58 protein-coding genes, 1 pseudogene and 1 riboswitch (2 of these 60 running past the window's edge) are annotated in these 57,671 nt (G+C 42.2%); of the genes and pseudogenes, 50 read left to right on the top strand and 9 right to left on the bottom strand.

The genetic code is table 11. The features are described from left to right. The 5 genes and pseudogenes from AS888_RS07945 to AS888_RS24960 all read left to right on the top strand — a co-directional run. Positions 1 to 487, top strand: partial view of a DJ-1/PfpI family protein gene (locus AS888_RS07945; RefSeq protein ID WP_397251175.1) — the final stretch only. Its footprint begins 518 nt before the window's first position; the window shows 487 of its 1,005 coding nt (coding positions 519-1,005); its start codon lies off the left edge, out of view; it ends in the stop codon at positions 485 to 487. A gap of 42 nt (positions 488 to 529) precedes the next feature. After that, the gene (locus AS888_RS07940) at positions 530 to 967 is read left to right on the top strand and encodes a hypothetical protein (RefSeq protein ID WP_061141604.1); all 438 of its coding nucleotides are present in this window, start codon (positions 530 to 532) and stop codon (positions 965 to 967) included. Positions 968 to 979: 12 nt separating this feature from the next. Continuing rightward, positions 980 to 1,594: a DUF2306 domain-containing protein gene (locus AS888_RS07935; protein ID WP_260320158.1), complete on the top strand. Its 615-nt coding sequence runs from the start codon at positions 980 to 982 to the stop codon at positions 1,592 to 1,594. Positions 1,595 to 2,019: 425 nt separating this feature from the next. Further along, complete coding sequence (locus tag AS888_RS07930) at positions 2,020 to 2,502, top strand: DUF2975 domain-containing protein (RefSeq protein ID WP_061141603.1); 483 nt, start codon at positions 2,020 to 2,022, stop codon at positions 2,500 to 2,502. Positions 2,503 to 2,528: 26 nt separating this feature from the next. Then, a pseudogene (locus AS888_RS24960) lies at positions 2,529 to 2,649 on the top strand (helix-turn-helix domain-containing protein). Positions 2,650 to 2,811: 162 nt separating this feature from the next. On the opposite strand, the gene AS888_RS07925 reads toward AS888_RS24960, so the two are convergent. Continuing rightward, positions 2,812 to 3,207: a DnaA N-terminal domain-containing protein gene (locus AS888_RS07925; protein ID WP_061141602.1), complete on the bottom strand. Its 396-nt coding sequence runs from the start codon at positions 3,205 to 3,207 to the stop codon at positions 2,812 to 2,814. 203 nt (positions 3,208 to 3,410) lie between these two features. Continuing rightward, on the bottom strand, positions 3,411 to 3,578 hold the full coding sequence (locus AS888_RS24955) for an aspartyl-phosphate phosphatase Spo0E family protein (RefSeq protein WP_100532630.1): 168 nt from the start codon (positions 3,576 to 3,578) through the stop codon (positions 3,411 to 3,413). 421 nt (positions 3,579 to 3,999) lie between these two features. On the opposite strand from AS888_RS24955, the gene AS888_RS07920 reads away from it, so the two are divergent. The 12 genes from AS888_RS07920 to AS888_RS07865 all read left to right on the top strand — a co-directional run bounded on the left by AS888_RS07920 (position 4,000) and on the right by AS888_RS07865 (position 17,573). Next, positions 4,000 to 5,742: an alkaline phosphatase D family protein gene (locus AS888_RS07920; RefSeq protein WP_061141601.1), complete on the top strand. Its 1,743-nt coding sequence runs from the start codon at positions 4,000 to 4,002 to the stop codon at positions 5,740 to 5,742. Positions 5,743 to 5,804: 62 nt separating this feature from the next. Next, positions 5,805 to 6,005 (top strand): twin-arginine translocase TatA/TatE family subunit, encoded by a 201-nt coding sequence (locus AS888_RS07915; protein ID WP_057913607.1) that lies wholly within the window; start codon positions 5,805 to 5,807, stop codon positions 6,003 to 6,005. A 122-nt stretch (positions 6,006 to 6,127) separates the two neighbouring features. After that, the gene (gene tatC, locus AS888_RS07910) at positions 6,128 to 6,862 is read left to right on the top strand and encodes a twin-arginine translocase subunit TatC (RefSeq protein WP_155645414.1); all 735 of its coding nucleotides are present in this window, start codon (positions 6,128 to 6,130) and stop codon (positions 6,860 to 6,862) included. A gap of 449 nt (positions 6,863 to 7,311) precedes the next feature. After that, positions 7,312 to 7,929 (top strand): YitT family protein, encoded by a 618-nt coding sequence (locus AS888_RS07905; protein ID WP_221408571.1) that lies wholly within the window; start codon positions 7,312 to 7,314, stop codon positions 7,927 to 7,929. A 352-nt stretch (positions 7,930 to 8,281) separates the two neighbouring features. Beyond that, positions 8,282 to 9,694, top strand: a complete 1,413-nt coding sequence (locus AS888_RS07900) for an amino acid permease (protein ID WP_061141599.1) — start codon at positions 8,282 to 8,284, stop codon at positions 9,692 to 9,694. A 198-nt stretch (positions 9,695 to 9,892) separates the two neighbouring features. Continuing rightward, on the top strand, positions 9,893 to 10,351 hold the full coding sequence (locus AS888_RS07895) for a hypothetical protein (protein WP_061141598.1): 459 nt from the start codon (positions 9,893 to 9,895) through the stop codon (positions 10,349 to 10,351). A gap of 54 nt (positions 10,352 to 10,405) precedes the next feature. Further along, positions 10,406 to 11,260: a phosphonoacetaldehyde hydrolase gene (gene phnX, locus AS888_RS07890; RefSeq protein ID WP_061141834.1), complete on the top strand. Its 855-nt coding sequence runs from the start codon at positions 10,406 to 10,408 to the stop codon at positions 11,258 to 11,260. A gap of 167 nt (positions 11,261 to 11,427) precedes the next feature. Then, positions 11,428 to 13,191: a sulfoacetaldehyde acetyltransferase gene (gene xsc, locus AS888_RS07885; protein ID WP_061141597.1), complete on the top strand. Its 1,764-nt coding sequence runs from the start codon at positions 11,428 to 11,430 to the stop codon at positions 13,189 to 13,191. A gap of 58 nt (positions 13,192 to 13,249) precedes the next feature. Further along, the gene (locus AS888_RS07880; RefSeq protein ID WP_155645413.1) at positions 13,250 to 14,608 is read left to right on the top strand and encodes an aminotransferase; all 1,359 of its coding nucleotides are present in this window, start codon (positions 13,250 to 13,252) and stop codon (positions 14,606 to 14,608) included. Between the two features lie 152 nt (positions 14,609 to 14,760). Beyond that, a complete protein-coding gene (locus tag AS888_RS07875) occupies positions 14,761 to 15,510 on the top strand; it encodes a PIG-L family deacetylase (protein WP_061141596.1) in 750 nt (249 codons plus the stop codon). 53 nt (positions 15,511 to 15,563) lie between these two features. Further along, positions 15,564 to 16,625, top strand: coding sequence for a YeiH family protein (locus tag AS888_RS07870; protein WP_081092346.1), 1,062 nt, complete (start codon positions 15,564 to 15,566; stop codon positions 16,623 to 16,625). A 240-nt stretch (positions 16,626 to 16,865) separates the two neighbouring features. After that, positions 16,866 to 17,573 carry a GntR family transcriptional regulator gene (locus AS888_RS07865; protein WP_061141595.1) on the top strand — a complete coding sequence of 236 codons (708 nt, stop codon included), beginning with the start codon at positions 16,866 to 16,868 and terminating at the stop codon, positions 17,571 to 17,573. Between the two features lie 668 nt (positions 17,574 to 18,241). Here AS888_RS07865 and AS888_RS07860 read toward each other — a convergent pair. From AS888_RS07860 to AS888_RS07850, 3 genes are read right to left on the bottom strand one after another with little or no spacing between them, the layout of a single operon-like run. Continuing rightward, positions 18,242 to 20,101 (bottom strand): ABC transporter ATP-binding protein, encoded by a 1,860-nt coding sequence (locus AS888_RS07860; protein ID WP_061141594.1) that lies wholly within the window; start codon positions 20,099 to 20,101, stop codon positions 18,242 to 18,244. Next, positions 20,098 to 21,822, bottom strand: coding sequence for an ABC transporter ATP-binding protein (locus AS888_RS07855; RefSeq protein WP_061141593.1), 1,725 nt, complete (start codon positions 21,820 to 21,822; stop codon positions 20,098 to 20,100). Before AS888_RS07855 ends, AS888_RS07860 begins: the two co-directional genes overlap by 4 nt. Continuing rightward, positions 21,819 to 22,301 carry a MarR family winged helix-turn-helix transcriptional regulator gene (locus AS888_RS07850; protein ID WP_061141592.1) on the bottom strand — a complete coding sequence of 161 codons (483 nt, stop codon included), beginning with the start codon at positions 22,299 to 22,301 and terminating at the stop codon, positions 21,819 to 21,821. Before AS888_RS07850 ends, AS888_RS07855 begins: the two co-directional genes overlap by 4 nt. A 370-nt stretch (positions 22,302 to 22,671) precedes the next feature. Here AS888_RS07850 and AS888_RS07845 point away from each other — a divergent pair, with 370 nt between their 5' ends. From AS888_RS07845 to AS888_RS07800, 10 genes are all read left to right on the top strand, one after another. Beyond that, on the top strand, positions 22,672 to 23,667 hold the full coding sequence (locus AS888_RS07845; RefSeq protein ID WP_061141591.1) for a thiamine pyrophosphate-dependent dehydrogenase E1 component subunit alpha: 996 nt from the start codon (positions 22,672 to 22,674) through the stop codon (positions 23,665 to 23,667). A gap of 12 nt (positions 23,668 to 23,679) precedes the next feature. Next, positions 23,680 to 24,663 (top strand): alpha-ketoacid dehydrogenase subunit beta, encoded by a 984-nt coding sequence (locus AS888_RS07840; RefSeq protein WP_061141590.1) that lies wholly within the window; start codon positions 23,680 to 23,682, stop codon positions 24,661 to 24,663. 44 nt (positions 24,664 to 24,707) lie between these two features. Continuing rightward, positions 24,708 to 25,565, top strand: coding sequence for an aminoglycoside 6-adenylyltransferase (locus AS888_RS07835; protein ID WP_061141589.1), 858 nt, complete (start codon positions 24,708 to 24,710; stop codon positions 25,563 to 25,565). 264 nt (positions 25,566 to 25,829) lie between these two features. Then, positions 25,830 to 26,807: a ring-cleaving dioxygenase gene (locus tag AS888_RS07830; RefSeq protein ID WP_061141588.1), complete on the top strand. Its 978-nt coding sequence runs from the start codon at positions 25,830 to 25,832 to the stop codon at positions 26,805 to 26,807. An 86-nt stretch (positions 26,808 to 26,893) separates the two neighbouring features. Then, positions 26,894 to 27,493, top strand: a complete 600-nt coding sequence (locus AS888_RS07825; RefSeq protein ID WP_061141587.1) for a nitroreductase family protein — start codon at positions 26,894 to 26,896, stop codon at positions 27,491 to 27,493. Between the two features lie 493 nt (positions 27,494 to 27,986). After that, the gene (locus tag AS888_RS07820) at positions 27,987 to 28,778 is read left to right on the top strand and encodes a PhzF family phenazine biosynthesis protein (RefSeq protein WP_061141586.1); all 792 of its coding nucleotides are present in this window, start codon (positions 27,987 to 27,989) and stop codon (positions 28,776 to 28,778) included. 178 nt (positions 28,779 to 28,956) lie between these two features. Further along, complete coding sequence (locus AS888_RS07815) at positions 28,957 to 29,544, top strand: YdeI/OmpD-associated family protein (RefSeq protein WP_061141585.1); 588 nt, start codon at positions 28,957 to 28,959, stop codon at positions 29,542 to 29,544. Positions 29,545 to 29,688: 144 nt separating this feature from the next. Further along, positions 29,689 to 30,015: a hypothetical protein gene (locus tag AS888_RS07810; RefSeq protein WP_311316469.1), complete on the top strand. Its 327-nt coding sequence runs from the start codon at positions 29,689 to 29,691 to the stop codon at positions 30,013 to 30,015. 347 nt (positions 30,016 to 30,362) lie between these two features. Next, entirely contained in the window at positions 30,363 to 30,638 is a 276-nt protein-coding gene (locus tag AS888_RS07805) for a hypothetical protein (RefSeq protein WP_061141584.1), read from the top strand. Positions 30,639 to 30,713: 75 nt separating this feature from the next. Then, the gene (locus AS888_RS07800) at positions 30,714 to 31,502 is read left to right on the top strand and encodes a VOC family protein (RefSeq protein ID WP_061141583.1); all 789 of its coding nucleotides are present in this window, start codon (positions 30,714 to 30,716) and stop codon (positions 31,500 to 31,502) included. A 51-nt stretch (positions 31,503 to 31,553) separates the two neighbouring features. On the opposite strand, the gene AS888_RS07795 is transcribed toward AS888_RS07800, so the two are convergent. Beyond that, positions 31,554 to 31,751 (bottom strand): hypothetical protein, encoded by a 198-nt coding sequence (locus tag AS888_RS07795; RefSeq protein WP_260320157.1) that lies wholly within the window; start codon positions 31,749 to 31,751, stop codon positions 31,554 to 31,556. Positions 31,752 to 31,887: 136 nt separating this feature from the next. Between AS888_RS07795 and AS888_RS07790 the strand changes: the two genes are divergently transcribed. From AS888_RS07790 to AS888_RS26755, 5 genes are all read left to right on the top strand, one after another. After that, positions 31,888 to 32,511, top strand: coding sequence for a ribonuclease FAU-1 family protein (locus tag AS888_RS07790; RefSeq protein WP_260320156.1), 624 nt, complete (start codon positions 31,888 to 31,890; stop codon positions 32,509 to 32,511). 97 nt (positions 32,512 to 32,608) lie between these two features. Beyond that, entirely contained in the window at positions 32,609 to 32,830 is a 222-nt protein-coding gene (locus AS888_RS27055) for an NUDIX hydrolase (RefSeq protein ID WP_311316468.1), read from the top strand. Beyond that, positions 32,800 to 33,252, top strand: a complete 453-nt coding sequence (locus AS888_RS07785) for an NUDIX hydrolase (protein WP_311316467.1) — start codon at positions 32,800 to 32,802, stop codon at positions 33,250 to 33,252. The genes AS888_RS27055 and AS888_RS07785 overlap by 31 nt, the downstream gene beginning before the upstream one ends. 683 nt (positions 33,253 to 33,935) lie before the next feature. After that, positions 33,936 to 34,547, top strand: a complete 612-nt coding sequence (locus AS888_RS07775; RefSeq protein WP_061141581.1) for a Type 1 glutamine amidotransferase-like domain-containing protein — start codon at positions 33,936 to 33,938, stop codon at positions 34,545 to 34,547. A 101-nt stretch (positions 34,548 to 34,648) separates the two neighbouring features. Then, positions 34,649 to 34,933 (top strand): hypothetical protein, encoded by a 285-nt coding sequence (locus AS888_RS26755; RefSeq protein ID WP_260320155.1) that lies wholly within the window; start codon positions 34,649 to 34,651, stop codon positions 34,931 to 34,933. A gap of 117 nt (positions 34,934 to 35,050) precedes the next feature. Here AS888_RS26755 and AS888_RS07765 read toward each other — a convergent pair whose 3' ends face one another. Both AS888_RS07765 and AS888_RS07760 read right to left on the bottom strand, forming a co-directional pair. Further along, positions 35,051 to 35,608 carry an MFS transporter gene (locus tag AS888_RS07765; protein WP_061141580.1) on the bottom strand — a complete coding sequence of 186 codons (558 nt, stop codon included), beginning with the start codon at positions 35,606 to 35,608 and terminating at the stop codon, positions 35,051 to 35,053. Beyond that, positions 35,605 to 37,035, bottom strand: a complete 1,431-nt coding sequence (locus tag AS888_RS07760) for an FAD-binding oxidoreductase (RefSeq protein ID WP_061141829.1) — start codon at positions 37,033 to 37,035, stop codon at positions 35,605 to 35,607. The genes AS888_RS07765 and AS888_RS07760 overlap by 4 nt, the downstream gene beginning before the upstream one ends. A gap of 351 nt (positions 37,036 to 37,386) precedes the next feature. Between AS888_RS07760 and AS888_RS07755 the strand changes: the two genes are divergently transcribed. The 14 genes from AS888_RS07755 (at position 37,387) to AS888_RS07695 (ending at position 53,694) form a co-directional block, all read left to right on the top strand. Continuing rightward, a complete protein-coding gene (locus AS888_RS07755; RefSeq protein WP_061141579.1) occupies positions 37,387 to 38,868 on the top strand; it encodes a response regulator transcription factor in 1,482 nt (493 codons plus the stop codon). Positions 38,869 to 39,085: 217 nt separating this feature from the next. Beyond that, entirely contained in the window at positions 39,086 to 40,762 is a 1,677-nt protein-coding gene (hutU, locus tag AS888_RS07750) for a urocanate hydratase (protein WP_061141578.1), read from the top strand. Next, complete coding sequence (hutI, locus tag AS888_RS07745) at positions 40,759 to 42,018, top strand: imidazolonepropionase (RefSeq protein ID WP_061141577.1); 1,260 nt, start codon at positions 40,759 to 40,761, stop codon at positions 42,016 to 42,018. Before hutU ends, hutI begins: the two co-directional genes overlap by 4 nt. 149 nt (positions 42,019 to 42,167) lie before the next feature. Further along, positions 42,168 to 43,499 carry an MFS transporter gene (locus tag AS888_RS07740; protein WP_061141576.1) on the top strand — a complete coding sequence of 444 codons (1,332 nt, stop codon included), beginning with the start codon at positions 42,168 to 42,170 and terminating at the stop codon, positions 43,497 to 43,499. After that, the gene (locus tag AS888_RS25595; RefSeq protein ID WP_155645412.1) at positions 43,474 to 43,638 is read left to right on the top strand and encodes a hypothetical protein; all 165 of its coding nucleotides are present in this window, start codon (positions 43,474 to 43,476) and stop codon (positions 43,636 to 43,638) included. Before AS888_RS07740 ends, AS888_RS25595 begins: the two co-directional genes overlap by 26 nt. A gap of 28 nt (positions 43,639 to 43,666) precedes the next feature. Beyond that, positions 43,667 to 45,055 (top strand): MFS transporter, encoded by a 1,389-nt coding sequence (locus tag AS888_RS07735; protein ID WP_061141575.1) that lies wholly within the window; start codon positions 43,667 to 43,669, stop codon positions 45,053 to 45,055. A 51-nt stretch (positions 45,056 to 45,106) separates the two neighbouring features. After that, on the top strand, positions 45,107 to 46,666 hold the full coding sequence (gene hutH / locus AS888_RS07730; RefSeq protein ID WP_061141574.1) for a histidine ammonia-lyase: 1,560 nt from the start codon (positions 45,107 to 45,109) through the stop codon (positions 46,664 to 46,666). A 105-nt stretch (positions 46,667 to 46,771) separates the two neighbouring features. Then, positions 46,772 to 47,899 (top strand): N-methyl-L-tryptophan oxidase, encoded by a 1,128-nt coding sequence (gene solA / locus AS888_RS07725; RefSeq protein WP_061141573.1) that lies wholly within the window; start codon positions 46,772 to 46,774, stop codon positions 47,897 to 47,899. Positions 47,900 to 48,179: 280 nt separating this feature from the next. Then, entirely contained in the window at positions 48,180 to 48,938 is a 759-nt protein-coding gene (locus AS888_RS07720; RefSeq protein WP_061141572.1) for a LamB/YcsF family protein, read from the top strand. A 112-nt stretch (positions 48,939 to 49,050) separates the two neighbouring features. Continuing rightward, entirely contained in the window at positions 49,051 to 50,190 is a 1,140-nt protein-coding gene (locus AS888_RS07715) for an NRAMP family divalent metal transporter (RefSeq protein ID WP_155645436.1), read from the top strand. A 63-nt stretch (positions 50,191 to 50,253) separates the two neighbouring features. Beyond that, positions 50,254 to 51,045 (top strand): putative hydro-lyase, encoded by a 792-nt coding sequence (locus tag AS888_RS07710; RefSeq protein WP_061141570.1) that lies wholly within the window; start codon positions 50,254 to 50,256, stop codon positions 51,043 to 51,045. After that, positions 51,045 to 51,791 (top strand): 5-oxoprolinase subunit PxpB, encoded by a 747-nt coding sequence (gene pxpB / locus AS888_RS07705; RefSeq protein WP_061141569.1) that lies wholly within the window; start codon positions 51,045 to 51,047, stop codon positions 51,789 to 51,791. Before AS888_RS07710 ends, pxpB begins: the two co-directional genes overlap by 1 nt. A gap of 1 nt (position 51,792) precedes the next feature. After that, entirely contained in the window at positions 51,793 to 52,788 is a 996-nt protein-coding gene (locus AS888_RS07700) for a 5-oxoprolinase subunit C family protein (protein ID WP_061141568.1), read from the top strand. A gap of 150 nt (positions 52,789 to 52,938) precedes the next feature. After that, complete coding sequence (locus tag AS888_RS07695) at positions 52,939 to 53,694, top strand: IclR family transcriptional regulator (RefSeq protein ID WP_061141567.1); 756 nt, start codon at positions 52,939 to 52,941, stop codon at positions 53,692 to 53,694. A 75-nt stretch (positions 53,695 to 53,769) separates the two neighbouring features. Here AS888_RS07695 and AS888_RS07690 read toward each other — a convergent pair whose 3' ends face one another. Beyond that, positions 53,770 to 54,660, bottom strand: a complete 891-nt coding sequence (locus AS888_RS07690) for a LysR family transcriptional regulator (protein ID WP_061141566.1) — start codon at positions 54,658 to 54,660, stop codon at positions 53,770 to 53,772. Between the two features lie 122 nt (positions 54,661 to 54,782). On the opposite strand from AS888_RS07690, the gene hutG reads away from it, so the two are divergent. From hutG to AS888_RS07675, 4 genes are all read left to right on the top strand, one after another. Further along, a complete protein-coding gene (gene hutG / locus AS888_RS07685) occupies positions 54,783 to 55,742 on the top strand; it encodes a formimidoylglutamase (RefSeq protein ID WP_061141565.1) in 960 nt (319 codons plus the stop codon). Between the two features lie 194 nt (positions 55,743 to 55,936). Continuing rightward, positions 55,937 to 56,092 carry a hypothetical protein gene (locus AS888_RS25590; RefSeq protein WP_155645411.1) on the top strand — a complete coding sequence of 52 codons (156 nt, stop codon included), beginning with the start codon at positions 55,937 to 55,939 and terminating at the stop codon, positions 56,090 to 56,092. 61 nt (positions 56,093 to 56,153) lie between these two features. Beyond that, complete coding sequence (locus AS888_RS07680; RefSeq protein WP_061141564.1) at positions 56,154 to 56,825, top strand: SOS response-associated peptidase; 672 nt, start codon at positions 56,154 to 56,156, stop codon at positions 56,823 to 56,825. 300 nt (positions 56,826 to 57,125) lie between these two features. Continuing rightward, a riboswitch (SAM riboswitch) is annotated at positions 57,126 to 57,232 on the top strand. Between the two features lie 130 nt (positions 57,233 to 57,362). Continuing rightward, positions 57,363 to 57,671, top strand: the beginning of a protein-coding gene (locus AS888_RS07675; protein ID WP_061141563.1) for a Na+/H+ antiporter NhaC family protein. The gene runs 1,008 nt beyond the window's last position; the window shows 309 of its 1,317 coding nt (coding positions 1-309); the start codon lies at positions 57,363 to 57,365; its stop codon lies beyond the right edge, outside the window.

The following is a 57,671-nucleotide window of genomic DNA, read 5'->3' as shown; positions in this document are numbered from 1 at the left end:
CGATGTGGCCCTTTATCTGATTGAACGAGAATTAGGTCCTCGTATTGCGCATGCAGTTGAACAATTATTCGAATATGAACGTAGAGGGACAGTGTGGAAAGCAGTAGGAAATACACCAAAAGAAGAAAAAGAAATTGAAGTAACAATCGTCGCGCCTCCCCTCCCATCTATGAAAGGTGGATTGGATAATACTTTCGTAGGGGAATGGGACACGACTCTTTCAACACCGATTGGTAAGCTATCAGTACTTTTGAATCTATTTTCTGAAGATGGACGATTCTACGGGACCGCTAAGCAAGGGGACGATGTCGCTACATTAGAGAATCTTATCATTGAAGGCGATCGATTACAATGGTCGATGTTGTCAACGAAGCCCATGCGTTTAAATTTGAAATTCTCTGTTTCGGTCAATGGAGACAGTATGTCTGGTGAAGCAAAAGCGGGAAGGCTGCCTTCATCAAAACTAGTGGGGCACCGTGTGTTATAGGGAGTCACAAAGGATATTTACTAACTAGATAAGGAGTTAAATATGTATCAGTTATTGATATTCATTCATGTAACAAGCGCGTTATTTCTTGGAAGCTTTCTCGTGCTTCCTTGGATGATTAAGACGATATTTTCTCGTACAGGTGATGAGATTATTGGATTTCTTCGAATGGCTTTGAGCTTTCTCCGTTCTGGTCACTATGCGCTTATCTTTCTAATGATAAGTGGGTGGGCTATGGTAACAGGATATTCAGCGTTTCCTTCAATCCTGTGGGTGAGTATAGCAGTTGTTCTGCTGTTGTTGATAGGTGCACTGATGGGGATGATTCTCCAAACGTTCAAGGGAATTATTAAAGCAGAACATCCCCGTAATCATTTCGCGGAAAACCTTACAAAGTTAAGAACGATGAGCTGGGTGATGTTTTTAACGATCTTAATTGCCGTTCTAATTATGACGAATCAGAGTTTGCTTAAAGTATAGGAGGAAGACACATTGAAAGATAAAGTAATAAGGACGATCATATTAATTATTCCGTTAATGTGGGTACTCCATACTCTTTCGAAAAACTTTATGGTCGATCCCAATTTTCAAGGGTTTCTGTCAAAAAAAGACGAGCTACTGGCAAATGAATCGTTGTGGGTGATTATGATTCGTATTCACATTATGTTAGCCATCATCTCGCTTTTAACCGGTCCACTTGGAATCATTAAGTCAATTCGGGTCAAGTTTTTAAAATTTCATCGGTGGAATGGCCGTATTTATGTTTTATCAATTGCCTTAAATTACATTCCTGGATTGTATGTGTCATTCTTTGCAACGGGAGGTTGGGTAAGTACTGTAGGCTTTCTCATTTTAAACACTCTATGGATAACCACAACACTACTTGGCTATTCGTATATTAAGAAGAGGCAAGTACTTGCCCACAGCAAGTGGATGGTTAGAAGCTTTTTTCTTTCCTTTGCCAACATGATAATTTATATAATCGTCGCGATTTCCCACAATGCACTAAGCTTTTCTTACGACACTTCATACACGATAGCAGTTTGGCTTTGCTGGATGCTTAATCTTTCGTTAGCGGAGTTGTTAATCAGAAAGAAGACAGTTTAGGGAGATTTTGTAAAACGAAAAAAATTGACGATTCGTGATTCATTTAAATAGTTGAATTTGTTTGCTTTGCCTTTTTATCATTCATAGTAGAGCTTCCTCTTTAAGATGAGTTTTGGTTTGTGTATCCTCTCATCATACTGAGGGGCTCTGTTTTTTTGAAGAATGCTCTACAGGAATATGACGGTGCGCAGGATAGTTGAAAAGTGTTGATTGACCATTTCGAACAATCTGGCCATTTATTGGAGGAGGATGGTTTTTAACAAAATTATTTATTTATATTGATGGATCAGGTAGTGGATAAAGACTAGTTTAAGTCAGGGAGCATTTTTCAGTTAATAATTCCGCGCAAAAGGATAATTATTTATTGTAAATCGATAAAAATTCCATTAAAATTATGGTGAAGATACTCAAGTGAGGTGCTTTTTGTGAAACAAGTTACGACACTCTTTTTAAAGCTAGCTGTTATTTTTATAGGAATTCCCGTTCTTGCCTTGTGCATATTTTTGGTGCCTAAGATCGGGAATTTTGCTGGAGAATTATATCCAGATATTGCTTATATGAAATCTCTCGTTTTAATAGATATGTATGCGGCAGCGATCCCTTTTTACTTTGCTTTGTATCAAGCTTTTAAACTTTTAAGCTATATTGATAAGAATCAGGCGTTCTCGGAATTATCGGTAAAGGCTTTAAAGAATATAAAGTACTCTGCCATCACAATCAGTACCTTGTACCTGCTGGGTATGCCACTCTACTATCTTATGGCGGAAAGAGTCGACCCTCCAAGTTTTAGACCTATCGGATTGGTGATTATTTTCGCCTCTATGGTGATTGCCTTTTTTGCTGCTGTACTCCAAAGACTATTACAAGAAGCCATTAATATAAAATCGGAAAATGATTTAACGGTCTGAGTTGTGTAAAGGTAGCAAAACGAAAAATGAGCGTAACGGAGCTTTCCGAGAGGGGTGGGATTACGATGGAGAATGTCAACATTAGAAAAAATCTGCGAAGTTTTAGCGTGTCAACCAGGTGATAGTCTAGAATATCAAAGATATTAATTCATTATCTGGATAAGAAAAAGGATTCGATCTCGCGACTAAATGACCTGTGAGCAGTTTAAGTTCAAAAAAACAGCCTGTTGGCTGCCTGTAATTTCAATCGGGGAATCATACCAACGAAGGAGCCTTATGGGTTCTTCGTTTCTTTATCTTGTAGTTGCCTTATTTCGCAATGAACCGGATCTCGTAATCTTTGCCGCTGATATCCTTAAGTGAGGATTTTATCGATTCACCGTAGCGCTCTTCTAACCAATCTCTGGCGAATTCATTAGGTGCAACTAATGTCATTAGGCCATTTTCATCCGATGATACGAACACACCTTTAAACCATGTTTCGTAACTTGGCTTGCTGATCTTTTTCTGCATTTGCACTTTAACTAAAGAGAACAAGTCCTGTTCATTCGATATTTCCATATGTATGTGGCCATCTTCCGTCGGGGGTTTCGTTTCATTTTCCCGTGTTAAATGATCGATTATTTTCGTGACACGTCTTACCTCATGTTCAAGTGAAGTTTTTAGGTCTTTTAATTCCTTCATTAATATATCTTTATCATTCATTGTCCGCTCTCCTTGATGTCTGGTTAGGTATTTCCATTGAATTCAGTTCGTGTTCTAGTCTTATGAACCGAAACAGGACCATTATGCATACAGGAGGTCTCATGTATAGTTGATTCAAGAAAAGATGAGGAGATATTGTCTAGGAGAAGCAGCTGTATGATCTTCTTTGGTGAATCTCGTACACTGCAATTTATATGTTTGTTTTACATTTGCTGAAAACCAATCATTTCTTTTTCATGCCCTAGTAAATTCAATAGTTTATCTAATTCCTGACTAATATGTAAAGTGTTTGGTGCAGTGAATCCATACTTTAATGCGGTGGTTATTAATTCTTTCCTCAATATCTCGATTTTTTCATGTAATGCTTCCATACTATCCAATGCAAAATCCCTCGAGTACTATTTTTTTGGTATAAATTCTATTATTACATAAATTAGGATGTTTTTAAATGAAAAGTTAAGTATTTACTTATTTAAATAGTGTTCAATCCTTTGTAATGACAGCAACAGCCTTTTGGGTCCTGCATTTGACCCATTATCCATTTGGTATATGTAATGATTCAATAAATGATTCATGAAGAAAAATAAGACGAAGGTCTGTCATGATGTGTAAGAGTTCGTAGGTCGATGTCATTAATGGAGTGAACATCAGCGTTACTTTCGTATCGCTGGTACCAAAAGTCATGAATGTAAATCCCTAAATGAGGCATTCATTGTTTAACACTTCTTCATATATCATTAAAAAAATCCTTCTATACTTGAAGCAGATTCAACTATTAGGAGGGAAAGACCCATGAATAATGAGAGAGCAATGGAAGATTTAATGAAGAATTGGAGCGAACTAGGCAAGAATATGGACCGCAGGGATATTATCGAGGGAGCAAGCAAGCTTGCCGGGCTTTCATTAGGTCTAGCCCTTGCCCAGTCAATGGGCGGGATTGAAGTGAATGCAGCTCCTAAGTTCAGTGATTACCCTTTTACCCTCGGCGTAGCCTCAGGTGATCCGCTCCCGGATGGTGTGGTCTTATGGACAAGGCTGGCACCGGATCCGTTGAATGGAGGGGGAATGCCCAATGAATCCATCGCCGTTAAATGGGAAGTGGCCAAGGATGAGCATTTCAGGAAAATTGTCCAGCATGGTAAGGAAGTAGCCAAACCTGAGCTTGGACATTCGGTGCATGTGGATGTAAGCGGGCTAAAACCGGATAAGGTCTATTATTACCGGTTTAAAAGCGGCGGGGAAGTAAGTCAGATCGGGAGGACGAAAACACTTCCGTCAATTAGTTCAACTGTTTCAAGCCTGTCCTTCGCCTTTGTCTCTTGTCAGCAATTCGAGCATGGATATTATACGGCTTACAAGCATTTGGCAAAAGAAGATCTGGATCTTGTCTTTCACCTTGGAGATTACATATATGAATACGGGCCAAATGAATATATTGCCACAACAGGTAATGTTCGAGTACATAACAGTCCCGAGATCATCACCCTTGAGGATTATCGGAATAGATATGCCCAATACCGCTCCGATACTCATTTAAAAGCGGCACACGCTGCATTTCCATGGGTCGTGACTTGGGATGATCATGAAGTTGAAAATAATTATGCAAATGTCATCCCGGAAAAGGGACAATCCGTCGAGGCGTTCATCAAGCGAAGGGCAGCTGCCTATCAAGCTTATTATGAGCATATGCCACTTCGTAAATCGTCATTGCCTAAAGGAGCCGATATGCGCTTATACCGGAATTTCTCATATGGTGGCCTTGCTTCATTCTTTGTACTTGATTCACGTCAATACAGGGATGATCAGGCAAATGGCGACACGAGCTCACCGCAAACCCCTGAATCTCTTGATCCGAAGCGAACCTTGCTCGGACAAGAGCAGGAACAGTGGCTGACGGATGGTCTTTCAAATTCAAAAACGAAGTGGAACGTGCTGCCGCAGCAAATTTTCTTTGCCCAGCGGAATTATGGAACGCCTGCCGCGCCGAAATTCAGCATGGATTCCTGGGATGGATACCCGGCCGCACGTGACCGGTTGATAGATGTCATAAAAAGCAGCAACATCGAAAATCTGGTTGTATTGACCGGTGATGTACATGCAAGCTGGGCCGCCAATTTGAAACAGGACTTCAACGATCCCAATTCGCGCATTTTCGGCGTGGAGTTTGTCGGTACATCCATCACATCCGGGGGCAATGGGGCAGATATGCGTTCCGATACGGATAAAATACTAAGTCAGAATTCTCATATTAAGTTTTTTAATGATTACCGCGGTTATGTCCGTTGTCAAGTAACACCTGAACAATGGAAGGCGGATTATCGCGTAGTCCCATTCGTCACCGAACCAGGAGCCGACATATCGACAAGGGCCTCCTTCGTTTTTGATAAAGACCAAACGGGCCTACGAAAGGTGGCAGCCGCCCCGGTAACGGATGGTGTCAAAAAAACGAGCGAAGTCGAGGAGGACCGGACGCGCGCACATGGTCGAGCACATGAAAAGCAAAAAATGAAGCAGCGAGGCAAAGTTACGAATTGATGAAGCGTCAACGGAATAATGTATGCAAAAAATTTATTGAAAAAGGATTGGAGTGAATTTGGATGCTTTCTAATATTGGGATACCCGGGCTAGTCATCGTTCTCGTGATCGCATTGATCATTTTTGGACCGTCGAAGCTGCCGGAAATCGGCCGTGCCTTCGGTCGTACTTTAACCGAGTTCAAAAGTGCAACTAAAGGATTGGTGAATGATTCAGATAAAGAGGATGAAAATGAGAAAAAGGCAGCATTAAAAAAAGGATGAGTATGAAGAGATAAAGTGGGTGGAAAGGCTCGCCCGCTTCTTTTTCATATCGCAATCAGGAAATGTAAGCCTTTGATGAAGCCATCGATCAATAACGGGATTCTTGAAAAGGAGTGGTGAAGGTGGGGAGCAAGGAAGTACATGTTATGGAGCATATGGAAGAGCTCCGAAGCAGAATCATTAAAACGCTGATAGGATTTGTCGCTGCCTTCATAGTGAGTTTCATTTTCGTACAGGATATTTATGAGGTGCTCATTAAGGATATGGACGGGAAGCTTGCCGTGCTTGGACCAAGTGATATCCTCTGGGTATATATGATGATCGCTGCGGTTAGCTCAATCGCTGCAACGATCCCGCTGGCAGCTTATCAGTTATGGCGTTTTGTAGCGCCTGCGTTGAAACCGGAAGAGAGAAAAGTGACATTCCGTTTCATCCCTTGGTTGTTCATTTTATTCATAACCGGCATCTCATTCGGTTATTTTGTGTTGTTTCCCATCGTGCTAGGTTTCCTCACCTCCCTATCCGCGGGGCAGTTCGAGATAGTGTTCACTGCGGAAAAATATTTTCGGTTCATGATTAATTTGATCCTGCCATTTGGCGTTTTATTCGAAATGCCGCTTGTGGTCATGTTTCTGACCAGATTAGGAATCATTAATCCTACCGTGCTGAAAAAGTCACGCAAGATTTCTTACTTCGCTCTTGTTATCATCTCTATCGTGATTACGCCGCCTGACATCCTTTCGGATATTTTGGTCATCATCCCTTTGCTTATGCTTTATGAAATGAGTGTCCAGCTGTCCAATCTTGTTTATAGAAAAAGGCTTATGAGAGAGGGAGCAGCTCTATCTGTAATATGAAATGTATCTACCAATCTTTTGAAAAAAAACATTTCTTAGGAAATATTTAAAGGTATACAAAAAAGTTGAGGCGGGTATTCTCCTCAACTTTTTTGAGGGCAAAATAATACTTTGAGAAGTGATTAGGACAATCAAGCATCAATTCAAGCATCCATAATGGGTTTTCATCCATTGCCGGAAAAGATGCATAAACATGCCAAGCATGACCCAGGGCATGTTTATTTATTTTTTTGAAGGAGAGAGGATTCTTACTAGCGAATAATTGTAATCACCTGAATTTACAACGGCACTCGATCAAAAAACCTGCAATTTTACTCTAGCAACGTAAAATCCTGAATGATTCGAAATAAGTCGATGGAGTAATGAATGTTGATTTTATCATTACAGTATAAATACATATCGAGGTTCAAAATGTATGAAAGGAAAGGTGAGTACTCATGAAAGATTTCATGAAAATTATTGCAGGAAACATTTCGATGACTTTTGCTTATGCTTGCTTAATCGTGCCCAATGAAATTATCAATGGGGGCGTAACTAGCTCTGCGTTGTTATTGAATGCTTTATCGGGCTATGACCTGGCCCTGCTGGCTAATTTCGTTACCGGATTTTTGTTAATCATTTGTTTAGTTTTTTTAGGTAAAGAGTACTTCGTTAAGTCGATAGTAAGTTCGCTTAGTTATATGTTGTTTTTCAATATTTTTTATTCACTGAATATACGTTTTGACTTGAATATCGTTTTAGTCGTTCTAATATCGTCGATTTTGATAGCGGTAGGATACTATCTATGTATAACAGCAAATGCCACTACTGTTGGTTTTGATGTGATCGCGCTAATTTTACATCATAAAAATGAAAAAATAGATATTGCAGTGACAATAAGAATAATAAATCTAATTGTACTGGTCCTAGGGCTTCTTGTTTACGGTTATTCATCGATCATGAAGGGTGTTGCGTTTACCTTGCTCTTTTCATACTTTTTAAAGAAAATGCTGGATAGAAAGCAAAATTCGCTAAAGGCAGATAAGGATCATACAAAGGATGAGACTTCCAGAGCGAAAGAAATATGACACCTTTGCAGGATGTTGTATGTAGGCTCTCCACACATTGCAACTTCGATTTTCATTTCATTATCCAAATATTCTGATTTTGGATTGACTTTAAAAAAATCAGAGTGTATTATAACCATAGTAAGTGGTACTAACGTCATGACGTAGTGATGTTATTACCTCTTACAGAATTGGATAATAGGAAGGGGGAATAGTCATAGAGTCATATCCTGAGTTGTTTGAATAGGCCGAGGTTCCAAGCTCCACTTTCCTTGTGAAAATGTAAGGGACAGAAAGCGAAATCTTTACTTTTACATCGATGTAGTGATTATCTTTAGTTGATTCCCCAAAATATTGAAAGTTGGTGGAGGGTATGAAACATCAACAAGAAGAACTGAAACCAGGTCTGAAACAAAGACATTTAACGATGATATCATTGAGTGGAGTCATCGGTGCTGGTTTATTCGTTGGAAGCGGTATCATTATTGGTCAAACGGGCCCCGGAGCGATTTTATCATATGTTTTGGCAGGCTTGATCGTTGTTTTAGTCATGAGAATGCTTGGGGAAATGGCAACCGTAAATCCCAATACTGGATCATTTGCGGTTTATGCAAGAGAAGGAATCGGTGAATGGGCCGGTTTCACCACTGGTTGGTTATATTGGTTCTTTTGGGTTATCGTAATTGCATTGGAAGCGACAGCAGGAGCTGCAATCATACATGGCTGGGTTCCTTCCGTTCCGGTCTGGGTCATAAGTCTCTCGCTGATTATCCTTTTGAAGCTGACGAATATTTTTTCCGTTAAATCGTTTGGTGAGTTTGAATACTGGTTTTCCATCATTAAAATAATCAGTATCATCCTATTTCTTTGTCTGGGCGTTGCAGTGATCTTAGGTTTTATCCCATCGATAAAACCACCTGGTACCTCCAACCTTTTGAACTTTGGCGGTTTTATTCCAAATGGGATAAGCTCGGTACTTGTCGGGGTCGCCATTGTTTTCCATGCTTTTGTAGGAGTGGAGATTCCTGCAATTGCGGCTGGTGAAACGAGTGATCCAGTTAAATCAGTAAGAAGTGCATTGAACAGTGTGGTTTGGAGAATCCTGATTTTCTATATCGGATCCATTGCCGTACTAGTGACCCTTTTACCATGGAATTCGGCTTCCTTGCTGAAAAGTCCGTTTGTTGCCGTACTTGAAATGCTAGGAATTCCTTCTGCTGCCCTGATCATGAATATAGTGATTCTCATTGCATTGCTTTCCTGTTTGAATTCCGGATTATATACAAGCTCCCGTATGTTATTCTCCCTTGCACAAAAGGGTGATGCACCAAAGCTATTCTCAAGGGTGAGCAAGAACGGTGTCCCTATTCTTGCTGTCATCGGTTCTACATTATTTGCCTTCATCAGCACCATTTTCAGTTACGTCTCACCAGATAAAATCTTTTTCTTTTTAGTGAATTCCTCGGGTGGGGTCGGAATACTTGTCTATTTATCGATTGCGGTATCTCATCTCCGATTAAGGAAGAGGATGGAGAAAGAAAATCCAGGGGTATTCAAGATCAAGATGTGGTTATTCCCGTATTTAACGTACGCAACCATTCTTTCCATGGTTTCCGTGATCATATTGATGGCATTTATCGATTCCCAGCGTCCTCAGTTTATCTTTACCATGTTATTTAGCTTGATCGTAATTTGTTCTTTCTTTTTCATTCGACGAAGAAAAGCGAAATATATGGAGAGTGAATTAAATATGGTTCATGGTGCCCCCAATTCCGAAAAGTTATAGTTTTTAGCAAGGGCACTAAACCAGAATAGACTTAATTGAACTATAGTACAGATTGTTTTGTATACTTCTAAGTTATTCCTCAGATGAATTTCTTCAAGCACTTTTCAACTAGAATATGATACCCATAGAAAAAAGAGTGCCATGTACCAACAAGCATGAGGCGGCATTGTCTTTTAGGATCATGATGGAGGGATTATCTTGAATGTTTCCCGTTTATTGACCAATGGGCTCATCTTTGGCACCATGTTGCTGCTGTCAGCCTGTAACAATACGATAAAACCGGACGAACACAACCAAGAAAAAAATCCGGTTACAAATGAGAGGTCCGATAAAAGTGCAGCAGAGACCCAGGATGCAGAAGGTATTGAAACTGGTGTCGCCGAAGTCGTTCAATCAATAAATGCTTTGGTAACTGAAGGAAGTGCCGAGGCAGATCCAGAGAAAATTCAAGAACTGGGTAAAAAGGTCAGTTCCGATTGGGATTCGATAGAGAAGCAAGTGGAAGATGATTTTCCCGACTGGTATGAACGAATTGAGAAAAATCTCTACCCATTAATCGGGGAGTCAGGAAATCCTGAAAAAGACACAGAAAAAATCGAGGAACTCTCTAAAGCGGCGATAGAAGATTTACAGTTATTTTTGAAAGAAGTGAATTGAATGTACGGTATATTCGGATCCATCACAAAATGTTTTTTTTTGACGGGGAAAGAGATGGAGAAGGGAGAGGGGATTGGCTTGGGAAATGCAAAAGGACGGAACGAGGTACAGGCAGTAATATTCGATTGGGCAGGAACGACGGTGGATTATGGTTGTTTGGCGCCGGTTGAAGCATTTGTCGAGATATTCAGGATAAGGGAAATTGAAATTACCATCGAGGAAGCAAGGGAGCCCATGGGTTTATCGAAAATGGATCATATAAGGGAACTCTTGAACATGACTCGAATCCGGAATTTATGGATTGCTAAATTCGCGAAAGAACCGGACGAAGGAAATCTTGAATTCTTATATAAGGACTTTGAGGCTTTGCTTTTAAAGGTTCTCAAGGAAAATGCCAAACCTATACCTGGCGTAATTGAATTAGTCAGGCGTTTAAGGCAGCAAGGAATAAAAATCGGTTCGACAACAGGGTATACTCGTGAAATGATTAATATTGTTAAAGAAGAGGCGAAAATATGGGGTTATCAACCAGATTCCATCGTTGCGTCCAACGATGTGCCTGCAGGAAGGCCTGCACCTTGGATGTGCTTTAAGACGGCAATGGATCTCCAAGTATATCCACTCAGCAAAATCGTTAAAGTCGGCGATACGATCAGTGACATCAAAGAAGGCATTTCTGCGGGAATGTGGACGGTTGCCGTATTGAAAGGCGGCAGTGAAATTGGCCTTTCAGAAACAGAAATCAACGAAATGGATCCTTATGAGCTGCAATCCCGTATGAAAACTGCTGAAAACCGTTTTCTTAATGCAGGTGCCGATTTCGTGATTGATGAAATAGGCGATTTATTGGAGATCATTGATAGGATCGACTACAGATTGACCGAAAAAAAGGATACGTTTATTAGTTAAGTAGACGTTTGTTCATGAAGTCCTGCATGAATGGGGAAACTAAAATATTCAAAAAATTCAATTTATTGATTGACGGTTTGGTCAAATGGGAGTATTATACATCTTATAACTGGTACGGACGTCGCAACGTCGTTATCAGAAATAAATATAATTAAGGAGAATGCGCTATGGTCGAAACAAAAACGGTAAGGGGAACGAAAGTTAAAATGACACCAAGTGAAGCAATCGTTGAGACGTTAGTGGCCGAGGGAGTTAAACATATCTCGGGAATACTGGGATCTGCCTTCATGGATATGCTTGATTTATTGCCAACTGCAGGCATCCGTTTCATAGGTGTCCGCCATGAACAAAGTGCAGCACATATGGAAGATGCCTATTGTCGTGTCTCAGGTGTTGCCGGAGTCGTCATCGGGCAAAACGGACCGGGAATGACCAATATGGTCACCTCCGTTGCAGCGGCCAATCAAGCTCATACTCCAATGGTAGTCATCTCTCCTTCGGCTGGCACACCAACGGTTGGATGGGATGGTTTTCAGGAATGTGATCAAGTTTCCATCTTCAAGGCCATCACGAAAGAAACGGTGAGAGTGACACATCCAGGCCGGGTCGCTGATTGCCTTAGGACAGCATTTCGGATTGCCTATGCCGAGAGGGGACCGGTATTATTCGATATCCCCCGTGATTACTTCTATGGTGAAGTGGAAGATCAAATACTAAAACCACATCAATATCGCGTAGATGAAAGAGGTTGCGGGTCTTCTGCCTCCTTGAATAGAGCAGCGGAAATTTTGGCTGAGGCTGAGTATCCCGTGATTATTTCCGGCAGGGGAACGGTTGATTCCGATGGCATTGAGGAAATTAAGAATATTGCAGAATATCTAACAGCTCCGGTAGCTGTCTCCTATATGCATAATGATGCTTTTCCTTCTGAACATCCATTATCAGTCGGCCCGATCGGTTACATGGGTTCAAAGGCGGCCATGAATACACTTAAGAAAGCGGACGTCATATTGGCGGTCGGTACAAGATTATCAGTATTTGGTACGTTACCATGCTATGACATTGATTATTTCCCTAAAGATGCCCAAATCATCCAAATCGATATTAACCCAAGGCAAATTGCCAGAACACATCCCGTCGAAGTTGGAATCATCGGAGATGCCCGTGAGGCGAGTCGTGAAATCCTGAAACGTTTGAAGGCAAATAAACCTAACGTAAAACAAGAAAAAAATCGGATTGTCGAAGTAACGAATGAAAAACAAAAATGGGAAGAAGAATTGGTCAAACTTGCGATGATCGATGGAACACCGATCAATCCGCGTCGAGCCCTTTTGGAATTGACTAAGGTGTTGCCCGAAAATGCCATCGTCACTACTGATATCGGTAATGTATCGTCAACTGCAAACGCTTACTTGAAATTCAACCAGAGCAGAAGACATATCGCTGCGCTAACATTCGGGAATACAGGATTTGCTTACCCATCCGCACTAGGTGCCAAGTTAGCTGAGCCAAATACGCCTGTTTTAGCCATTGTTGGAGATGGGGCATGGGGGATGAGCTTACATGAAGTGAGTACGGCCGTTGAAGAAAACATCCCAGTCATCGCGTGCGTCTTCAATAATAATGCATGGTGCGCAGAGAAAAAGAACCAAGTGGATTTCTATAATAACCGTTTTGTAGGTGCGGACATCCAAAATCCTGATTTTGCAGAAGTTGCACGATCAATGGGTGCAGTAGGTATTAGAGTGGAAAAACCTGAGGAACTAGGGTCTGCCATAGAAAAAGCAATAAAATCAAACAAACCGACTGTCATTGACATCCAAGTGGATGGAACACAGTTAGCTCCTCCATTTAGAAAAGATGCATTAAAAATGCCTACTAGATTACTAGAAAAATATTCTCATTTAGATCATAAAAACTGGGATAAATGAGGGTGTGAAAGGTGTAACGGTGGCGCGATGACTCAATGAATAATAAGGGGGTTCAATTGTGAAGTTAGAAACTGAAACGAAAGACCTTGTTCAAATGGATAAAGATCATTTATGGCATGCAATGCATCGCTATAATGAAAAGGATGCTCCCATGATGGCTACGGAAGGAGCAGGCTCATGGTTCACGGATACTAAAGGAGATAAATATTTAGATGGAGTTTCCGGATTATGGTGCTTGAATCTGGGCCACGGACGGAAAGAAATCGCCCAGGCAGCCTATGAACAAATGATTAACTTATCTTATTTCCCTTTAACGTTAAGCCATAAGCCGGCCATCGAATTATCGGCAAAAATAAGTGAACACTTAAAGGGTCCGTATACAACTTTTTTTACGAACAGCGGATCGGAGGCGAATGAGACCGCATTCAAGATCGCTCGTCAATATCATTCTCAAAATGGAAACCCTGGGAAATATAAATTCATTTCCAGGTATCGAGCTTATCATGGTAATACGTTTGGCTCATTAAGCGCAACGGCACAAGCGAATCGGAGAGAGAAATATGACCCGGGTGTTCCAGGTTTCCTCCATGTGCCGCCGCCGTACAGTTATCGTAGTTCGTTTGGGGAAAACGTTGAAAACTCCGACCTTCTTGCAGCGGATTATATCGATCAGGTTATTAACTTTGAAGGCTCCAAAACGGTAGCTGGCGTTATTCTTGAACCATTCATCTCTGGTGGAGGGGTCCTTATTCCTTCAAAAGAATACTTAACAAAAGTTGCTGAAATCTGTAAGAAGCATGATGTACTTTTAATTGTGGATGAGGTGGTTTCAGGTTTTGGAAGAACTGGAAAAATGTTCGGGTTCATGCATTCAGATGAGGTTCAGCCAGATATTGTAACGATGGCAAAGGGTTTGACCAGTGGATATCTTCCACTTGGGGCAACAGCGGTGAATTCAAGGATTTATGATAAATTCAAAGGTGATGGTGATTTAAATCACTTTAGGCATGTGTCAACATATGGAGGCCATCCTGCCTCATGTGCAGTGGCTCTTAAGAATATTGAAATCATCGAAAAAGAAAGGATTGTTCAAAGAGTTGCCCAACTAAGTGAAACTAAGTTAAGTAAGCTCTTTGAATTGACAGCCCTTGATAAGGTCGGGGAGGTACGCGGGGTTGGATTTTTATATGGAATTGAATTAGTGGAAGATAAAAAATCAAAAACGCCAGTTTCCGATGAATTCATGGGGAAAGTAATAGGTTCATGTAAGGCTAAAGGGCTTATCATCGGCCGTAACGGAGATACAGTTCCTGGTTATGGGAATGTATTGATCATCGCACCGCCTTTATCTTCAACAAATGAAGATGTAGATTTTGTCATTGAAACAGTAAAATCCGTTTTATATGAATTATGCTAACCCGTAAAAGGTGATTGTCCCTAGAGACATACCGTAACCAATTAAAGAAGATGGGCATGATATGTCTAGTTGTTTTGACATCCATGTCCATGTTTTTATTTTATGTAGGGCCAAACCCTATAGGACCTGGACAATACCAATTAGGAGGAACTATGCAAACAAAGCGCAGGTTATTAGTGGTACTTGCACATCCCGATGATGAATCATTTCTGTGTGGCGGAACCATTGCCAAAATGTCAGAGCGTGGTATTCAAATAACTTTGTTATGTGCGACAAAAGGCGAAATGGGCAGACGCATGGGAAATCCCATTCTTACAACAAGGGAGTCATTGCCTGGACTTAGGGTAAGGGAGTTAAAAGGCGCTTGTGAAGAATTAGGGATCAAAGACCTGCGATTTTTACATGTAAGGGATAAAACGATTGAATTTGAATCGATTGATTTATTGGCGGAGAGAATCATAAAGGTGATTCGTGAAGTTCAACCGGATGCACTCGTCACGTTCCATGAAAAATATGGGGGACACCCCGACCATTGTGCGATTGGCCGTGCTGCCGAATATGCTTTTCTAAAATCCGGTGATCCCGATTTTTTTCCAGATCCCGTTTTTCCGGCTTTTAAGATCCATAGTCTGTACTTTGTCCTTTGGTACGCTTTTTATGAGGATTGGCTAAATAAAAACGGGCAGGGCAGTATCACAACAGTGAATATAACAGGAACTTTACAGAAAAAGATTCGTGCCCTAAGGTCCCATCGTTCCCAGACTTTAGCCGTTCCGGAATTGTGGGGGGACCATAATCCGAGCTTGCCTTTTTTAGGGGAAGTCGAGTATTTCATCAGAGGTTATTCTCCTACTAATATAGAAGAAACTGATCTTTTTCAAACGATTGAAAGGATGGGATGACCCGTATATTAGCTGTGGAAAGTCTGTGCTAGATGGAAAGGGGGAAGGAATGTATGGAATTAGAAAAATATGGGCCTCTGGGAGAATCCATTGAGGAGCCGAAAAAATTGAAATCACCGCTTCGTAATAGCAAGCTGTTATGGTTGAGCGGTATTGCCTTCACTTTTTTTATCGCCCTATTAGGCTTGGGGCTATCTGAAATTTCAGGATTCAATCGAATAGGACCTCTTGCGTGCTCGATCATCATCGCCGTTATTTATCGTCAAATCGCGGGATATCCAGAAAAATTCCGGACTGGGATTGAATTTTCCGCAAAAAAACTATTGCGTTTTGCCATTATTTTATACGGGTTGAGATTAAATATCGATGTGATTTTCAATCAGGGTTTGCCATTGTTGGTACGTGACATAGGGACAGTAACATTTGCCATCGTCGTAATGGTCCTGATTGCAAAGTGGTTAAAGGCGGATACATCCATTTCCCTTCTGCTTGCGGTAGGAACAGGGGTATGCGGCGCAGCAGCCATCGCGGCAATTTCTCCCATCGTGAAAGCTAAGGAAGAAGATACAGCCATAGGCGTCGGGATCATCGCTTTAATGGGAACACTATTTTCTATCATATACACCCTCATACGTCCGATTCTTCCGATATCGAATGTGGATTACGGTATATGGTCAGGGATCAGTCTTCATGAAATCGCCCATGTTGCATTGGCAGGGGCGCCTGCAGGTGAAGATGCGCTAGCGATTGCACTCCTTGCCAAATTGGGCCGTGTTTTTTTACTTATCCCATTATGTTTCATTTTTATGTATTGGATGAAAAAGCGGACAAAGGATAAAACGGGCCGTGGTGCAAAAATTGATTTTCCATGGTTTCTCGTTGGTTTTATTATCATGAGTTTAATCGGGAGTTATGTGTTTGGAACTTATATTACAGTATCACCTGCCGTAATGGACGGTATTTCTAAAACGACCACTTTTGTTTTGACAATGGCCATGATCGGTCTAGGACTGAATGTAAGCCTGCAGGCACTTCGCACAAAAGCCATGCGTCCCCTTATAGCCATGACGATGACTTCTTTGCTCCTTTCCATCATATCGTACTTTTTCGTTTAATATATGTATGGAAGCTTTCCATTGTTATCCCCCTTGATACCGAAAAAAGATCTACCCTGAATAGCCGTTGCTATTCAGGGCTTTTGACTACATAAAAATGAAACGGTTATTTACACCTGAACACGAATTGTGGTAAGGAAAGGTGAATTGTTGCCGTGTTTGAATATTATAACTATTTGGTTTACAATAAAAGAACTGATACGAACATTACAATGTCTTTATTTGTTTGGAGGAAATTTTATGGAGTTAGACTTTAATAATCCACTCCCTTTACATGCTCAATTAAAAACTATATTGGAAAATCAGATTTTGGATGGTTATTATAAGGACAAAATTCCGAGTGAAAGGGAACTCATGGATATGTATTCGGTCAGCAGGAGCACTGTACGGGAAGCAGTTTCCATCCTGGTCCGTGAGGGTATATTGGAAAAAAGGCATGGCAAGGGAACGTTCGTATCCCTTAAACCTGTACAGGAATGGCTTAAGATGATAAGTTTCACTGAGACTACAAAAAGCATGGGAATTAAATTACTTGATCATGGCCGTGTACGGACACCTGAAAATATAGCTGATGCAAATGGGTTTGAGGATGAATCATACCAAATCAAAAGGTTGCGTTTACAGGGGGATGTCCCCATAGCCATTGAATTGCATTATTATTCTTTGGAACTAGGGAAAAAATTGACCCAATTCGATTTGAGTACCACAGTATTGTATGATGCACTCGAAGGAGATTTAAACATTAACTTTTGTGAAGCGGAACAGATCATTACCTGTGGATTCCCAACAAAAGAAGATGCAGAGCATTTGGGTATACCCGAAACGATGTGCCTGCTGATTACGGAACGGATGATTTTTGATTCTGATGGTAATTTAGTAGAATATTATAAAGGGATATTCCGATCGGATATGTACTCATTCACTATGAAAATGTCCCGGAAGAACTGATTTTCCACAGGAAGTGACCTAAACCTTTCATTGAAGTAGAGAGGCTTAGGTCATTTTCGATCCTCGATCTGTGTAAAGGAATTTGCTGCCTGATGAAATAATGGTTCAGCCCCTCTCAAGACAATTCGGCCCCCCAGAAGCTCAAAACCAAGTCCTTAAACGCCTTTTATGCATACTTGTACACAAACATAAAACGAAACGATAACAAAGGTAAACAATACGGTTGCACACAATGATAAGTAAACGCATAGCTTCACCTCCTTATTGTCGTCAAGGGCTGACAGCGACTCACTACTCCAGACATGGCAAACGACAAATAGCGAACACGCAGGAAATTTTCACGAATGAGAAGTAATGATTTAGACGAAAAAAGACATTAACTAAATGAAGAGGTAATTTTGGGTTAACAATAGGATATAAGTGAAAGGAGTTAATTCCTTGAAAGAGCAACCAAATCATAAAACACTGCTTCAATCAGTGAAAATAGCATAGGCTGGTGGAAAGCGATTATAGAGTCAATCAATGACGGTGTTCGAGTGATTGATCACAATGGGTATGAGGGTGGTTTAGCTTTATGAATAACCATTGGTTAAAATGCTTAAGCTGGTTGTGGAAATAAATATATAAAAGGGGCTCGATTTCAATTTGAAATGGAGCCCCTTTTTATATTATCCTGCTACACTTTCAGAAAACTGGCTATTGTAAAGGTCTGCGTAGAAACCGGATGCCTCTAAAAGTTGTGAATGTGTTCCTTGTTCAATTACTTTCCCTTGATCCATAACAAGAATCAGGTCAGCATCTTTTATGGTAGAAAGACGATGGGCAATGACAAAACTTGTTCGTCCTTCCATCAGCCGGTTCATCGCCTTTTGGATAAAGACCTCTGTCCGAGTGTCCACACTTGATGTCGCTTCATCCAATATCATGATCGGTGGATCTGCAAGCACAGCTCGTGCGATTGTCAAAAGCTGCTTTTGTCCTTGTGAGATGTTCGAAGCTTCTTCGTTTAAAACTGTCTCATATCCATCTGGCAGTGTTCGAATGAAATGGTCGGCATGTGCCATGCGGGCCGCTGCAAAAATATCTTCATCTGTTGCTTCATTTTTTCCATAACCGATATTGTCCTTAATCGTACCATTAAAGAGCCAGGTATCTTGAAGAACCATTCCGAAGTTCCGGCGAAGATCACTTCGTGACATATTTCGTGTATCAAGACCATCGATCTTGATCTTTCCGCCATTGAGTTCATAAAATCTCATCAAAAGATTTATCATCGTCGTTTTCCCAGCACCGGTCGGTCCTACAATTGCGACCGTCTGTCCAGGCAACACCTCGATGTTCATATCCTTCATTAACAAGTCGTCACCATACCCAAAGTCTACATGTTCAAAGGTGACAGCACCGTTCGCTCTATTTAAATGAGCCGTGGTTTTTTCTTTTATTTCCTCTTCTTCATCAAGTAGCTCAAAAACGCGCTCAGCTGCTGCAACAGTGGACTGAATGATGTTTGCGATGTTTGCCGTTTGGGTGATCGGCTGGGTGAACTGCTTTGAATATGTGATGAATGCTTGGATATCACCAATTGAGATAGAACGTTGGGTTACCAATATTCCGCCGACGACGCTGATGAGAACATAGCTCAAATTCCCGATAAAAAACATCAAGGGCATGATAATTCCAGATATGAACTGCGCCTTGCTTCCTGCTTTATATAATTCTTCATTTACCTTTGTAAACTGGGCACTTGCCTTTTTTTCATGTCCGAATGCTTTAACGACTTGATGGCCCGTATACATTTCTTCAATGTGCCCGTTCAATTCTCCAAGTGTACGCTGTTGATCGGCAAAATGTTTTTGGGATCTTTTTAAAATGGGCCGGATTGCAAATATTGACAAAGGTAAACTGATGATGGAAATTAGTGTCAATAACGGGCTGATAGAGAGCATCATAATGATAATGCCCAAGATTGTTACGATCGATGTGATAAACTGGGTTAAGCTTTGTTGAAGGGTGCTCCCGATTGTATCGATATCATTTGTCATTCTGCTAAGTGTTTCTCCGTTCGGACGGCCTTCAAAATAGTTAAGGGGAAGTTTCTCGAGCTTTTTATTAACATCTTCCCGTAAATCATAGACCGTATCTTGGGCAACGCTGGACATAATGTATTGTTGTACATAATTGAAAAGGCTGCTTAAGACATAGAGGCCAGCAAGTAGCAGGAGGATCTGGCCGATTTTATCAAAGTTAATAGCAGCTCCCGGTATTTCTTGGAATTTACCGTAAGCCCCTTCGAATAATTCCGTAATCGCCGTTCCCATTATTTTTGGTCCGACAATCATGAAAATCGTACTCATGATGGCAGCGATGAACACGGCAATCAATTTGTTGCGCCGCGGTTTTAAATAGGCCAAAAGCCGTCGTAGTGTTCCTTTAAAATCTTTTGCTTTTTGACCCATCATCATCATGTTCCCGCCGCCAGGACCGTGCCCCATCTGACCGCCGCTTTGAGGTTTTTTTCGGTTACTCATGCAATTTCCTCCTCTGAGAGCTGTGATAAGGCGATTTCACGATATATGTCGTTTGTGCTAAGCAACTCTTGGTGTGTCCCAATGCCGACAATGTGCCCTTTGTCTAAAACGATGATTCTGTCAGCATCCACGACTGTACTAACACGCTGTGCGACGAGTAATACGGTCGCATTCTTCGTTTCATCTTTCAAAGCTGCACGAAGTTTGGCATCTGTCTTGAAATCAAGAGCGGAAAAACTATCATCGAATATATAAATGTCCGGTTTTCGAATGATTGCCCTTGCAATCGAGAGCCGTTGTTTTTGGCCACCTGAAAGGTTTGATCCACCTTGTTCGATTTCTGCATCATAGCCGTCTTTCAATTGGCTTATGAAATCTTCCGCCTGGGCGATACGGGCCGCATGGTCAATTTCCTCCTGGGTGGCCGTTTGTTTTCCGAAGCGAATGTTGTCAGCAATGGTACCCGTAAAGAGGATGGCTTTTTGTGGCACAAAGCCAATTTTGGAACGAACTTCATCTTGTGGGGCATTACGAATATCAACACCATTGACGCGAATGAATCCATTTGAAATATCATAAAAGCGGGGGATCAAATTTACGAGCGTTGATTTCCCTGAGCCTGTTCCTCCGATGATTGCGGTGGTTTCACCAGGTCTTGCGGAAAAACTAATATCCGATAGGGCAGGTTCCTCCGCTCCTGGGTAACTGAACGTCACATGTTCAAATTCAAGGGTGCCGTGGTCACGATCTGCCTTTTCCGTTCCTTCATCTAGGAATGAAGGTTCCATATCAAGGACTTCGTTGATCCGAGTTGCCGACACGGCCGCACGTGGAATCATAACGAACATCATGGAAGCCATGACGAGTGCGAACATAATTTGCATCACGTATTGGATAAATGCCATTAAATCCCCGATCTGCATAGCGCCATTATCAATCCGTACTCCTCCAAACCAAATGATTCCAACAACCGTCAAGTTCATGACAAGCATCATTATAGGCATCATGAATGCCATGATTTTATTGACTTTTATCGAGACAGCCGTCAAATCCTTATTCGCTTTCTTAAGTCGTTCCTTTTCTTGGTTTTCACGATTAAAGGCACGAACTACGCGAATCCCGGTTAGATTTTCTCGTAATACAAGGTTCAGACGGTCCAAACGTTTTTGCACCAACTGAAAAAGAGGCACACCCTTATAGAGAATGAGCAGGATTGAACCAATCAACACAGGCATTGTGAAGACGATGACAAGTGATAATTTGGCATCCTTCGAAACGGCCATAATCACTCCGCCAATTAACATAATGGGTGCACTGATGACCATGCGCAGCATCATAATAACCACTTGCTGGACTTGAGTTATATCATTGGTCGTTCGTGTAATGAGGGACGCGGTACCGACTTCGTCAAATTCTTGTAATGAAAATTTTTCAACATGATTAAAGACTTTTAAGCGGATATCGCGTCCCATTCCCATTGCGGCTTTCGAAGAATAGTAACTTGCGATAACGGAAGCACAGGCGCCTAGTGCTGAAATTAACAGCATTAATCCACCTATTTTCCAGATGTAGGGAGTGTCTCCAGGGACGACACCTTTGTCGATAATATCGGCCATTAGTGTCGGTAAGAAAAGGTCGGACATCGATTGGATAAAGACGAGCCCGAAAACTGCTGAAATAAGCCATTTATAAATGGATAAGTTTTTCAGTATTTTTATCATTTTGAACACTCTCCTTGTTCTATTGCTTGCGCTTCTAAATCATTTGTAATTTGAAGATGTGTCCCAATCAATCCTTCAAATTGTTCTTCAGTGAGCCTTTCAACGACCGCTTGAAAGGATTGGTGAATGCTGCCTTCATGCAAATGAATCGTTTTCAATAGATTTTTTCCTTTTTCGGTGATCGTCAGCTGAATCTCACGACGGTTCCCCTCCACTGGCTCACGATGGAGCAGGCCTGCACGTACAAGACCATCGACCGATTGGCTTAGTGTGCTTTTTGGAAGAAAGGTTTTCTCCCCAACATTTTTTTGCGTCATCTCTTTGTAAAGGATAATGGTCATCAAAATAGAATATTGCGGAACGGATAATCCGTACTCTACTGCTGTTTTTTGGACGATTCGCATGATATTTTTCTGCACATTCCAAAATGAACGTAAAAGTTGTGCGGAACGCATCAATTTTTGATTTTCAGTCTCCAAAATACATCACATTCTTTCTTTTTCGAACTGTTCCAAAACGAACAGTTATTTTTTTGAATCATTAAAATTTACAACTATTTCCGCATCTAGTCAAGTCCATAAGCCAATCGTTATATATTTTCATGATTTCCACTGTCACCGCGATTGACTTAAGTATGCCCATGAATGGTCGAACCCTTAATTTAATTAAATAAAAATTGATATCTTTAGAAAGTGAATTAGTTGAAAAAATGAGCGAAAAAGTGGTAGGATATTAATGTGTAGAATTAGTACCAGGTAATAACAGTAGATAATATAACAATTCGCTATTTTTTTGAAGATATTGATCGTGAAATCTAATGTTACATATTGTTTAGGAGGATGATGACATATGGTAGAGAACCGTCATCTACAGGCTGGACTCAGTGATGAGGAAGTGCTTGAGATGTTTAAAGTGATGTTGCTGGCAAGACGTATAGATGAACGGATGTGGTTGCTGAACCGTTCTGGTAAGATTCCATTTGTCGTTTCTTGTCAGGGGCAGGAAGCCTCTCAGGTGGGGGCGGCGTTTGCATTGAATCGTGAAAAGGACTACGTTCTTCCATATTATCGCGACCTTGGGGTCGTTTTAGCGTTTGGGATGACAGCGAGGGACTTAATGTTATCCAGTTTTGCAAAAGCCGAAGATCCAAATTCAGGAGGCAGGCAAATGCCAGGCCATTTCGGACAAAAGAAAAACCGGATCGTGACGGGTTCTTCACCAGTGACGACTCAAGTGCCGCATGCTGTGGGGATTGCCCTCGCTGCAAAAATGGAAGGACAAGATATCGTTTCCTTCGTCACATTTGGAGAAGGTTCATCAAACCAAGGTGACTTCCATGAAGGTGCGAATTTTGCTGGTGTTCACAAACTTCCGGTAATTTTGATGTGCGAAAATAATCAATATGCGATTTCCATCCCGCTGGAAAGACAATTGGCTTGTGGGAAAGTGTCGGATCGCGCCATTGGGTATGGCATGCCAGGAGTGACGGTCGATGGAAACGATCCGATCGCAGTATACCTGGCGGTGAAAGAAGCGGCCGATAGAGGCAGGCGAGGTGAAGGGCCAAGCTTGATCGAGGCGGTTTCCTACAGGCTTACACCTCACTCAAGCGATGATGATGACAGTCAATACAGGTCGGCCGATGAAGTATCGGAGGCAAAAAAAATAGATTCGATCATTACATTTGGTGCTTATTTAAAGGCCACAGGGGTCATGGATGACGAAATGGAGAATCAGATCAATGATGAAATAATGAAAGTTGTAAACGAAGCGACTGATTACGCAGAAGAAGCTCCATTTGCAACGGAAGATACACTCTCAAAATACGTTTATGCTAATGAGTAAGGAGGAAAGAAGATGGCAGTAATATCATATATAGATGCAGTGATAATGGCGATACGTGAAGAAATGGAACGTGATTCCCGTGTATTTGTCCTAGGAGAGGACGTTGGAAGGAAAGGCGGCGTGTTCAAGGCGACATCAGGCTTGTATGAACAATTCGGGGAACAGCGTGTCATTGACACCCCGCTTGCTGAATCGGCCATCGCCGGAGTGGGCATTGGAGCGGCGATGTATGGGATGAGGCCGATTGCGGAAATGCAATTCGCCGATTTCATCATGCCTGCAATCAACCAAATCATATCGGAAGCGGCAAAAATCCGTTACCGGTCAAATAACGACTGGCAATGTCCTATCGTCATCAGGGCCCCATACGGCGGAGGGGTACATGGGGCTCTATATCATTCGCAATCCGTCGAAGCGATTTTTGCCAATCAACCGGGGCTGAAAATCGTCATGCCTTCCACACCTTATGATGTAAAGGGATTGTTGAAGGCGGCCATCCGCGATGAGGATCCGGTCCTGTTCTTTGAACATAAGCGTGCTTACCGTTTAATTAAAGAGGAAGTGCCTGACGATGATTATGTTTTACCGATTGGAAAAGCGGATATCAAGCGTGATGGTGATGATGTAACCGTGATTACATACGGCCTTTGTGTTCATTTTGCCCTACAAGCAGCGGAAAAGCTGGCCAGTGACGGCATTTCCGTTCATATACTTGACTTAAGAACCGTTTATCCTCTGGATCAAGAGGCGATCATTGAAGCAGCCGCAAAAACGGGAAAAGTGCTTTTAATTACGGAGGATAATAAAGAAGGAAGCATCATTAGTGAAGTGTCGGCGATCATTGCGGAAAATTGCCTCTTTGATTTGGATGCCCCCATCATGAGACTGGCTGGGCCTGATGTACCTGCCATGCCATATTCGCCAGCATTGGAAAAGTCCTTCATGGTGAACCCAGAAAAAGTGGAAAAGGCATTGCGTGACCTAGCTGCCTATTAAATGCAAGCTAAAGGCATCATTCATTTACGGGAGGTGTATGTTTCATGCGCTCAGAAGAAGAGATGATGTCATTGATCATCCATGTCGCTGAACGTGATGATCGCATTCGAGCTGTCTGCATGAATGGGTCGCGAACGAATGCGAGTGTCCCAAAAGATGTGCTCCAAGATTATGATATCGTCTATCTCGTCTCGGATATCGAGTCATTCAGAATGAATCCTGGCTGGATAGATGACTTTGGTGAAAGGATCATCTTGCAGACCCCGGAGGATATGTGTTTATTTCCGCCGAGTTTAGGAGGTCGCTTCTCTTATTTGATGCTGTTCATGGACGGAAACCGGATTGATTTACAATTGGTCCCCATAGAGCAAAAAGAAAGATATTGCAGGGAGGATAAGCTAACGACCGTCTTGATGGATAAAACGGGCTGTCTTCCCGTGCTTCCTCCTCCCACTGATGAGGGTTATTGGGTGAAAAAACCTACCGTTGAACTTTATAACGATTGCTGCAATGAGTTTTGGTGGGTCTCGACATATGTAGCCAAAGGTTTATGGCGAAAGGAAATTCTTTATGCTCAGGAACATCTTGGCCAAATAAGGAAGATGTTCATTCAAATGCTGGAATGGCAGGTGGGCATTGAAACCGACTATTCCGTTAGCGTCGGTAAATGCGGAAAATATTTGGAGAAATTTTTGTCCGAAGAGAGCTGGTCCCAACTTCTGTCCACATATGCAGATGGAAGGGATGAGAGTGTATGGCAGGCACTGTTTTCCATATGCCGTTCTTTTGAACAAACGGCAATGCTAGTAGGGAAACGATTGAATTATGACAATCCTTTTCAGTATGATAGACGAGTTTATTCATACTTGGAACATATTCAAGCCTTGCCGGTAAATGATTGATCGACCAAGTTATTTAGTTAAGTTTAATGAGAAAAAAAGCATCAGCACCTTTATCAAGTTCCAAAAGTCGAACCGGAATGTTGACAAAGGTGTTTTTTTTATATAAAATTACTTTGAAGTTGAGATATATTAATTCGAGATAGTCCTCTGAAAAATCTCAAAGATATTTAATGAATATTCGAGGCTGCTTGAAGGGAAAATGTAGGGAATTGAAGAAAAACGGAACATCCATAAGCTGATATCGTTTATTAGGAGGAAAAGTAGATGAATGGATTAAAAGGGATACACCACGTTACGGCCATCACAAGCAGTGCAGAGAAAAATTATGAATTCTTCACGTATATATTGGGGATGCGCTTAGTCAAGAAAACGGTCAATCAAGATGATATCCAAACCTATCACCTGTTTTTTGCTGATGATGTTGGCGGTCCGGGAACGGATATGACTTTCTTTGACTTTCCGGGTATCCCCAAGGGGGTCCATGGGACCAATGAAATTTCAAAAACATCATTCCGCGTTCCGAGTGATGCCGCATTGCAATATTGGGAGAAGCGTTTTGACAGGTTTAAAGTCAGCCATACAGGAATACAAACCCAATTTGGTAAAAAGACCTTATCCTTCGTTGATTTTGATGATCAACGCTACCAATTGATCTCGGATGAAAACAACAAAGGGGTCGCATCAGGGATTCCTTGGCAAAAAGGGCCGGTACCTCTTGAGAACGCAATCACAGGATTAGGACCGATTTTCATTCGGATTGCCAACTTCGACTACTTTAAGGAAATGATGGAGAAAGTACTTTTATTCAAAGAAGTGGAACAAGATGGAGCATTTCATCTGTTTGAAGTAGGCGAAGGTGGAAATGGAGCACAAGTCATTGTCGAGCATGACTCAAACCTGCCCCAAGCACGCCAAGGTTTCGGTACGGTACACCATACAGCCTTTCGCGTTGAGGACCGTTCCGTATTGGAGGAATGGATCGAACGTATGGAAAGCTTCCAATTTCAAACCTCCGGTCATGTTGACCGTCACTTTTTTGAATCGCTTTATGTACGAGTGGCACCGCAAATCTTGTTCGAGTTTGCCACCGATGGTCCTGGATTCATGGGAGATGAGCCGTATGAAACGCTTGGAGAAAAGCTATCACTGCCACCGTTCTTGGAACCGAAAAGAGATCATATCGAAAAACTGGTTCGTCCCATCGATACAGTAAGAAGTACCAAGGAGTTCCCAAAAGAATAATGACTTGGTTTCTGCCCATCCTAAAGCAGGCAAATATAAAAAGGGCAATATATAAATCACTCTAAAAAATTCAGGAGGAATGAATGATGACTAAAGATTTTTACACAGCTATCAAAGAAAGACGTTCTTATTATGGAATCAATAAGGAGGTACAAGTGTCCGATGAGAAGATCAAGGAGATTGTCGAGTTTGCCGTAAAACATACACCATCGGCTTTTAATTCCCAGACTACCCGCCTTGTCGTGTTGACTGGTGCAGCTCATAATAAATTATGGGACATCACCACACAAGAGTTAAAAAAAGCAGTTGGGGAAAGGGACTTTACAAGCACCCAACAAAAAATGGATTCCTTTAAAGCGGGGTATGGAACGGTTTTATTCTTTGAAGATCAATCCATTGTGAAGTCGCTGCAAGAACAATTCGCCCTATATGCCGATAATTTCCCGATTTGGTCACAGCAGACATCAGGCATGCATCAACTGGTCGTTTGGACTGCTTTGGAAGGTGAGGGCTTAGGGGCAACGCTACAGCATTATAATCCGCTTATCGATGATGAAGTGAAAAAAGAATATGATGTTCCAGGTGATTGGAAATTGATTGCCCAAATGCCATTTGGACATCCAACGGCACCAGCAGGTGAAAAAGAATACAAACCGCTTGATGAGCGCATTAAGTTTTACAAGTAAGGGTCAATAGGCTCTCTCATACTGCAGCCAAACTTCGATTTTATTGGAGTTTGGCTGCAGTTTTTTTTGAGGTTGTTACCATTGGAAGGTGACTTTTCACTTCATAGCACTGCACTCTGCGTGAAAACAAAGCTAGGATCTCCATTGTCTATAGTTTTGGGAAATTGGATATGGTCCGTTGCTTTCCACAGCAGGCATTCACTTATCCAGAGGCGGTTAAGCCTCCTTGGCGTTTCCGCCTGCAAAATCTCACGTAGACGCGCATTTCCCGCAGCAGTCTCGCGTCTTTCGTTTCAATCCACACCTTAAGATCAAATCTGAAATAACCTAATTTTTGAGGATTTCAATTTGGATATTCAAAGTTTGGCGCCTTTGCCGGGGAGCTTCGTCGGCGGTACAAAAAGCGTAGGTTATTTTGTTGATCTGTTGTATAATAATGGATATTATTGCGGGGTTTCTATGTATTTGACTCATTTAGAATAGGGGGAAGTATATGAACAACCAATTTTATTTCATTAATGCTTTTTCTAAAGAAAAATTCAAGGGGAACCCTGCCGCTATCGTTTTCATGAACAAGAATAGATCGGATGCGTGGATGATATCCTTGGCAGGAGAACTAAATCAACCCATCACCACTTTCATCGAACCAAAAGGCGGTAATAGCTATCAGCTTAGATGGTTCACCCCGACTGAAGAGATTGATTTGTGTGGCCACGGTACATTAGGAGCAGCTCATATTCTGTGGAGTGAGGGCTTTACTTCATCAGAGTCAGCCATTACTTTTCATACTCATGCAGGAATCCTGCACTCCAAGTTAACAAATCAACAAATAATCCTGAAGTTTAATGTGAAGGAATCCACTGAAACAAAGGTGACCGAGAAATTAAAACGAGTCATTCAGTTTCCTATAAAAGATGCTGCTTGGGCTGAAGATCGGTATATCTTAGAACTGGAAAATCAGGATATGGTTCATAAGGCGGTGCCTAATTTGGGGGCAATCAAAGAACTGGACGGTCCAGGGGTAATCATTACTAGTATTGGCTCAGGTAAGTATGACTTTGTATCAAGGGTGTTTGCTCCAAAGATAGGAATTAATGAAGATTACGTTACTGGATCTGCACACTGTGCGTTAGCCTCATATTGGGGCAATCGTTTAAACAAAAAGGAATTTATGGCATACCAGGATTCAAAGCGCGGCGGTGAACTAAAGCTAAAGATAATCGCAGAAAAAGTCGAGTTGATTGGGGACTGTATAACTTTACTGCAGGGAGAACTATATAATTAGCTCACTTGCGCTTCAAAGTGAATTGTACGTGGGAGTTTGACTAACTGAGCAGATTAACGACAAAAGCTCGCTAACTTTACAAGCCAGATCTGCTTGACCACAACACTAATTCATATCCTATTGTAAATCGGAAGCCAACCGAAATTCTGGTACAATTAAATGAAAAAGGATGTTTTTAATGACAAACCGTAATACAAATTCTAAGGTTGATGAATTTTTAAGTAAAGCTAAAAACTGGCAGGAAGAATATGAGGTATTGAGAAGGATTGTTCTTGAGTGTGAGCTTACTGAAGAATTTAAATGGATGCACCCTTGTTACACTTATGAGAAAAAAAACATCGTTTTAATACACGGATTTAAAGAGTATTGTGCGCTTCTGTTTCACAAAGGTGCCTTGTTGAAGGATGCTCATGGAATTCTCATCCAACAAACGGAGAACGTACAGGGTGCACGCCAGATTCGGTTCACTAATGTCCAGGAAATCGTTGCAATCGAACCCATCTTGAAAGCATATATTCAAGAAGCCATTGAAGTTGAAAAATCAGGTCTGGAAGTGGAGTATAAGACAGAAATCATTATTCCCGAAGAGCTTCAAAATAAATTCGATGAACTCCCTGCATTGAAAACTGCTTTTGAAGCATTGACTCCAGGACGGCAAAGAGCATACTTTCTTCACTTTTCTCAACCGAAGCAATCGAAAACCCGCATTTCAAGGGTTGAAAAATGTACACAGCAAATTCTTGATGGAAAAGGATTAAAGGATTAGCCGTTAGTGGATCTTTATTAAAGGACAAATCAGCATGCAAACAAAGGTGTACTATTTGGCTTTTTGCTGAGTGGTACGCTTTTCTTTCACTTTTATGAAAAAGCCAATATATTCCATCATTATCTTATAGTTAGGAGGCCTTGGATGAATACATGGGATGAGGTAGATTTACGGAGATATAAACCAGAATACCTGCCATGGTTAAAAGCATTTGAATTGCCAAAAGAACAAGAAAAATTCACCGCACTACCAACCAAGATGCTGGAAATAACGAAAGAGAGACATCCGATAGTAATCTTACATAATAATGAACCAGTGGGTTTTTTCGTATTACATTCAAGTGATAGGGTAAAAGAGTATACCAATAACCGGAAAGCCATGTTATTAACTGCCCTGTCCATAAATCACTCCAAACAAGGCAGAGGATTTGCCAATAAAGGGATGAGAAAAATACAGAGCTTTGTCGATTAACAATTCCCAGAGTGCAATGAAATCATTTTAGCAGTAAACCATAAAAATGTTCCTGCCCAGAAGTTATATGAAAAAGTTGGTTTTAAGGATACGGGTACAAGGAAGATAGGCAGGATCGGAGAGCAATACATATATACCTTCATTATTAAATGAAGAAGGGAATTTCGTTACCGAAGGTTGCAGAAGCAGCCTTTTTCTTGTGTCACTAAAACGAGGAATGTATAGTAACTTCCTTTTATTTTATAAGTATGTGCTATAGAAAAATAAACAAGTAATTTCAGTGTTGTTATGTTAAAATATGGGTGTTATTACAGGTGTTACTAGTTAATAAATGAGGAGGTTTAGTCATGAAAAGAAAAGCAACGTTCATTTTTGGTTTTGGAGGAGTGCTGGCCCTATCTTTTTTTATGAAAGATATGCAAAGTACATCTGTCCTTGAACAAGATGAACAACCAAAAGTTGAAGATTGGCAAACTAGCACGAATGGAAGAAATCTAAATATAGTTGTAACAAGTGAAGAGCAAAATAAGGTGGACAATATGGTGAAATTGATGTCTGCCGAAGAAGTAGGGGTTTTGAATCAAGAGGGCGGAACAGCGGTCTTTTTCAAAAAAGCGAAATAAGAGTAGAATTGTGCTCACGAAGTTGTTCTGTTTACAAATAGTAAGGGTACCACCTCATATTTAGGGGGGAAGAATTTGATTACTCATTTCGCGGATTTAGAATTAACAACAGTATCTTTAGAAGGCGTAAAACAATGCTACGCTAACAGACTGCAGCTCCCCATCATCTATGAATCCAATGATTTCATTCGGTTTCAGCTTACGTCATTTACGACTTTAAGTTTTAGAGAGGCCTATGAATCGGTTCCTCCAGCGCACTTTGCTTTTCAAGTCCCGTATTCAAAGTTTGATGAAGTGGCAGCTTTCGTTCAACAATCTGGATTATTGATTTTAAAACAAGAACTGGGCCAGTATATTGACGAAACAAATGGGAGGAAAAATCTATATTTCCGTGATGGAGATGGTCACCTTCTTGAAATTATTGCACATGATTATATTAAAGAGGACGTAATAAACACTACTGGGAAGTTAAGAACACTTTATATAAGAGAGATAGGCTTTCCTGTTGATAACGTCCCAACTTTTCGCGATTGGCTGAAAAAGGATTTTGGCATGAAAACAGTAAACGAATCAAATCTATTCAATTTTGTAATCAGTGGAACGGCACATGCAATAGTTGTTTCAAAACAGAGACCTTGGATTCCCATTGCCATGAAGGCATTGCCGCCAAAGATGGTGGTGACATTTGGCACGCCCGATCTAGAGTTTATTAAGAACCTTTCAAAAAACATGGACAACTCTTTTTTGAAAGAAAAGAAGCTACTTATAACGAAGGATGGTTATACTTTTTGGATTGAGCACACTCCTGATTTTACAGCTTCTTTGGCAGAAAGTTTAAATTTGCCTAAGTTCTCATTAGGTTAAGGTTTTAACACCGTTCGGATCATTAGAACGGTGTTTACGAATTTTGCTTGATTATTTATTTGTTGAACAGTCTTTCACTAGTTCGATAAATTCTTGTGCCTTTTTCTCATCTTTTTTTAACACCTCGATGTTTGCTGGTATTAAAAGAACCTTTATAATCTTGTTGTTATGCCAAAAAACATGAGTGTAACGGGCATCTACATATAGCTCCCTGAACCATTCTTCAGAACTTAGATTTTCAATCGCCATCTTTAGCTTGGAAGAGGAGGTGGCTTTCAATAGAATTATCTCTGACATTATTTGAATGAAATCCACGCTAATTCACCAGCCTTTTTAAAAAATGATTTTCAACTATCTATACGCAGAAATGTTTGGATGCATTCCTTTGCTTGTTGATATGCGTTTGGAGCTAGGAAATGGTATGAAGACTCACTTGAACAGCTTTTTGGATTGGTGGGGGATGAAGATGCTTAAACGAAAATATGGAAACCGATTAGAATGGAAACGTGTCTTGGAGAGAAAGTATGCACAAACGTTTCTTGATACTAAACAATATAAGGGCTATATCACATTATTGCATGCAATTAAAGTGGCTGAACCATTATTCGCCATGTACGAAGAAAAGAAAATTTGTATTGTAGATGATGGCTATATGTGGCTTCAACAATTTCCCTTGGAAAAAAACCATTCAGTGACAACAATGTATGATGATAAAGGAAAGATAGTGCAATGGTATATTGATGTTTGCCTGAGGAATGGAGTAGAGCATGATATTCCCTATTTGGATGATTTATTTTTAGATCTCATTTTACTGCCTTCTGGAGAAGTCATACAAAAGGATGCCGATGAGCTAGAAGCGGCATTATTAAGTGGAATGATTGATATATCTCTTTACGATGCTGCTTGGAATGAAGGGAAGCTCCTTACTCATTTGATAAATAACGGCAGCTTTGAATTGCTTGAGCTATCCCACTATCATAAGGGGTTATTAATTAATGAATTAAAGTGACTTTTTATAAATAAGTTAAATATTTCGACTTCATACCTTGTCAGGAATAGTTTAACAAGGGCGTATAGGAAGAGCAATAGTTAGGGGGAAAAAGTATATGGGAGAACAAGAGAAGCTAAGGATCTTTGATGAAAACAAAAAACAAATCGGCGTTGCTTCTCGGAGTGATGTACATAGGAATGGATATTGGCATGAAGTGTTTCATTGTTGGTTTATCATCAATGAACATGGAATGGATTATATTATTTACAGCTTCGCAGTGAAAATAAAAAAGACTATCCTAACCTTTTGGATATTACTGCTGCTGGACATTTATTAGTTGATGAAACAGTAAAGGATGGAGTAAGGGAAATAAAAGAAGAAATAGGAATCGATCTAGCTTTTGAGGATTTAGTTCAGTTAGGTGTTATGGAATATTGTGTTATTAAAGACCATTTTATTGATAAAGAATTAGCAAACGTTTTTTTATATAAGAGTGGGAATACATTGGATGATTTTACACTTCAAGTAGAAGAAGTGTCAGGAATTGTAAAAGCCCAATTTAGTGATTTTGCTCAACTTTGGTTTTATGAAAAAGATGAAATTGAAATGAAAGGTTTTGAAGTAAATGAGGATGGAAAAACGCTTAAAATAAATAAATATGTAAACAGGAATGACTTTGTCCCACATGAAATGTCTTTTTATCAAGAAGTTATTCAAAAGATACACGAACAGATTAGGGGAAATAGTAAGCAATGGTAAAATATTTAAAGCATGTAAGTAAAGTAAGAAAAAATATAAGGTGGAATGATCATGATTGGTTTGCTGAACCTTGGAAGTCTCGTGCTTGGACTACTTGCTTGGATCCTTCCGATTGTAAATCTCTTGCGATTTAAAAGTAAGGAGGGTAACAGCTGGGTAACACTTTCTTTGATAAGTATCAGTGCTTGTGCTACATCGTTATGTTTCCAGATTATATATCATTATCACCTAGTAAGGATTGAGGATTGGGGTGCCCTTATGGACACCATGTATGCGGTTGCATTCACAGCTACAGTTCTCCTCATCGTTACCACGATTTTAAATGTAATTACGTTAGTTTTATATCGTGATAGAACAGTAAAGTAGAGGTGTGGATGTATAGAAAGATGTACGCTGGAGTAAAGGCGGGATAGACTTCATTATGTATTTATCCTTCTGACAGGTATGGTAGTTATTATTTTGGAAGCGTGCCTCATGTTTTGTTGAATTTGTAATTTTTCTGTTCATTTTTTGGTATCCTTTCTAACGATTTAGCAATCTGGATACGACGAAAATAGGTGAGTGGCCTCGGCAGTTCTTTATCTTATGAAAATTGCAGGGGAGAGGAAAGAAGACAGTATATTCATGCAGGGAACATTGGTCATGACTTGCATGTGAAAAGCTAAAAATGAGGGTGTTATTGTTTGTGTAAAATATTATTAACGTCTAATGGCTTTTTTACGGATAGAATTAAACAACAATTCCTGCAAAGTATTGATGGTCAAATTATGAACGCAAAAGCCGCTATCATTACTACAGGTTCTCAACAGAAGCAATACAATAAGTTTGCAATGAAGGCAAAAGAAGACTTAGTGAAACTGGGTTTTAAGCAAGTTGATTTTATGGATATAGAATTTGATTTTCCTGAACGACTTAAACCATATAACGTGATTTACATTAACGGCGGAAATCCGTTTCATTTGTTGTTTCATATGAAAAAAAGTGGTACTGACTTGATATTAAAAGGCTTAGCAAAACTAAACACTGTATTTGTCGGGGTAAGTGCTGGAGCAATCATTCTAGGGCCGAACATCCAGGTTGTGAATTTTTTTACTCCGCAGATCAATACGGTACATTTGAAGGATTTAGCTGCATTGAGTTTAACCGATATAGCTGTTTTTCCTCATTATGATCGAGAAGATCTGTTTCCTAATAACGCTGGCAAGTCAATAGAAGAGAGGTTGAAAGTGTTCGAACATATAAATGAATGTTCTCTTGTAAGACTCAAGGATGACGAATCCATCCTTTTACATTGAAAATCGAAGAATAAAAAAAGTCATGGCTGAAAACTTTTTTTGATTTGAAATATCTTGATGTAAGATTTTAATGGCTGCATTTTTTTGAAGGGTGCATTTGTATGCAAACAAATATAATTCAAAAAGTAGGGCAAATTGGGTTAGCTGTTAAAGATTTAGATAACAAAGATAAACTTGATCTTTCGCTTTTATTTAACACTGAAAATATGGCATTCTTTGAATGCAATGGACTGCGATTGCTTTTAAGCCTCCCGGGTATTTTAGTGAGTTCAATACCAGCTGATTTTGCTGTAACCATGATTCGGCAAGCCATATCTAATGTCACTATCCTCATGATTGCATCTGAATGTTGGAGAATTGGTGCCCAATATTTTATGAACTATTGAATTTGAAAGTATAAAAGCCCTCTTGAATGATGTGTCACAGGACACTGACCCAACACTAAAAAAGGGGGCTTGTTTATGTTATTCACCGTACGAGTGATCTGGAAATTTCCTTGCCTTTCAATCCTCAATGGATAGGGAGGGTGCCTGTCCCATTTTCATGATCAGAAATCCGCTCCAGGCAAACAGGAGGGAAGCAAGGTAAAAAATGCTGCCGATCGTTAGGAAGTCGACTAAATATCCGGTGGCGATTACCGCCGCTGCCGCACCAATGGAGGTCCAGACATGGTAGTTGCCGATTTCCTTGCCAGCCGTCGCTTTCGTAACATATCGTGCAAGTACAGTTTTTTCCGTGTTTTTTTGAACGGCTCCAAGAATGCCCATGATAATTTGCAAGAGATACACATGCCATATTTCATAGGCAAGAGGAAAGGCCAGGAGGATCAGGGCCATTCCCCATGAATAAATGAGGAGAAATGCTTTGTCACCTGCTTTGTCCGTGATTTTTCCTATCAGTGGGTAACATAGTGCTGCAGTCAGCGAAAATATTCCATATGCCCAGCCGAATTGGGAATAGCTTGTCCCGACATTTTTGATAAGCAATATATAAAAGGGGAATATCATGCTTGCAGCCATTCCTACAGTACCTTGGTAAACAATAAATCGTTTATAATTCATGGATGATACTCCTTATAGAAAAGATTCAAAAAGCGATTATCTGGATCGTATTTCTTTTTTAAGTGAAAGAATTCCTCCGCATGAGGATAGGCTTCATATAATTGAGCTTTGGTCGGATACCCGTAATAAGGTAAATAATAGCTGCCACTATGGGCTAGCGCCACATCGATCATGCTGCGGATGACCCTTTCCGTGTTTCGTTTACTTTCGTCATCAGTTCCTTGGTTGATGAGCATGACAAGGGCGAACATATCGTCTTTGGCATACGACATAAGTGAATCATCGTTTTTTTCAACATAACGAATGGTAATATTTAATAAATTAAAATCTTTTTCATTGGACAAAACGTTTCTTAAATCATCGATGTAATCCGCAAACTGATCTACCGGCACGAAGTATTCCTGCAGTACTTCCGTTTTGGAGGGATTGCTATAATCCATGAAGGCCGAGTCGGACCGCATCGCATTATTCCTGGAAATCATGGTCCCATCCAGCTTGGCGGTGTATGACTCCTGAATGTTCCAAAACCGCTCTTTTCCCCAATCATTGTAACGCGATAAGCCGAGGAAGAATTTTGGTAGGGCCACGATCGTTTCCCGTTTCAGGAAATCGTAGTCCGCAAGCCTCGTTTGATTTTTCGCCATATAATAGTCGGTTACATACATTTCGTCCAGATAGGAACCAGGAGCGACGGATATCCTAGCTAGATGCATTTTCACCTCATTCTTTTGCAAAACCTCTTGTTTAAAATACGACGTATATTCATCATAATGCAGTGATTTTGTTTTGATTTGATATAGCTCATCATCAGTGAGATGAAGGGTCACATCCAGAATGATGCCAAACAAACCATATCCGCCGATGACCGCAGAAAACAATTCCGGATTTTCTTCACGGCTCACGGTGAGAATCTGTCCTTTTGCATCAAGCAATCGAAACGACTCAACAGTTTCAATCAATGCATGATGCCGGATATCGCGGCCGTGGACATTGACGCTCAAAGAACCGCCGATTGTGAATATATTCTGAGATTGGCTGACCTTTAATGATAGTCCGTAAGGGTTGATATACTCTTGCACATCGGCCCAAGTTGCGCCGCTCTGGACCGTGATACGCTTCCTCGATACATTCAAATCAAGGATTTCATCATAATTCTTCATATCGATCAGGATCCCATTCGGATATAAGGTCTGTCCCCCTTGGCTGTGCTGCATACCGGCAATGGATATTGGGTCATCGTCCTTCCTTGCTTTCAACACGATCTTTTGGAGCGCCCCTTCATCATCTTCTGCTTTAATTGCCTTCATTTTAACCGGCATCAGCCGGCTGATATCTTCGGCGATCGGGTGGTTTAGCTTGAAATGAAATGCGTGTAGGGAAAGACCGAATAATATAGAATATAAGATGGCAAAGATAAATCGTTTCATAATAAAGCTCAAGTAGCTCCTCTTTTTAGTATTTAATTCTAATGTATTCATAGTTCATATATAACTGATTCAGGTTTGTTGATCATGTAGGAGGAAGTCCGCGTTACTCTATCATAACCTTTATCACTAAAAAGCCTAGAAAAATAGTGAAATGATTGGACGCTGGATTTTTTTTCACTGGCGTATCCATTAATCTTTTCATCTAGTTATATCGTAAATAAAACCAGGATAGTTTAGGAGTGAGGAATTTGCCGTGATGACTTGTTCAAAGCATTCGCTTTCGAATAGAATGGAGGAAAGGGCAGTGCTTATATTCTATTGATGAATGCTTCTTGGAAATGAGGTGATTAGGTGGAAATCCATTTGGTGGCAAAGGATGAGATAGAGGCCCAAGGAATTCGGTGGATCGTGGAGTCCCACCTAACCGGGATCCGATTGGTCCTCTGGGAAACGATTGAAGAATTCGAAAAAGACATGCGCAACCAGCAGCCGGAATTCGTTATTTTGGATATGGATATGTGGACAAATGATAGTGAAGCGATGGGCGTTTCATTAAAACGAAGGGGAATTCGATGGTTAGGCATTTCATCGGAGAGAATATTTCAAACGGCTTATCGGGCCTTGCAGTTTCGTGCAGAAGATGTTCTATTCCGTCCCTTTTCTTCAGCGGATTTGGTGAAGCATATTCAACAATTGCGTTATCAATTAAGAAATGGACAAGGCATTCACGCGAGGAACACATTGGGCGAAGAGCAATCATTGGATATCAATTATCCGGATTTCTTCCTGACAGAGCGGAGGCATGATCATCGAATTACGATGGCCGCATTTTTGACGCCGGATAATAAAACGCTTCCTCTCGTTTATGATGATCTTCAGCGGTATTCCTTTATCGGAAAAAACCAGATCTTCGCTTTATCGGATTTCATTTTATGCGTCCAGGAATCGGAGGGGGATGAGGTGTTCAAGGAAGAATACCAAGCATTCCTCGCTCAATGGAAAGAAAAAATGGACGAGCCGCTTGCCATCATCATCAAAGCGGCAACGCCCGCCGATTCTTTAAAAAAGATCTATCAGCAAACGCGTGAATTGACGAGACAAATCTTTTTTGATGGATATGATATCATCTTGGCTGAAAGTCAACGAATGTCCCCGAAGGAGATGGATCCATTCCTTACTCCTCTTGAACAAAGACTGTGGATAGAAATGCTCGAAAGGCGGGATGCGAAAGCGATCAAGGAATGGACCGAACGCGAATTCCTCACTTTCCAACGGCCATATCCCGACCCGGAAATCGTTCGCATTCGCCTAACAAGCGTACTGGCGCAAATTCGCAGGCACATGAAATCATATAACCTGCAAACCGCCTCTCTAGAAGCGATTTATTATGACGTCTTCCAGCAAATCGTACATAAACCGGTCATTCATCAAATCGTAAAAGCCTTGCACTCGTTCACCACCCATTTGCTTCAGCAGGATCATGAACAAGTACAAGAAGGAGCGAACACACTAAGCGAAAAAGCAAGGGAACTGATTGAGTCCAATTATTGGGATCCCCAGTGGAATTTAACGGCCTGTGCAGACATATTGCGTATTAATAAAAGCACCCTCAGCCGTCGTTTTGCAGCTGAGTCCGGCACGTCATTCCGCAGTACGCTTCATCAAGTGCGGATAAGGGAGGCAAAACGTCTCTTAAAGGAAACGGATTTATCATTGGAGGAAATCGCACAATTGGCGGGCTATTCCCACCAAACCTACTTCAATGCCAAATTCAAATTGTTTGAGGCTAGCACCCCTTCAGCTTATCGGTGGGGATTAAAGGGTTCTATGTAAAGGTCAAAACCTATTGAAAACGATATTTTTTCAACGGTTCAGTCGCTGCTGAACCGTATTTTTTTGTAGAAAATATTAAACAGATTGGAATCATTCATAATATTATAATTTTAACTGTAAAAATATGAAACTATTTATAAAATAATCATTATATTATAAGTAATTTTCTGAATTTTTCCTATACAATGAAAATATACCGAAACAAGGAGGCAATACTATGAACACTACGACAAATAAGGTTATCCGTTATAGAGGGACAGATTTGCATACAAAAGGATGGCAGCAAGAGGCAGTGCTGAGGATGTTGATGAATAATCTGGATCCTGAAGTAGCCGAACGGCCCGAGGATCTCGTGGTTTATGGCGGGATTGGGAAAGCAGCTCGTAACTGGGAATGCTTTGATGCAATCGTCAAATCACTGAAAGAGCTTGAAGATGATGAGACTTTATTGGTCCAATCGGGTAAACCGGTGGCGATTTTTAAAACCCATACCGATGCGCCGCGCGTCCTGCTTGCCAATTCGAACATCGTTCCTGCTTATGCAAATTGGGAAACATTCCATGAGCTCGATAAAAAAGGCTTGATGATGTATGGACAAATGACGGCAGGCAGCTGGATATATATCGGGTCACAAGGAATTGTGCAAGGTACATATGAAACATTTGCCGAGCTTGCCAAACAACATTTCAATTCTTCATTAAAAGGCACGATTACGTTAACGGCAGGTTTAGGCGGTATGGGTGGGGCACAGCCGCTAGCCGTTACGATGAACGGCGGAGTCTGTATTGGAATCGATGTGGATGAGACAAGGATCGACAGAAGGATCGAAACTCGTTATACCGATGTGAAAACGGATTCATTGGATGAAGCCATTCGTTTAGCGACGGAAGCCAAGCATGCAGGGAAAGCATTATCGATTGGTTTGATTGGGAATGCTTCCGATCTTCTTCCTGAAATGATCGCCCGGAACTTCATTCCGGATGTCCTGACGGATCAAACTTCCGCCCATGATCCGCTAAATGGATACACGCCTTCAGGCATGAATATGGTGGAGGCTGCAGAATTACGAAGTGCAGATCCAGATGAATATATTAAACTCTCAAAAGCTTCCATGGCCAAACATGTAAGTGCGATGCTAGAGATGATGGAAAAAGGGGCCATTACGTTCGATTATGGCAACAATATCCGTCAAGTTGCGAAAGATGAAGGGGTGGAGAATGCCTTTGACTTCCCTGGTTTCGTTCCAGCCTATATCCGGCCGCAATTTTGTGAAGGAAAAGGTCCGTTTCGCTGGGTGGCGTTATCGGGTGATCCTGAAGACATTTATAAAACAGATCAAGCGATTCTCCGCGAATTTGCCGATAATGAACATTTATGTAACTGGATTAAAATGGCTCAAGAAAAAATCCAATTTCAAGGTTTGCCATCGCGCATTTGCTGGCTTGGTTATGGCGAGCGTGCCCGCTTCGGGAAAATCCTCAATGATATGGTCGCAAGCGGTGAATTGAAGGCGCCGATCGTAATTGGGCGAGATCATTTGGATTCAGGGTCTGTCGCTTCACCGAATCGTGAAACGGAAGCGATGAAGGATGGTTCGGATGTAGTGGCTGACTGGCCGATCTTGAATGCAATGGTCAATGCCGTGGGTGGAGCCACTTGGGTGTCCGTACATCATGGCGGCGGAGTGGGAATGGGGTACTCCATGCATGCTGGAGTCGTCATTGTCGCTGACGGCACGAAAGAAGCAGGGGCGAGAATTGAACGTGTCTTGACGACCGACCCGGGGATGGGTGTAGTTCGACATGTGGATGCAGGCTATGAGCTGGCAGAGAAAACGGCACGTGAAAAAGGGATTCATATCCCAATGCTTAACAAAGGAAATGATGAGTCATGACAAAACCGATTTGGATAAAGCATGCCGCACAACTCGCTACACTTGCACAGCATGGCGGGGCTCCTCGTTCCAAGGAAGCAATGTCTGAGCTGGGGTTGATTGAAGACGGAAGCATCTGGATGGAAGCTGGCCTGATTCAAGCGGTCGGAACTACCAAAGAATTGGAAGAACGCTATGCAGATAGGATTCATGAAGCTGAAGTATTCGATGCCGCTGGCCATTTGGTGACCCCAGGACTGGTTGACCCGCATACACACGTCGTATACGGCGGGAGCCGGGAGCGTGAATTCGAGATGCGTCTCGAAGGTGCAACATATATGGACATCATGAACTCTGGAGGCGGCATTCATGCCACCACCCGCATGACCCGTGAAGCAAGCGAACAAGAATTGATGGAGCAAACCGCACGCCGCCTTGATTCGTTTCTCGCTCATGGTGTAACGACAGTAGAGGGTAAAAGCGGCTATGGAATGAATGTGGAAACGGAATTGAAACAGCTGAGGGTGATGAAGAAGCTGCAGGAAGAACATCCCATCGATCTCGTTCCCACTTTTATGGGAGCACATGCGGTACCCAACGATTATAAAGGTCGTGAAGACGAATTTGTCGATCATTTGATTAATGATATGCTTCCAATCGTGTCTGAAGAAAAGCTAGCTGAATTCAATGATGTATTTTGTGAAAAGGGTGTCTATACTCCTGAGCAATCGGAGCGGATTTTAACGGCTGGAAAAAGGTATGGATTGATTCCTAAAATTCATGCCGATGAAATTGAGCCATATGGCGGAGCTGAATTAGCGGCCAAGGTAGGGGCGATTTCAGCCGAGCATCTATTGAAGGTTTCACAAGAGGGGATAAAGGCAATGGCAAAGTCAGGAACGATTGCCTGCTTGCTTCCGGCCACCGCTTTGTACTTACGGGAAGAAGCGGCACCTGGCAGGAGGATGGTCGATGAAGGTGTGGCCGTTGCCATTTCCACCGATTGCAATCCAGGTTCCTCCCCGACGACTTCCATGCCGCTCGTCATGAACCTGGCATGCATTTCGATGCGTCTTACCCCTGCCGAAGCCCTGACGGCGGCAACATACAATGCCGCGTGTGCCATCAACAGGCAAAACAAGGTCGGCTCACTTGAGGTCGGAAAACAAGCGGATGTCGTTTTATGGAATGTTGAAAACTATCAGGAATTGCAATATTTATTCGGGGTCAACCATGTTAAGTCTGTATGGAAAAACGGAGTGCAAGTCGTGAAATGATGGCAGGATTTGGGCACTTCGCACGCACGTGATTTTTTGTTGCTCCAGGCGGCTCCAGCTCCTGCGCGGAGGGAGTATGCCTGGAGGCAAACCAATTCCTATCCATGATCCAAACTATCATCCTTTTCAATGCAACAAGGGGGAACTATATGTTGAAAAATAATTATCGTTATTTTATCATTTTCATGATCATTGTCATCACGATCATCAACTACATTGATAGGGGTGCCTTGTCGTATGCCCAGGCAGAAATCATCGATGAGTTTCATTTAAATCCGGCTAGCTGGGGAGCGATCTTAGGGTACTTTGGATATGGATATATATTCGGGGCATTGTTGGGTGGAGCACTGGCAGACAAAAAAGGACCGAAATTCATGTGGATCATCGCGGGGACCGCCTGGTCAATATTTGAAATCGGGACCATATTCGCCGGTCATATCGGGACGGCATTATTCGGCGGTTCAGCCTTAGCGGGATTTGCCGTGTTTCGTGTTTTATTCGGATTCGCTGAAGGCCCTACACTATCCGTCATGAACAGGACGATGGCCAATTGGGTTTCCCCGAAAGAGAAGGGGTTCGCCGTGGCATTAGGATTGGTTGGAACCCCAATAGGTGCTTTGGTTACTGCCCCTGTTGTCGTTGGCTTGCTTACCTATACAAATTGGAAAGCGACGTTTGTTATTCTTGGACTATTAGGGATCATTTGGGTCGTTATCTGGAATAAAGTCTTCACTAACTTACCTGAAGAACATCCAAGAGTTACTAAAGCCGAGCTGGAAGGCATTCGAAGTGCCGACCAATTGATTAAAGGAGAAACGACATTGGATCAGCAAATGCCTATACCATGGTACCATTTCTTCAAGAACCCTACCTTGGTTATGAATGCCATTGGATATTTCGCTTTTTTATATGTCAATATCCTTTTATTGACCTGGACGCCGAAATACCTGCAGGACGAATTCAATTATTCGCTTTCATCGCTTTCCTATATCGGGATGATCCCTTGGATAGGTGCTATCATTACGGGACTGTTAGGCGGTAAAATCTCGGATCTGCTGCGGGTGAAAACAGGGAATTTACGGATAGCAAGATCTTGGTTCACGGTGGTGTCCCTATTTTGTACAGCTGTTTGTTTCTTGTTGATTCCAACCGTCGAGAGTGCAGCCGCCGTTCTTGCCTTGATGTGTCTCGGCAATGCGTTCAATTATTTACCCAATTCGATCTATTGGATTGTCGTCCTGGACACGGAACCGACAAAAGCAGGAACATTCGGCGGGGTAACGCATTTCATCGCCAATCTCGCCACGATCATTGCACCGACCCTGACAGGAAGTCTTGTCGCCATTCATGGATATAATGCGATGTTCATCGCGGCATCCATCGCCGTCACGATCGGCATGATCGCCATGGTTTTCGTGAAGCCGGGCAAGCAAGGGACTTTCCCGCAGGTCACCAATGAAATGGCCGATTCGAAAGCATAGCTCAATAAGAACCTACAGCTTGGCTGGAGCAATCGTCACAGCGATTGCTCTTTTTTTGGAAGATATCGCTTCGATGGTCGGCAAGGCAACGGTGGGACCTGAAGTGGGCTTATCAAAAAAATTAATGGATGAAATCTGAAAATTATAATAATTGGGGGGCGTTTATTTTGAGCGAGCGAACATTTACAATTGATGATGCACCATTTAAAAAGTTCCACTTTAGAATTGCAGGACTTACTTTCGGGTCCAGCTTCTGTGACGGCTATTCCTTAGGAATCATCGCGATGGCTCTGACATTGCTCGGACCGCAATTAGAGCTGAATGCCATGTGGAGCGGTTTGATTGGCAGCTCGGCATTAATCGGGCTTTTTGCAGGTGCATTGGTCCTTGGAAAACTATCTGATCGTATAGGCAGGCAGAAAATCTTCCTTGTCAATTTTTTGCTGATTACCGTTGTGACGATTCTTCAATTTTTCGTTAATGGACCGGCAGAGCTGTTTGTTTTGCGGTTGCTGATAGGTTTTGGGCTTGGAGGAGATTATGCAGTCGGGACAACATTACTTGCAGAATTTTCCCCGAAAAAATATAGGGCCCCGCTCCTCGCATCTTTAAACGTCGTTTGGACGCTTGGTTATGTAGCATCTAACTTTGTCGGATATTATTTAGGACAAGCTGGGCCAGGATCATGGCGCTGGATGCTAGTCAGTGCAGCCATTCCTGCTGTAGTGGTTTTATTCTTGCGGATTGGAACGCCAGAATCTCCAAGGTGGCTCGTGAGCAAGGGACGTGCCGAAGAAGCGCGGCTTATCGTGAAGAAGCATTTAGGACAGAACGTGGAAATGGGCGAAACGTCGGCGCATGCAGTAAACCCATCCGATTTAGGATTCCGTGGCCTTTTCAGCCAAAAGCTGCGCAAGCGTACCGCTTTTGGCGGGATATTCAAATTGACTCTCGTCATTCCGTATTTCGCCATCTACACCTTCCTTCCGTCCATTTTGCATACAATGGGTTTTGAACAAAACTTTTTTGCCGATACGATGCTAAACATTTTCTTGCTGGTCGGTGCGATCGTCGGCCTTTGGTTCCTTGCAAAATTTTCCCGCAGAGGTTTTACAATAGGTGCCTTTGCGATACTCACAGTTTCTTTATTTTCCCTCAGTCTCCTGCATAATGGCTCACAATATTTCATGTTGACATTCTTCCTGATTTTCACTTTTTTCATGTCGGCTGCTTCCAACCTAACGTTAGTTTACCCTGCAGAACTATTCCCAACGGAGATTCGTGGAACGGGAATTGGCATGGTCACGGCAATCAGCAGGATTGGATCTGCAATTGGAACTTTCCTTCTGCCATTAAGTCTCAATTCCTTTGGTTTAAGCTCTTCAATGGTCGGCATGGCGGTCATCTTGCTAGTCGGTTTGATCGCATCCATAGCCTGGGCACCAGAGACAAAGGCACTCTCCCTGAATGAAGCAAGTGATCCCATGCTTGAAGGTGGTCAGCCTGCTTCAGGAAGTCATGCTTCATTGCGGCAAATCAGAGAAGAAATTAAATGATGCAATCCGATAGTTTATCAATAAATTATAGTGTTGAAGGAGAAGTGAACCGTGACAACGACAAATTGCAGACACGCAAAGGATATAAAAAAAGTCGTATTGGGTGATGGTCCCATCTCCATCAATGAGGTAATTGCTGTTGCAAGATATGGGGCAGAGGTCTCCTTTACAAGAGAGTATTTTAATAGAATCGATGAATCAAGAAGTTTAATGGATAGGTTCCTGTTGGAAAATAGGGTTATTTATGGTGTGACAACAGGGTTTGGCAGCAATGTGACAGAGATGATTTCCCCGGAAGATGCAGAAACGCTTCAACGGAATATCATTCGTTCTCATGCGGTCTCCGTAGGGGAGCCTTTAGAAAGAGAAGTAGTGAGGGCCATTCAATTGATGATCCTGGTAAATTTGGGTCAAGGTTATTCAGGGGTCAGGTTAGTGGTTTTGGAGCTGATTGCTTCGCTGCTGAATCACGATATTGTCCCATTTGCCCCGGGTGATGGTTCAGTGGGATACCTTTCACCTGAATCTCACATGGCCCTAGTGCTGATCGGAGAGGGGAAGGCATGGCAAGACGGCGAGCTCATCCCTGGAGCGGCAGCTTTGGCAAAAGCCGGATTGGCACCTGTCACATTAGGTCCTAAAGAAGGATTGGCCCTTATAAGTGGAACGACTTCCGCCACGGCGATGGCAGCCTTAGCGGTATACAATGGCATCCAGGCTGCGAAAACGGCGGATATTACGGGAGCTATGTCCTTGGAGGTGCTTAAGGGTACCATTCATGCTTTTGACCCTCGCTCCCACAAATTAAAAAGGCATGGAGAACAGGCAAAGACAGCCAGAAATGTGTCAAGGATCCTTGAAGGAAGTCAAATCATGGACACATATAAGGAACATCGAGTACAAGATGCGCTTAGTTTACGATGCATTCCACAAATTCACGGTGCCGTAAAAAGAGCGTTGAAGGACGCGAAGGCCACTATTGAAAATGAAATGAACTCTGCAAGTGATAATCCTATCATTTATCCGGATGGTGCTGACGGGACGGCGCTTATGGGGGGGAACTTTGATGGATCATTCGTAGGGATTTATGCAGATATGATGTGCATCGCCCTGGCGAATCTGGCAAAGGTCACCGAAAGAAGGATCGATCGCCTAGTAAACCATCACCTTAGTGAGCTGCCGAATTTTTTGGTGGCAAACCCGGGTTTAAATAACGGCTACATGGTCCCGCAATATACTGCAGCAGGATTATTGAATGAAATCAGAGTACTTACACAACCTGCAACAATCGATAATGTGCCGACATGTGCAAATCAGGAAGACGTGATAAGTTTTTCCTATTTTGCTTCGAGGAAAGCCTATCAAATTTCAAAGAAGCTGGAATATATTTTAGCGATTGAACTTATGACGGCAACGCAAGCTATGGATTTTCATCACCCATTGAAACCTGCCCCTATCACGGAGAAGGTGTACCGTTTAATACGCAGGAAAGTACCCATGGTAAAAGAAGATCGTTTCTTTCATCCTGACATAGAAGTGATTAAAGGGGAAATTCATGAAGGAGAACTAACCCAACTTGTCGAATTGGAAATGGGTGAAATCGAGTTTTAAAGATGATAGCAGGCGGTATTTTTTAGTCAAGCCTGTTGCAAAGTTTCGTGACCCGCCTCACAAACGAATAGGTGTCATCAACAAGAACGGAGGAATAACGGAAACATGCATTATGATGTAATTGTAATTGGAGCCGGATCGATGGGTATGTCGGCAGGTTATTACCTATCCAAGTCCGGAAAGAAGGTAGTATTATTGGACTCTTTCGTCCCGCCTCACAATAAAGGAAGTCATCATGGAGAAACAAGGATCATTAGACATGCGTATGGGGAAGGGGAAGAGTATGTATCACTGGTCCTGAAAGCGCAAGACCTATGGGAACACTTAGAGCAGCTTACGGAAAGACAACTATTTCTTCGGACGGGCGTTCTGAATGCGGGCAGTCAGCAATCCCCCTTCATCAAGCAAGTGATCGCAAGTTCGAATAAATTTGGTTTGCCTTTGGAAAAACTCGATGCTAATCAGGTTCATAAAAGATGGGCAGGCATCACCCTTCCAGAAGATTATATAGGTTGCTTTGAACCTGCTTCAGGAGTGCTAAAAAGTGAAGAGTGCATTCGGGCTTACCAGCAGCTTGCCAAATCACACGGTGCCGACATCAAAGTGAACAGCCCGGTAAGGAACCTGACTGTCCAAGGTGACGGGGTCACGGTGAAAACCGATGACCAAAGCTATCATGCCGAAGCATTGGTCGTTGCAGCAGGAGCTTGGTCACCGAAGTTATTGGATATGTTAGGGTTGAATGTGCCACTGACACCTATCCGGAAAACCTTCGCCTGGTTCGACGCAGATGAAAAATTATATGGTCACAATGGCTTTTCTGCATTCACGTTCGATACACCTGAAGGTACATACTATGGCTTTCCAAGTATAAGTGGAGCTGGTTTGAAACTTGGGAGACATGACGGGGGAAACCGGATGAATCCCGAAGAAACGATGGCCCGATTTGGTGAATTTGCGGAGGATGCCGGGGATTTGGAACGTTTCTTGAACCGATTCATGCCTTTCGGTCAAACGTTGAGACATGGAAAAAACTGCATCTATACGATGACGCCGGATGAGGACTTTATCGTTGATCTACATCCTCATCATCCCCACATTGCCATTGCAGCGGGTTTCTCGGGACATGGATTTAAGTTCAGCAGTGTAATTGGTGAGAGTTTAAGTGACCTTATTCTTTCGGGAAAGACGGAGAATGATATTTCCCCATTTTCGCTAAACAGATTCCAATAGGTTCATCGCTTTACCAACATATAAAACGAATAGGCTAGCCGTCGATTCCTTTTCAAGGGAAGCAACGGCTTTTTTATATTGTTCCCGTTCTCTTGATTTATAAGTTAACGGCGCAATAAACATCAATGGGGTTATCTGCCAACTATTGTCTAAAAAAATAATGCGTGGTAGAATAAGAATATTCCGAAATTTGAAACTACAATTCCGAATTTCGGTATTTCATTACATACTTTTAAGGAAATCATAAACGGGAATTTTTCAAAATGAAGGAGGAGGAACAATGAATGCCGTTGATTTGAATTGTGATTTAGGAGAGAGTTATGGCGCCTACCGGATGGGGAATGACAAGGAAATTTTAGATTATGTCACATCGGCCAATGTCGCTTGTGGTTTTCACGCTGGTGATCCGACCGTCATGCGAAAAACGGTTCAACTTGCCTTGGAAAAAGGTGTCAGGATCGGGGCTCATCCTGGTTTACCGGATTTAATGGGGTTTGGCAGACGCAATATGAATATTGCGCCCGAGGAGGCTTATGACATTGTCGTCTATCAAATTGGCGCATTGAATGGTTTCTTGCAGTCCGAGGGAGGAAGCATGCAGCATGTGAAACCGCATGGAGCTTTGTACAATATGGCCGCCCAAAACGAAGCATTAGCGATGGCGATTGCCGAGGCTATATATAAAGTGAACCCTGAGCTTATTCTCTTTGGTTTGTCGGGAAGTGAATTGATTCGCGCTGGTGAGGCAGTCGGATTGCGAACGGCCAGTGAAGTATTTGCCGATCGCACCTATCAACAAGATGGTTCATTGACTTCACGAATGGAGAAATATGCTTTATTGGAAAATGATGAGGATGCTGCTGCGCAGGTGATTCGGATGGTAAAGGAAGGGAAGGTTTTGTCCCAACAAGGATCCGATGTGGCTTTGAGGGCAGATACGATTTGCATCCATGGGGACGGTGCACATGCATTGGCCTTTGCCCGACATGTGAAAAATTCTTTGGAATTATCCGAAATAACAGTCAAGTCATTTTCATAAACCTGCATAGGAGGTCAGTCCATTGGAGCCAAACAAATATACTGCAGCTCAGGAAAAGATTCCCGCTAAGCCGAAAACAAACCGCACTTTATTATTGGGTGCAGCCTTCTTAATGGCTACATCGGCAATAGGGCCGGGATTTTTAATGCAAACGACCGTTTATACCCAAAGTCTTGCGGCAAGTTTCGGTTTCGTCATCCTTATTTCGGTCCTTCTTGATATTTTTGCCCAAACAAATGTATGGCGCATCATTGCTGTATCTGAAAAGAGGGGTCAAGAGATTGCCAATATGGTTTTGCCTGGTCTTGGTTATGTCCTGGCGGCACTCATCGTCATGGGAGGCCTCGCCTTCAATATTGGCAATATTGCAGGAGCAGGGCTTGGACTCAATGCGATGACGGGGATATCGCCTACAGCGGGCGCCGCAATAAGTGCGGTCATCGCGGTCTTGATATTTGTCGTCAAGGAAGCGGGAAAGGCCATGGACCGCTTTACGCAAATCGCCGGCTTCTTTATGATCTGTTTGATGATTTACGTTGCCTGGACAACCTCTCCTCCAGTAGGGGAAGCGGTAGTGAGGACATTTGCACCTGTTCAAATCGATATCATCGCCATCGTCACTTTAGTGGGAGGGTCGGTCGGCGGCTACATAACATTTGCAGGGGGCCATCGGCTATTGGATGCAGGCGTTAAAGGCGTTGGAGCATTACCTCAAGTAACTAAGAGTTCAATAGTGGGAATCTTGATCACCACCGTCATGCGTGTCGCGTTATTTCTGGCAGTGCTTGGTGTCGTATCGAAAGGTTTACAGATCAATCAGGATAATCCTGCAGCATCCGTTTTTCAACTGGCTGCCGGAGACGTCGGATACCGCATATTCGGGGTCGTGATGTGGGCAGCGGCAATCACTTCTGTCGTTGGAGCTGCATATACTTCCGTCTCGTTTATCAGAACATTCAGCAAAATGATCAATAAAAAGGCAAACTGGATAATCATTGGCTTTATCGTCTTGTCGACAGTTTGCTTTTTGTTAATTGGCCAGCCGGTTAAAGTACTGCTAATTGTAGGCGCCATCAATGGCTTGATTTTGCCGATCGCGCTTGGGACATTATTGATTGCCGCATATAAGCGAAACATTGTCGGCGATTATAAACACCCGCTATGGTTAACGATCTCAGGTGTCTTTGTCGTAATCGTCATGGCGCTGATGGGTGGATATACATTAATCAAGCAATTGCCTACACTATTTTAATACAATGACTGTGATGGGCAGGTCACTTCTAACCTGCCATTCTTGAATAGGAGATGTATAGGTATGATCGATCTTTCTCAAGCGGACCCCGCGGAGTTGCGTTCAATGATTCGAAATGCCGAATTGATTGAACCGACCGCAGGAATGGCCAATGGGTATGCCCAGGCAAACTTGGCCATCTTAAAAAAGGAGCATGCTTTTGACTTCTTATTATTCTGTCAGCGCAACTCTAAATCATGTCCCTTGCTGGATGTAACGGAAATTGGTTCTGCCATTCCCGCATTTGCAGCTCCCGATGGGGATATACGCACGGATATTCCTAAATACAGGGTATACAAACGTGGGGAATTGACTGATGAGGTAACAGATATATCAAAATACTGGGAAGAGGATATGGTTGGTTTTCTGATTGGGTGCAGCTTTACCTTCGAGCACGCTCTGTTAAACAATGATATTCCGATTCGCCATATTGAAGAGGGCTGTAATGTACCCATGTATAAAACCAATATTCCTTGTATGGAGGCAGGGATTTTCCATGGCAAGATGGTGGCTAGCATGAGACCGATCCCTCAAAAGGATGTGGTGAGGGCTGTTCAAGTGACTTCGCGTTTCCCGGCAGTTCATGGGGGACCGATCCACATCGGAGATCCTGAAGCAATCGGGGTGTGCAATATCGATCAACCGGACTTTGGTGATCCCGTAACGGTGCATCAGGGGGAAGTGCCAGTCTTTTGGGCATGTGGCGTAACGCCGCAATCCATCGCCATGGAAACAAAACCGGAAATCATGATCACACATGCACCTGGACATATGTTCATCACAGACATCCGTGATGAAAAATTAGGTGTATTATAATGGACAGGTCGAAAAATCTTTTGAATGAAACGGCTTGTAACATGTCTCCCTTGGGCGATTCCGCAATTGTGATTACATTTGGGAATGGAATGGAATACAGCATTCACAAAAAGATAAAGTTGTTTATGGATTTGTTGGAAGAAGAACCTTTTGCCGGGTTTGTGGAATGTGTACCGGCTTTTACGAATTTGACGATTTTTTATGATCCGCTCGTAATCTATAACATTCATAAGCAAAGCAATGAAGCTACTTCTCCCTATGACGTGGTTCGGTCGATATTGAACAGGAAACTGCTTGACTTAATAGAAGACACAAAGGTGTCACATCGTACGGTTTCCATCCCTGTTTGTTATGGAGGGGAGTATGGACCGGACTTGGAAGATGTAGCTCGTTATCATGATTTGACCACAGATGAAGTCATCCATATCCATTCAACCGGTGAGTACTTAGCTTATATGATAGGATTCGCCCCGGGCTTTCCGTTTCTGGGAGGACTTTCGAAAGACATCGCAACCCCGAGGCGATCTTCCCCGAGAATGACTATACCAGCAGGTGCAGTCGGGATTGCCGGTATGCAGACGGGGGTATATCCGATATCAACACCTGGGGGATGGCAATTGATTGGACAAACGCCAATGGAATTATTTTTACCGAATGTAACCCCCCCAAGCTTATTACAAGCGGGAGACATGGTGAAGTTCCAGCCAATCTCTGAACAAGAATATAAAGAGATCAAGGGGGGATAAGATGAGCCTTCGTATAATCAAGCCCGGATTATTGACTAGTATTCAAGATCTAGGCAGAAAAGGGTTTCAGCAACATGGGGTGATCGTAAGTGGGGCGATGGATCGCTATTCACTGCGGATTGCCAACATGTTGGTAGGTAATCATGAAGGGGAGGCAGCCATGGAAATTACACTGATGGGGCCCACTATAAAAATGGAGAAAAATTGCCTGATATCGATAACGGGTGCGAATTTAACACCTACAATCGATAATCATGATGCCCCGATGTGGAGGCCCATTTATGTAAAGGAAGGATCCATCCTGCGCTTCGAAGGGTGTAAATCAGGCTGCCGGACTTATTTAGCCGTTGGCGGGGGATATGAGGTTCCAAAAGTGATGGGTAGCAAGAGCACCTATTTACGAGCTGGGATCGGAGGCTATTTGGGAAGGGCTTTAAAGGCTGGCGATGTGCTTGCTTGTAATGAACTTCAAACCATTATGGGCAGGAGGGAGTTGAAGGAATCTTTTTTCTCTCCGAAGTGGTACGTCAATGAAAAGGAGTTCATACCAGCTCGAAATCCACTCATCCGTTTCATTGCTGGAAGCCAGTACGAGCAATTCATCCATTCGAGTAAACAACGTTTTGAAGAGCATTCATTTAAGGTTTCCAATCAATCTGACCGGATGGGATATAGAATTTCAGGTCCGGCGCTTGAATGGCAAAATCAAGAGGAGCTGCTTTCCGAGGCGGTCACTAATGGCTCGATCCAGGTTCCGCCGGATGGAAATCCGATCATTCTCCTTGCGGATAGCCAAACGACGGGCGGATATCCTAAAATAGCTCAAGTAATAACCGCCGATTTATCAATGATCTCTCAGGTTAAACCAGGGGAATCCATTCAATTTTCCCGCGTGAACTTAAGGGAGGCAGAACTCCTGTACCTTCAAAAAGAACGCGAAATGAAAGAATTGCAGACTTCGATTTCATTGGCCTTGAATAAATGGCAGTTCATATGATTCCATCAGGAGGTTCCCGTGCCGGGCGCCTTCTTTCCTGTTTCAGTTTTTTTTCGTCTTTTGCTTACATCTTTTTTCCGTGTTTTATAATAGAATGAGAGATGATAAGGAAGAAGAATACTGAGGAAAAACTTTGAAAGGAGTCATGGCATGCACGCACATAACAAAACCGTCGTGAAATCGATGCAGATCCTTACGCTCTTCATTGATCATCCGAAACTCACCTTTAATGAAATGATGGAACACTCCAACCTGCCCAAAACCTCATTGCACCGAATGGTGGGATCATTGGAAGAAATGGGTTTTTTAACACGGGATGATGATGGTTACTACTCACTTGGCCTAATATTCTTGCAGTTTGGTCAACTGGTGGGTGAGCGTTTGGATATCAGAGCAATCGCTTATCCCATCATGAAGCAACTTCGGGATGACGTGGAAGAGGCCGTGAATTTGATCGTGCGGGATAAGGACGAAGCCATGTATATTGAAAAGGTTGATACTTTGCAGCCCGTCCGGCTTTATACGTCCATCGGCAGGCGTTCACCACTATATGCCGGCGACTCTCGGATCATACTCGCGTATTTGCCTGAAGAAGAACGTGAAACGTATATCGACGGCACCGATCTTCATCCCATAGCAATTGGAACGATAACCGATGAATACACACTCCGGCATGCTTTGGAAGAAGCAAGGTCGAACGGCTACACGATAACTTCGTCAGAATTGGAGAATTATACAAAATCGGTCAGCGCACCGATCCTTAACGGAAAAAATCAAATTATCGCTGCCATTAGCGTTGCTGGGATTGAAGCAAGATTTCAGGAGGACCGTTTGCCTGAATTGATAGATAAGGTGACGAAAGCAGCCAAGGAGATTTCGATGAAACTAGGTTCGCAAACTCATTAAGATAAGGTTTATACATAAACGAACGGCCCCCTTGTGCAAAAAGGGGGCATAATGGGTGAAGATCATCCGAATCTATTATTCCTTGTTTTTGAAAAAGCTTTCAATCTCATTAACCAAATTACTAACAGATGCCGGCAAATAACGATCCGCCAAGTAGGCCATATAAACAGTCCTATGCAAAAACATCGAATTTATTTCAAGGATCGCAGTATTCCTGGTTACAACGGATTTAATATAGCTTTCAGGTAAAATGGTGACGCCCAAGCCTTCGTCAACCAAACTGCAAGCTGTTTCCAGCCTTTCAATTTCGTAAAAGATGCTCGGGTACACCTTTTCATTTTTGAAGGCTTCCATAATATCATCTCTTGTTTGAAATCCAGCTGTACTGATGATCATTTCTTTCCCTTCAAGGTCATGTAAAGTGATGGAATCTTTTTCATTCAAGTCGTCATCTTTATGGACCAAAAGCATGAATTGTTCCTTATAAAGGGGAATGGATATGATCTCGGCATGGTTTATCGGCTGATTGGTGATCGTGAAATGAACTTGATACTGGTTCAGCGCCTCGATGACATGTTCTTCGCCCAAAATCTCCCGAATCTTTAAATGGATGGCAGGATGATCGTTTTTAAATGTCCTGATGATTTTTGGAAACCAAAATTTGAATGATTCAATCGATCCTATCGATATTGTCCCGCTTCCAACCTGTTTCATTTCCTCAAATTCCACTTGCATATTATTGAACCTCCGCAGCAGATCTTGAGATCTTGAATAAAAAATGGCTCCTGCCTCCGTAAGCTCGATTCCCCTTGTATTGCGTTCCAATAGTTGTAAATCAACTTCTTTCTCCAATTTCATGATCGCATTACTTAAGGACGGCTGTGATATATGCAATAATTTAGCTGCTTTGGAGTAGCTCATCTCTTGGACAATGGTGATGAAATAACGAAGTTGGCGAAAATCCATACTAGTCTCCTTTTATAGCTTTAAACTATAGATCTATTGAAAAATGGTATTAGTAATTATATATCATCTCCATTATACTGTAAAAAAAGATATTTCTGAATTTTTTAGCGAAAGGAGAAATTATGTATAATGAACCGTCATTAACCCATTGGAATGGCAGAGTGGATTCCGAAACGGATATGGATAGCTTCAGATACCACCAAAGAGTGAAAATGAGGCCGATTTCCGAATTGTCCATCACTGGCAAGGAATCAAAAACATATGGAATGATTGGCTTCAAATGTGATGAAGGTGTCAAAAGGAACAAAGGCAGGATCGGTGCGGGTGAAGCCCCTGATTATATTAGGCAGTCATTGGCCAAGCTACCTTGCCATTTAACACCGGAAACGGAGTTGGTGGATACTGGCGATGTCGTATGTGAATCTGGGGAAATGGAGGCCGCGCAAGAACAATTGGGTGCAGCAGTTGCCAGGATTCTGGAGAGTGACGTAATTCCCATCATTTTAGGCGGTGGACATGAAACCTTTTATGGTCATTATCTCGGCGCCAGGAAATTCCTCGGCTCGAAGGCTAGATTGGGAATGATTAATATCGATGCCCACTTTGATATGCGGCCTTATGAAAAAGAAAGTTCATCAGGAACGATGTTTAAACAAATCTTGGATAAGGATCAAAATTGCCGTTATTTATGTGTGGGAATTCAAAAGCAGGGCAATACAAAGGCCTTATTCAAAACGGCCGAAAAAAATAAAGTCGAATACATATTGGAAGAAGAATTGTCTTTGAATGATATGGAAGATACGAAACATCGGATCAACGAATTTGCCAAGGAAAACGACTTCATCATCCTCACGTTATGCACGGACGTCATCGATTCAGCTTATGCCCCTGGTGTAAGTGCACCATCGCCATTTGGGCTCGATCCGAAATTGGTACGTAGCCTGCTGCGGCATGTCGTAGCAAATGAAAAGATCCTTTCCTTTGATATCTCGGAAGTGAATCCAAGTTTGGACGAAAACAATAAAACCGTTACATTGGCGGCACACTTAGTCAATGAGGTTTTGCTGCATGTTATTTCATGAGCCAGTATCGCATCTCCTCCCTATTATCGATATCATCATATTTTAAAGTATGAATGGAATGAAGTAAGGACGAAACTGTCGTGTGATTCACGGCAGTCTTTTTGCTTAGGCGGGAGGAAGCGAGTGTTACATGGTGATAGAAGGATGCTTATGGTTTATAATAGCTACCATCCAGGCATATGAGGGGGGATTTTATGAATGAATATCGTGTAACGGTCAAAAATGGCAGTACGATGATTTTGTCAGAAATCATCGTAGCTGAAGATGAAAGGGAAGTGCTGGGCACGCTGTTGATTACGAGTGAATTATTTAATCAACCATTCACGGACATCAGGATTTTAGAACGCTGATTTGTACCTGTCGGATTTTTTTGTTAAACTGTAATAAATTTACAGGACAGCAGGCGATAGTATGTGCGGACGGTTCACTCTTTTTACAAGTATGGAAGAAATAATGGAACGCTTCGATATTCAAGGGTCATTCGATGAAGATTATCAATTCAGTTATAATATAGCCCCTTCCCATTCCGTGCTATCCGTCATTAATGATGGAACCAGGAATCGACTTGGATACCTTCGTTGGGGACTCATTCCTTTCTGGGCCAAAGATGAAAAAGTGGGCTATAAAATGATCAATGCCAGGGCGGAAACCATTGCAGAGAAGGCAAGCTTCAAGAATGCTTATAAGAAGAAACGGTGCTTGATCATCGCTGATTCCTTTTATGAGTGGAAGAAGACACCGGAACGAAAAATACCGATGCGAATCAAACTGAAGGATGACGCTCCATTCGGTATGGCCGGTCTGTTCGAAACGTGGAAATCTCCAGATGGCACGAGCATCCATTCATGCTCGGTCATCACCACTGCACCCAATGAGCTGATGACGGGCATCCATGATCGCATGCCCGTCATCCTTAAACGTGGAGATGAAAAAGCTTGGCTGGACCTTTCCATTCATGATACGGGATATCTTCAACAATACTTAAAGCCCTTCGATTCGGAGCAAATGGAAGCATTTGAGGTATCGACTGATGTGAATTCGACTAAAAACAACTCGCCAAGCCTCATCCAACAAATGTGCTGATAGGTTGTTAGACTTCTTTAACCAAAAGTGAACGGCCCCAAAGATGTTAGACACAAAACTAACATCTTTGGGGTGTTTTTATTGATACATGCTAGTTTGGATTTGAGCTTTCCATTTCACTTAGTAGGCGTTTTTCTAGCAAGAGGCCGTCCGGGATCTCCGGCGTCTTTCTTACCATTTTAAGAATCGAAGTCGAATACTTTCAACTAATCCTTGCGAAAATATACAAAATACTGTACTCTTATATTTGCTTTTCGATGCGGCTTTCGATGTCGTTGATACCATAATATACTATAAATCTTCTTATCAAGAGAGACGGAGGGACTGGCCCGCAGATGTCTCGGCAGCAGACTTTACAGGAGTGCTGTGCCAAATCCAGCAGGTTCATTTCGCCTGAAAGATAAGGAGGGTGTTTTTTATAAAATAAAAGACCTCTTCTTGTGTTTATTGGAAGAGGTCTTTTATATTTATTGGATTTAGATAGAACACGATTAAGCTAAAATGCTTTGGCAAATCAATATACAAAAGGAGTTCATCATGAGTACACACAACAAAGGAAATCCGTGGGCACTGATCCCATTTGTCGTTTTTTTGATTTTATTTATAGGCTCAGGAATCGTTACAAAAGATTTTTATTCATTTCCAGTGTTAGTGGCTATTTCCATTGCAGCGGCAGTGGCATTGTCCATGAATCGGAAAGAATCATTCAATCAAAAGGTCGACATTTTTTGTAAAGGAGCAGGGGACTCCAATATCATGTTAATGGTTGTCATATTCCTCTTGGCCGGTGCTTTTTCAGAAGTGGCGAATGGCATGGGGGCAGTTGAATCAACGGTCAACCTTGCC

It is taken from the genome of Peribacillus simplex (assembly GCF_001542915.1).
GTDB lineage: Bacteria > Bacillota > Bacilli > Bacillales > DSM-1321 > Peribacillus > Peribacillus simplex_B.
The sequence above is the reverse complement of the archived record's forward strand: the minus strand, read 5'-3'. Positions and strand labels throughout refer to the sequence as shown.

Coding starts and splice junctions, on each gene's coding strand:
- AS888_RS07940 (WP_061141604.1), top strand. CDS start 530: ATGTATCAGTTATTGATATTCATTCATGTAACAAGCGCGTTATTTCTT.
- AS888_RS07925 (WP_061141602.1), bottom strand. CDS start 3,207: ATGAATGATAAAGATATATTAATGAAGGAATTAAAAGACCTAAAAACT.
- AS888_RS24955 (WP_100532630.1), bottom strand. CDS start 3,578: ATGGAAGCATTACATGAAAAAATCGAGATATTGAGGAAAGAATTAATA.
- AS888_RS07920 (WP_061141601.1), top strand. CDS start 4,000: ATGAATAATGAGAGAGCAATGGAAGATTTAATGAAGAATTGGAGCGAA.
- AS888_RS07915 (WP_057913607.1), top strand. CDS start 5,805: ATGCTTTCTAATATTGGGATACCCGGGCTAGTCATCGTTCTCGTGATC.
- AS888_RS07905 (WP_221408571.1), top strand. CDS start 7,312: ATGAAAATTATTGCAGGAAACATTTCGATGACTTTTGCTTATGCTTGC.
- AS888_RS07900 (WP_061141599.1), top strand. CDS start 8,282: ATGAAACATCAACAAGAAGAACTGAAACCAGGTCTGAAACAAAGACAT.
- phnX (WP_061141834.1), top strand. CDS start 10,406: ATGGAGAAGGGAGAGGGGATTGGCTTGGGAAATGCAAAAGGACGGAAC.
- xsc (WP_061141597.1), top strand. CDS start 11,428: ATGGTCGAAACAAAAACGGTAAGGGGAACGAAAGTTAAAATGACACCA.
- AS888_RS07875 (WP_061141596.1), top strand. CDS start 14,761: ATGCAAACAAAGCGCAGGTTATTAGTGGTACTTGCACATCCCGATGAT.
- AS888_RS07870 (WP_081092346.1), top strand. CDS start 15,564: ATGGAATTAGAAAAATATGGGCCTCTGGGAGAATCCATTGAGGAGCCG.
- AS888_RS07865 (WP_061141595.1), top strand. CDS start 16,866: ATGGAGTTAGACTTTAATAATCCACTCCCTTTACATGCTCAATTAAAA.
- AS888_RS07860 (WP_061141594.1), bottom strand. CDS start 20,101: ATGAGTAACCGAAAAAAACCTCAAAGCGGCGGTCAGATGGGGCACGGT.
- AS888_RS07855 (WP_061141593.1), bottom strand. CDS start 21,822: ATGATAAAAATACTGAAAAACTTATCCATTTATAAATGGCTTATTTCA.
- AS888_RS07845 (WP_061141591.1), top strand. CDS start 22,672: ATGGTAGAGAACCGTCATCTACAGGCTGGACTCAGTGATGAGGAAGTG.
- AS888_RS07840 (WP_061141590.1), top strand. CDS start 23,680: ATGGCAGTAATATCATATATAGATGCAGTGATAATGGCGATACGTGAA.
- AS888_RS07835 (WP_061141589.1), top strand. CDS start 24,708: ATGCGCTCAGAAGAAGAGATGATGTCATTGATCATCCATGTCGCTGAA.
- AS888_RS07830 (WP_061141588.1), top strand. CDS start 25,830: ATGAATGGATTAAAAGGGATACACCACGTTACGGCCATCACAAGCAGT.
- AS888_RS07825 (WP_061141587.1), top strand. CDS start 26,894: ATGACTAAAGATTTTTACACAGCTATCAAAGAAAGACGTTCTTATTAT.
- AS888_RS07820 (WP_061141586.1), top strand. CDS start 27,987: ATGAACAACCAATTTTATTTCATTAATGCTTTTTCTAAAGAAAAATTC.
- AS888_RS07815 (WP_061141585.1), top strand. CDS start 28,957: ATGACAAACCGTAATACAAATTCTAAGGTTGATGAATTTTTAAGTAAA.
- AS888_RS07810 (WP_311316469.1), top strand. CDS start 29,689: ATGAATACATGGGATGAGGTAGATTTACGGAGATATAAACCAGAATAC.
- AS888_RS07805 (WP_061141584.1), top strand. CDS start 30,363: ATGAAAAGAAAAGCAACGTTCATTTTTGGTTTTGGAGGAGTGCTGGCC.
- AS888_RS07795 (WP_260320157.1), bottom strand. CDS start 31,751: ATGGCGATTGAAAATCTAAGTTCTGAAGAATGGTTCAGGGAGCTATAT.
- AS888_RS27055 (WP_311316468.1), top strand. CDS start 32,609: ATGGGAGAACAAGAGAAGCTAAGGATCTTTGATGAAAACAAAAAACAA.
- AS888_RS26755 (WP_260320155.1), top strand. CDS start 34,649: ATGCAAACAAATATAATTCAAAAAGTAGGGCAAATTGGGTTAGCTGTT.
- AS888_RS07765 (WP_061141580.1), bottom strand. CDS start 35,608: ATGAATTATAAACGATTTATTGTTTACCAAGGTACTGTAGGAATGGCT.
- AS888_RS07760 (WP_061141829.1), bottom strand. CDS start 37,035: ATGAAACGATTTATCTTTGCCATCTTATATTCTATATTATTCGGTCTT.
- hutU (WP_061141578.1), top strand. CDS start 39,086: ATGAACACTACGACAAATAAGGTTATCCGTTATAGAGGGACAGATTTG.
- hutI (WP_061141577.1), top strand. CDS start 40,759: ATGACAAAACCGATTTGGATAAAGCATGCCGCACAACTCGCTACACTT.
- AS888_RS07740 (WP_061141576.1), top strand. CDS start 42,168: ATGTTGAAAAATAATTATCGTTATTTTATCATTTTCATGATCATTGTC.
- AS888_RS25595 (WP_155645412.1), top strand. CDS start 43,474: ATGAAATGGCCGATTCGAAAGCATAGCTCAATAAGAACCTACAGCTTG.
- solA (WP_061141573.1), top strand. CDS start 46,772: ATGCATTATGATGTAATTGTAATTGGAGCCGGATCGATGGGTATGTCG.
- AS888_RS07720 (WP_061141572.1), top strand. CDS start 48,180: ATGAATGCCGTTGATTTGAATTGTGATTTAGGAGAGAGTTATGGCGCC.
- AS888_RS07715 (WP_155645436.1), top strand. CDS start 49,051: ATGGCTACATCGGCAATAGGGCCGGGATTTTTAATGCAAACGACCGTT.
- AS888_RS07710 (WP_061141570.1), top strand. CDS start 50,254: ATGATCGATCTTTCTCAAGCGGACCCCGCGGAGTTGCGTTCAATGATT.
- pxpB (WP_061141569.1), top strand. CDS start 51,045: ATGGACAGGTCGAAAAATCTTTTGAATGAAACGGCTTGTAACATGTCT.
- AS888_RS07700 (WP_061141568.1), top strand. CDS start 51,793: ATGAGCCTTCGTATAATCAAGCCCGGATTATTGACTAGTATTCAAGAT.
- AS888_RS07695 (WP_061141567.1), top strand. CDS start 52,939: ATGCACGCACATAACAAAACCGTCGTGAAATCGATGCAGATCCTTACG.
- AS888_RS07690 (WP_061141566.1), bottom strand. CDS start 54,660: ATGGATTTTCGCCAACTTCGTTATTTCATCACCATTGTCCAAGAGATG.
- hutG (WP_061141565.1), top strand. CDS start 54,783: ATGTATAATGAACCGTCATTAACCCATTGGAATGGCAGAGTGGATTCC.
- AS888_RS25590 (WP_155645411.1), top strand. CDS start 55,937: ATGAATGAATATCGTGTAACGGTCAAAAATGGCAGTACGATGATTTTG.
- AS888_RS07680 (WP_061141564.1), top strand. CDS start 56,154: ATGTGCGGACGGTTCACTCTTTTTACAAGTATGGAAGAAATAATGGAA.